We start from the raw sequence: 57671 nt of genomic DNA, 5'->3' as shown, positions 1-57671 counted from the left end.
CCGCCGACCGCGACGGCGCCCTGGTCAACCTGATGAACCAGACGCCCGACGGCGACTACCAGACGTACAAGGCCGAGGACGGCGCCTACGTGCGCGAGCACTTCTTCGGCCGCGACCCGCGCACCCGCAAGCTCGTCGAAGGCATGAGCGACAAGGAGGTGTGGGACCTCTCCCGCGGCGGGCACGACTACCGCAAGGTCTTCTCCGCCTTCAAGGCCGCGACCGAGCACAAGGGCCAGCCCACGGTGATCCTCGCGAAGACGATCAAGGGCTGGACGCTGGGCAGCCACTTCGAGGGCCGCAACTCCACGCACCAGATGAAGAAGCTGACCGCCGACGACCTCAAGCTCTTCCGCGACCGGCTCTACCTCGACATCCCCGACGACGCGCTGGACAAGACCCTGCCGCCCTACTACAAGCCCGACCCCGACTCCGACGAGATGCAGTACATGCTCGAGCGGCGCCGGCAGCTCGGCGGGGCGGTGCCCCGGCGGCGGTCGGAGTTCAAGCAGCTCAAGGCGCCCGACGACAAGGCTCTCGAGGTCCTGCGCCGCGGCTCCGGCAAGCAGGAGGTGGCGACGACGATGGCGTTCGTCCGCCTGCTCAAGGAGCTGCTCAAGGACAAGGAACTCGGCCCGCGCTTCGTGCCGATCATCCCCGACGAGGCCCGCACGTTCGGCCTGGACTCGCTCTTCTCCTCGCACAAGATCTACAACCCGGCCGGGCAGCACTACACCTCGGTCGACCGCGAGCTGATGCTGGCCTACAAGGAGTCCGAAACGGGCGTGATCCTGCACGAGGGCATCAACGAGGCCGGCTCGACGGCGTCGTTCACCGCCGTCGGCTCGTCCTACGCCACGCACGGCGAGCCGATGATCCCGATCTACATCTTCTACTCGATGTTCGGGTTCCAGCGGACCGGCGACGGCTTCTGGGCCGCCGCCGACCAGATGACCCGCGGCTTCGTGCTGGGGGCCACCGCCGGGCGGACGACGCTCAACGGCGAGGGGCTGCAGCACGAGGACGGGCACTCGCTGCTGCTGGCCGCGACCAACCCCGCGGTGGTGTCCTACGACCCGGCGTTCTCCTTCGAGGTCGCGCACATCACCAAGGACGCGCTGCAGCGCATGTACGGCGTGGACCCGGGGGCGCCGCTGGGCGGGCACCGCTCGGCCGACGTCATGTACTACCTGACCGTCTACAACGAGCCGTTCGTGCAGCCGGCCGAGCCCGAGAACCTCGACGTCCAGGGCCTGCTTGCCGGCATGTACCGGTACCAGGAGGGGCCGTCGATCGACGGCGGCAAGCGGGCGCAGATCCTGGCCTCCGGTGTCGCGGTGCCGTGGGCGCTGCGGGCGCAGGAACTGCTGGCGAACGACTGGGGCGTCTCGGCCGACGTGTGGTCGGTGACCTCCTGGGTGGAGCTGCGCCGGCAGGCCGACGCCTGCGCCGAGCACAACCTGCTGCACCCCGAGGAGGAGCCGCAGGTGCCCTACGTGACGCAGCGGCTGCAGGAGGCGCACGGCCCGGTCGTGGCGGTGTCGGACTGGATGCGTGCCGTCCCCGACCTCATCGCGCCCTACGCCCCGCACGGGATGCAGTCGCTGGGCACCGACGGGTTCGGGCTCTCCGACACCCGCCCCGCCCTGCGCCGGCACTTCCACGTGGACGCGGAGTCGATCGTGGTGCGCACGCTGGCGTCGCTGGCCGACTGGGGTCACCTGGACCGGTCGACGGTGCGCGAGGCGGTGGAGAAGTACCAGGTCCGCGACGTCCAGGCGGCGCCCGCGGAGGAGCGCAGCGACTCCAGCCCGGCTACCTAACCGCCAGCGGCCCGCCTCCTCAGGGGGCGGGCCGTTCGGCCCCGTCCAGGGCACCGCCCCGAGCTTGCGAGGGGTGGGGAGGACGGGGTCCTCTTTCAGCCTCGTAGGGCGTCCAGCGCCATCCGGGCGTAGAGGGCGACGCCGGCCGGGAGCGGCTCCTCGTCGAAGACCACCAGGTTCGAATGGTTGGCCGGCGCCTCGGCCGGGTCGAGCCCCGGCGGGCAGGCACCGAGGAACGCCATGGCACCGGGCACCTTCTCCAGCACGTAGGAGAAGTCCTCGGCGCCCATGAGGGGCGCCGGCATCAGCACGCTGGCCGGGACCCCCAGCATCTCCGCCGCCGCGTCGAGCACCCGCGTCGCGACCCGGACGTCGTTCACCGTCACGGGGTAGCCCTCCTCGTGCACGAAGTCGAGGTCGAGCTCGTGGGCGGCGGCGATCAGCGTCGCCACCCGCTGCACCGAGGCCACGGCGTCGGCTCGGCGCTCGGCCGACAGGGTGCGGATGGTGCCCTCCATGAGCACCGAGTCGGGGATGACGTTGCTGGTCGACCCGGCCTCGATGTGCGCCACGGTGACCACCGCCGGGTCGAACACGTCGACCCGGCGGGTGACCATCGACTGCAGGGCCAGCACGATCTCGGCCGCGGCGGGGATGGGGTCGGCGGCGGCGTGCGGCATCGAGGCGTGCCCGCCACGGCCGCGGACGGTCATCCGCCACTGGTCGGCGGCGGCCATCAGCGGGCCCGGCCGGACGTTCACGGTGCCGCTGGCCATGTTCGCGATGCTGTGCAGCGCGAACGCGCCGCTCACCGGCGCCTCCGGGACGACGTCGAGCAGCCCCTCCTCGAGCATGAAGCGCGCGCCGTGGAAGCCCTCCTCCCCCGGCTGCACCATGAAGACGACCTGCCCGGTCAGCTCGTCGCGGCGCTCGGCGAGCAGCCGGGCCGCGCCCAGCAGCATGGCGACATGGGTGTCGTGCCCGCAGGCGTGCATCACGCCGGGCACCTCGGACGCGAACGGCAACCCGGTGTCCTCCTGCACCGGCAACGCGTCCATGTCGCCGCGCAGCAGGTAGGTCGGCCCGGGCCGGGCGCCGCGCAGCACGGCCACGACCGAGCTCGTCGTCGTCCCCGTGGTCACCTCGACCGGCAGGTCGGCGAACGCCTCCAGGACCGTCTCCTGCGTCCGGGGCAGGTGCAGGCCGATCTCGGGGTGGCGGTGCAGCCGTCGCCGCAGGTCGATGGTCCGGTCGGCGTCGTTGTAGGCGGCGGAGAGCAGTGAAAGGACCCCCTCGCCCCCCACCGCTCGCAAGCTCGCGTCGGGTCCCTGCGAGGGGGCCGGTGTCATGTCCACTCCTTCGACCAATGCGGGCGTTTGCTGTCAAGCTGCCAGACCAGCGCGACGCCCGCCTCGTCGACCACCCGCCCGGCCTGCTGCTCCACGAGCACGCCGTCGGCGCCCCGGAGCACGAGCAGCCCGGGGGGCACGGTGAGCGAGGTGCCGGGCCGCACCCGACGCAGCCACAGCCGGGCGTCGGTGCGTCCCAGGTCCAGCCAGCCGGCGGCCGAACGGTGCACCCGGTGTGCCGGAGCCGCCGACGGCGCGGCGCTGCGCAGATAGCACTGCAGGATCCGCGCGCCGTGCTCGCCGGCGACCTCGTCGTGCTCGAGCCCCGCGCCGGCGCGCAGCACCCCGACGTCCCCCGCCGCCAGGGGGAGGTCGACGTGCCAGCTGTGGTGGACGCTTCCCGCCAGGACGACGGCGACGACGTCGACCGCCCGGTGCTCGTGCCGCCCGTACCCGGCGCCGGGGGCCAGCCGGTCGTCGGCGATCCGGAGCAGAGGGCCGAGCGAGCCGTCGTCGGGGGCGAGCACGACGCGCTGGTCGAGGTCGCTCACGACGTCGGTCGCAGGGCCGCGCGGCCGTCGGCGAAGGCCCCGAAGACCAGCGCCGTCGCCAGGCTCCAGGCCACCCCCAGCGCCCAGCCGCCGACGACGTCGGACAGGAAGTGCACGCCCAGCCACATCCGCGTCAGCCCGACCAGCAGGACGAGGAGCGCGCCGACCACCAGCCACCACCGTCGCGCCCGGGCCACGAGCAGGGGCCAGGCGAGGATCAACCCGACGGTGACCAGGGTGGCGATGCCCGAGCTGTGCCCGCTCGGATAGCTCAACGACTCGTACCGGGCCCCGCCCTCCGTGAAGTCCGGGCGCACCCGTCCGAAGTAGTCCTTGAGCAGGGTGGTCAGCGGGGCCACGAGGACGACGGCGGTGACCAGCCACGCCGACGTCCACCACGCCCGCCGGCGCAGCAGCAGGACCAGGACCGGGAGGAACACGACGAACCGGACCCAGGACAGGCCCGGGGCGGTCAGCACCTCGAGGACCCCGTCCATCGCCCCCGCCCGCTGGTCGCCCACGTACAGCGCCTCGCTGACCTCGGCGTCGAGCCGGAGCTGCGGTTCGAACCCGGTGCGGACGCCGGCACCCAGCAGCGCGACCAGCACCAGGCAGGACGCCGCCACGGCCAGGGCTGCCGGGACCGCCCGGGCGGCACGCGTACGGGTGATGGCCGTCTGGCCGTCCGGGGGAACGCTCACCTCCCCACTCTCCCCGACGCCGGCGCGCGTGACACGCTGGCTCTCGTGGAGAGCCGGGTGAGCAACCGCCCGCCGACCGCCGCCACGCTCCGGCGGCTCGAGCGCGCGTCCGGGGCGCTGGCCACCCAGGCCGTGGCCCGGATGGACGACGAGCTCGACTGGTTCCGCGCGATGCCCGCCGACCAGCGCTCGTGGGTCACGCTCGTCGCGCAGGCCGGCATCGCCTCGCTGGTCGAGTGGTGCCGCAACCCCGGCCGGCCGCCGAAGCTCACCGGCGAGGTGTTCGGCGCGGCGCCGCGCGAGCTCGTCCGCGCCGTCGCCCTCAAGCAGACCGTCGACCTGATCAAGGTCACCGTCGAGGTGCTCGAGGCGCACGTCGACTCGGTCGCCGAGCCGGGCGACGAGGACGCGCTGCACCTGGCGGTGCTGCAGTTCAGCCGGGAGGTCGCCTTCGCGACGGCGCACGTCTACGCCAGCTTCGCCGAGAACCGGGGCGCCTGGGACGCGCGTCTGGAGGCGCTGGTGGTCGACGCGCTGGTGCGCGGCGAGCAGTCCGAGGAGCTCTCCGGGCGGGCCGCGGCCCTGGGCTGGGCGGCGATGACGCCGGTCGTCGTCCTGGTCGGCACCACGCCCGCCGTCGACGACCCTCACGCGGCGGTCCGCCGGGCGGCGCGGTCGCTGCGCAGCGAGGTCCTCGTGGGTGTGCACGCCGAGCAGCTGGTCGTCGTCCTCGGCGGGCAGGAGGACCTGGAGTCGGTCGCCGCGCGGGTCGCCGAGGAGTTCGGCCGCGGGCCCGTCGTGGTCGGGCCCGTCGTCGACGGGCTCGGTCGCGCCGGTGACTCGGCGGCGGCCGCGTTGGCCGGGTGGCGCGCCGCCCGGGCCTGGCCGGAGGCGCCGCGGCCGGTCCGCGCCGACGCCCTGCTCGCCGAGCGGGCGCTCGACGGGGACCCGCTGGCGCGCACCGCCCTGCAGGAGCGGGTGGCCCTCCCCCTGCACGCGGCCGGGGGCGAGGTGCTCGAGACGGTGCGGGCGGTGCTGGCCAGCGGCGGCAACCTCGAGGCGAGCGCGCGCGCCATCTTCGTGCACCCCAACACCGTCCGGTACCGGCTCAAGCGGGCGGCGGAACTGACCGGTCTGTCGGCCACCGATCCGCGGGGCAGCTGGACGCTGCAGGTGGCCCTCGCCCTGGCCCTGCTCGACCGCGACCGGACGCTCTGGAACTGACGCCCCCTCAGAGTTCACCAGCGCCGTCCGTGTGGTCCCTACCACGGAATCCCGCACTTCGGCCCTCACGACGGGGTAGTTCTGTAGGAACCCTACAAAGATCACGGGTGTGCTTTCGTGCCGCCCGCCACCGACGCGACCCGAGCATCACTGGCACGGTGAACGAGTGCTGGCCGTACTCGCCCCCGGACAGGGGGCGCAGAAACCCGGAATGCTGACCGAGTGGCTCGAGCTGCCCGGCGCCGAGTCCTTCTTCCGCTGGGCCGGCGCGATCGCCGACGCCGACCTGCTCACGCTCGGCACGACCGGCGACGCCGAGGCGATCAAGGACACCGCGGTCACCCAGCCGCTGGTGGTCGCGATGAGCCTCTACGTGGCCCGCGAGCTCGGCGGGCTGCCCGGCCCGGTGCAGCATGCGCCGCACGCCGGGCGCGACGTCGTCATCGCCGGGCACAGCGTCGGCGAGCTGACCGCCGCCGCCCTTGCCGGGGTGCTCTCGGTCGAGGCCGCGATCGCGCTGACCGCCGTCCGCGGCCGCGCCATGGCCGCCGCCTGCGCGCAGACGCCCACCGGCATGTCCGCCGTCCTCGGGGGCGACCCCGACGAGGTGCTTGCCGCGATCGAGAAGCACGGCCTGACCCCGGCGAACATGAACGGCGCCGGCCAGGTCGTCGCCGCGGGCGCGCTCGACGGCCTCGAGGCGCTCAAGGCCGACCCCCCGGCCAAGGCCCGGATCATGCCGCTGTCGGTCGCCGGCGCCTTCCACACCTCCTACATGGCCTCGGCCCGCGAGGAGCTCGACGGCCTGATCGGCGGGCTGCGCCCGGCCGAGCCCAGCCGGCTGCTGCTGTCCAACGCCGACGGCCAGGCCGTCGACACCGGCGCCGCGGCGCTGTCCCGCCTGGTCAGCCAGGTCACCAGCCCGGTGCGGTTCGACTCGTGCCTGGCGACGATGCGCGAGCTCGGCGTCACCGCGGTCATCGAGCTGCCGCCCGCCGGCGCGCTGGCCGGTCTGGCCAAGCGCGAGTGGAAGGGGGCCGGCATCGAGATCCTCGCGCTGACCGGCCCGGCCGACCTCGACCGCGCCCGCGAGCTCATCGACGCCGAGCGCGGCCGCACCGAGGCCGAGCACCTGCCCGACTGGCGGGTCGTCGTCTCCCCCGTCCGCGGCACGGTCAGCCCGGCCGAGGTCGCCGAGGGCACGTCCCTCCCGGCGGGCACGCCGCTGGGCCTCATCCGCAGCCGCCGCGAGGACGTCCACGTCTCCGCCGGCTACGACGGGGTTCTCGCCGAGTGGCTCGTCCACGAGGGGGACCTGGTCGACGCCGGCGACCCGATCGCCCGTCTCTACCCGGAGGTCAGCGCATGACCCACATCCAGCTGTCCACCGGAGCGCCCGGCGCCCGCATCCTGGGTCTCGGCGCCTACCGGCCACGCCGCCGGGTCACCAACGACGAGCTCGCCCAGGTGATGGACACCAACGACGAGTGGATCCAGTCCCGGGTCGGCATCGCCGAGCGCCGCTGGGCGTCCGACGACGAGACGCTCGTGGAGATGGCCGTGGCGGCCGGCGGGAAGGCCATCGCCGCCAGCGGCCTGGCGCCCGACGAGATCGACCTGGTCATCGTCGCCAGCGCGAGCCTCCGCGCCCCCATCCCGGGCATCGGCCCGCAGGTGGCCCACCGGCTCGGCGTGCGCCGCCCGGGGTCGTTCGACCTCAACGCCGGCTGCGCCGGGTTCTGCTACGCCCTGAGCGCGGCGAGCGACGCGATCCGGGCCGGGTCCTCCCGCAACGCGCTCGTGGTCGGCGTGGAGCGGCTGACCGACGTCACCGACCAGACCGACCGGTCGACCGCGGTGATCTTCGCCGACGGCGCCGGTGCGGCCGTGGTCGGCGCCTCCGACGAGCCGGGCATCGGCCCGGTCGCCTGGGGCAGCGACGGCGACCAGCACAACGCGATCGAGATCGCCGCCGGCCGCTCCACGATGACGATGGCCGGGCAGGCCGTGTACCGCTGGGCGACGACGAAGCTCACCGACGCACTCGTCGAGGCGATGGAGAAGGCGGGCGTCGGCCCCGCCGACATCGACGTCTTCGCCCCGCACCAGGCCAATCTCCGGATCGTCGAGTCGATGACCAAGCGGCTCGGCTTCCCCGAGAGCACGGTGATCGCCCGCGACATCGTGCAGTCGGGCAACACCTCGGCCGCCTCGATCCCGCTGGCGCTGACCGCGCTCCTCGAGACCGGGGAGGCGAAATCCGGCGATCTCGCGCTCGTGCTCGGGTACGGCGCCGGCCTGACGTTCGCCGGCCAGGTGCTGGTCATCCCGTGAGCGACTGCGGTCGCACCCCACTTCTTCGGGACATACCGTCCCGGACATCGGCGGATTCCCCGTCCGATCGCAGAGCCCCATCCGAAAGAGAGGACACCGCGTGAGTCGCGAGGAGATCCAGACCGGTCTGGCCGAGATCCTGGAGGAGGTCGCCGGCGTCACGCCCGCCGACGCCACCCCGGAGAAGTCGTTCACCGACGACCTCGACGTCGACTCGCTGTCGATGGTCGAGATCGCCACCGCGGTCGAGGACAAGTTCGGCGTCGCCATCCCCGATGACGAGCTGGCCAACATCAAGACCGTCGGCGACGCCATCAATTTCATCGAGAAGAACCAGTAAGAGGTCCCCCCTGCTCCCCGCCGCCCGCGGCGGGGCCCTGCAGGGGGCCGACCCCCGACCGCCCGGCCGCCGTCCCAGGAGGAACTCATGAGCACGTCCGCCACCGACGTCGTCGTCACCGGACTCGGTGCCACCACGCCTCTCGGCGGGGACGTCGCCACCACCTGGGACGCCCTGCTCACCGGGCGGTCAGGGGTCAGCCGGATCACCGACGACTGGATCAAGGAGTTCCCGGCCCAGCTCGTCGCGCGGCTGGCCGCCGACCCGGCGGAGCAGATCGACCGCGTCCGCGCCCGGCGGCTCGACCGCAGCCAGCAGGTGGCGGTCATCGCCGCCGAGGAGGCCTGGCGCGACTCCGGCGTCGGCGACGCGGGCGTCGACCCGCTCCGCATCGCCGTCGTCATCGGCACCGGCATCGGTGGCGCGCTGACCCTGCTCGGTCAGGACGACGTCCTGGAGGAGAAGGGCCCCAAGCGGGTCTCCCCCTTCACCATCCCCATGCTCATGCCCAACGGCCCCGCCGCCGCTGTCGGTCTCGCGGTCGGCGCCAAGGGCGGCGTCCACGCCCCGGTCAGCGCCTGCGCCTCCGGCGCGGAGGCCATCCGGTGGGGGCTGGACCTGCTGCGGTTCGACCGCGCCGACGTCGTGCTGGTCGGCGGCACGGAGGCCTGCGTGCACCCGCTGCCGATGGCCGGCTTCGCGGCGATGCGCGCGATGAGCACCCGCAACGACGAGCCGGAGCGCGCCTCCCGGCCCTTCGACAAGGCCCGCGACGGCTTCGTGCTCGGCGAGGGCGCGGCCGCGCTCGTGCTCGAGCGGGCCGATGCCGCCAAGGCCCGGGGCGCCACCGTGTACGCCCGGCTCGCCGGGGCCGGTGGCACCGCCGACGGCTACGACCTCGTCGCCCCGCACCCCGAGGGCGAGGGCGCCGCCCGCGCCATCGGCGCGGCGCTGCGCGACGCCGGGCTGTCGGCCACCGACATCGGCCACGTCAACGCGCACGCCACGTCGACCCCGGTCGGCGACACCGCCGAGGCGGCCGCGATCCGGAGCTCCATCGGCGAGCACGTCATGGTCACCGCGACCAAGAGCCAGACCGGCCACCTGCTGGGGGCCGCCGGCGCGCTGGAGTCGGTGTTCACGATCCTCGCCCTGCGCGATCAGATCGTGCCCGCCACGGCCAACCTCGACGACCCCGACGACGACGCCGCCGTCCAGGCCCTCGACATCGTCCGCGGCGAGCCCCGCAAGGCCTCGTTCACCGCGGCGGTCAACGACTCGTTCGGCTTCGGCGGCCACAACATCGCCCTGGTGTTCACGACGGCCTAGCCGAAGAACCCACTGCCCCACCGCTCGCAGGCTCGCGTCGGGCCCCTGCAGCGGGGCCATGACCCGGAGGTTCCATGACCGCCCTGCACCCCGCTCCGACGCTGACCGCGCCCGACCCCCGTGACCCGGAGGACCGCCTGCAGCGGTTCTTCGACGACGGGTCGATGGTGCTCATGCGCCCGCGGGACACCTCCGGAGTCCTGGCCGCACGGGGCACGGTGACCGGCACGCCCGCGATCGCGTTCTGCACCGACGCCACCGTGATGGGCGGTGCCATGGGCTACGACGGCTGCCGGCACATCGTCGACGCCATCGACGCTGCGCTGCGGGAGCGGGTGCCGGTCATCGGCATCTGGCACTCGGGCGGCGCCCGGCTGGCCGAGGGCGTGACCGCGCTGCACGCCGTCGGCGAGGTGTTCGCGGCGATGGTGCGCGCCTCGGGACGGATCCCGCAGATCTCCGTCGTCCTCGGCCCGGCCGCCGGCGGCGCCGCCTACGGTCCCGCGCTGACCGACCTGGTGATCATGGGTCCGGCGGGCCGCGTGTTCGTCACCGGGCCCGAGGTCGTCCGTTCGGTCACCGGCGAGAACGTCGACATGGAGAGCCTCGGCGGCCCCGACACCCACGGCCGGCGCAGTGGCGTGGTGCACGTCGTCACCGAGTCCGAGCAGGCCGCGCTGGAGACGGCGCGGCTCGCCGTCGACCTCCTGGCCGCCCAGGGCACGTTCGCGCCGGCCACCGCCGAGGCCGACGTCGACCTCGGGCGCCACCTGCCCGAGCAGAAGCAGCGCGCCTACGACGTCAAGCCGCTGATCTCCGACCTGCTCGACGGCCCGGCCCTCGAGCTGCACCCCCGGTTCGCGCCGAACGTCGTCACCGCGCTGGGCCGCCTGGCCGGCAGGACGGTCGGGGTGATCGCGAACAACCCGCTGCGGCTGGGCGGTTGCCTGGACTCGGCGTCGGCGGAGAAGGCGGCCCGGTTCGTGCGCATGTGCGACGCGTTCGGCATCCCGCTGGTCGTCGTCGTCGACGTGCCCGGCTACCTACCGGGCGTCGGCCAGGAGTGGGACGGCGTGGTGCGGCGCGGCGCCAAGCTGCTGCACGCGTTCGCCGAAGCGGTGGTCCCGCGGGTGACGCTGGTGACCCGCAAGTCCTACGGCGGCGCCTACATCGCGATGAACGCCCGCTCCCTCGGCGCGACGTCGGTGTTCGCGTGGCCCGGCGCCGAGGTCGCGGTCATGGGTGCGAAGGCCGCCGTCGGCATCCTGCACCGCAAGAAGCTGGCCGCCGTCCCGCCGGGTGAGCGGGAGGCGCTGCACGCCCAGCTGGCCGAGGAGCACGAGCGGATCGCCGGCGGCGTCAACCGGGCGCTGCAGATCGGCGTGGTCGACGAGGTCGTGGAGCCGCGGCAGACCAAGCGCCGGCTGGTGGCCGCGCTGGCCGCCGCCCCGCACGGCCGCGGCGCGCACGGCAACATCCCGCTGTAGCCGCGTCCGCTCCGGGTCGATACGCGCACCGTCCGCGCCGCGACGTCGGCATCCGCGCCGCAGGCCGCGTGGACGGCGCCTACACCGCGCGGACGGCGATCACGTCCGGCGCAGAAAAAGGTCGTCCGGACGCCGCTTCCCCGACGGCGCCCGGACGACCTGGTCCAGGCTACGACTCGCGCGCGTTACCGCTCGACGTGTCGTGTTCGTATCGTGATCAGACCACCTGGTGCAGCCAGGTGACCGGGCTCCCGTCCCCGGCGTGGCGGTAGACCTCGAGGTCGGCGTCCCAGGCCGCTCCCAGGAGCTCGTCCACGCCGTGCCGGAAGGCCTCGATCGACGACGCCGTCGCCGCGAGGTGCCGCAGCTGCTGCTCGCTGATCATGATGTCGCCGTTGGCGCTGGTGGGCGCGCGGAAGACCCCGTGACCGGGCACGTAGGACATGCGCTCGCCGTCGTTGCCGTGGCTGGCTTCCTCGGTGACCTCGAAGCGCAGCATCGGCCACGCGCGCAGGGCAGCGACCAGTCGGGCGCCGGTCCCGGGCGAACCGGTCCAGGCGACCTCGGCACGGTAGGAACCGTGCGCCGCGGGCTGCTCAGCCCACGTGAGGGACACCGGCGCGCCGACGACGCGTTCCAGCGCCCACTCGACGTGCTGGCAGAGCGCCTTCGGGCACGCGTGCACGAAGACGACACCCTGGGTAGACCGTCGCTGCACGAGGCACCTCCATCGACTCGATCAGTCTCGTCTTCCCCAACGGACTCATCGATTCGGTGACGCGCTGTATTCGGCAATGACGGAGCAGGGCTTCCGGAGACAGTCTGCCCGATGGACCCCCGATCGCGCCAGCCCGGGTGGGGCAGTTGGGTCCAATGTGACGCAAGGTGACTTGTGGTACGCGATCCCGCTGGTCAACCCGCCATACCATGCTCGTCGGGGCGCCGTCCACCGGTTGTGGTGCGTTGCAGACCACGTTTCGCAGGCGCCGTGAGCGGCCCGCTGCGGAGCGTGGAGCAGACGGGTCGCGGCTCTCGAAATGATCACGCACAGTAACGGACGGCGTCGTCGCCGAAGTCCCGCCACGCGGTGCGAACTGGGCCTTCTCACCCGCCGAGGGTGGCCTGCAGGTCTTCCCGGGGCTCGACGCGCGTCGCGCGGAAGGGCCACTCCCCCGCGTCCTCGTCGGTCCAGTCGACGGCGACCACCTGGCCCGCCCGCAGCCGGCCGTCACCCGCCGTGCTGTGCACCACGACCGAGGCGTCGGCCCAGCAGTCACCGGGCAGGTCGGGCACCTCGATGATCGCGCCGTTCCGGTCGTCGTCCCACCGGACGACGCTGCCCAGGGCCGAGCCGCTGCGCGTCATGCCGACAAGGCTGCGCCCGTGCGGCCGGCCGATCAAGACGCGCTAGAAGGAGAGCGTGGTGACCTGGTTGCCGCCGGCACTCTTGGAGCGGTACATCGCCGCGTCGGCCCGGTACATCAGGTCCTCGACGTCGTCACCGGCCTCGACCTCGGCCACGCCGACGCTCGCGGTCACGCCGGACCGGCTGCCGACGACGGCCACCACCGAGCGGAGCCGCTCGGCCAGCATCTGGCCGGAGAAGGTGACCGAGACGTCGGCCAGGACGGCGAACTCGTCCCCGCCGAGCCGGGCCACGGTGTCGGTCTCGCGGACGGCGCCGCCCAGGGCTGAGCCGATCGCCTTGAGCATCGCGTCACCGGCCGCGTGCCCGGCGGTGTCGTTCACGGCCTTGAAGCCGTCGAGGTCGACCAGGCAGACCACCGACTGGTGGCCCCACGCGGCGGCCTCCACGGCCGAGCCGAGCCGCTCCATGAAGGCGCGCCGGTTCGGGATGCCGGTCAGGGCGTCGGTGGTCGCCAGCGCCTCGTGGATGCGGATGAGCTCGACCTGCCGCTCGTGGGCCGCCCACGAGTTCGCCGAGGCCATCGCGCAGACCATGGTGAAGGCAGCCATGATCGCGATGAAGAACATGCCCGAGGTCGTCACGTGGGGCAGCTCGATGAAGAGGAAGTAGCTCCCGGTCATCACGCTGCCCATCGCGACCACGCCGTAGGGCGAGTACGCGACCGCCATGTAGGTCAGGGTGAGGAAGAGCAGCGCGTCCAGCGGGCTAGAGGCCCCGCCGTCCAGGCGCGTGCCGACGAGGACGAGCGCGGTCGTCCCCAGGCTCCACAGGTAGAACATCGTCGGGCCGCGGGAGTCGCGCATCATCGCCGGGAGCGGCAGCAGCAGCAGACCGGGGACGGCGACGATGACCACGCCGGCCATGACGAGGATGACCGGGTGGTGCCGGCCGGGGCTCTGCGTGAGCAGGGTGTAGACGACGACGGCCACGGCCGCCACCTCGCTGAGCAGCACGCCGATGCGCACGTGGTGCACCCAGTAGGCGACACGGTCGTCGTCGCCGGCGAGCGGGCGGTAGAGCCCGTCCCGCAGGGTCGACAGCAGCCGGCGGACCACGCCCGGTCGGGCGGCGGGTGCCGCGGTCCGGCCGGTGGCCCGACGGTCCCCCGTCGTCACATCGCTCACGCAGATGGATTCGGCGCGCTGCCGGCCATCCTTGACCCCGCGCCTCACCCCCTGGGGGGAGAGCGCTTGCCGGTGGCCGGCCGGCGTGGTGCGGATCATGCCTGGTCGCCCGACCGGGCGGGTAGGACGCGAACCGTGGGACGACACCAGGGAATGGCCGACGTCGGACGCGAGCAGGTCTCGAGCATGGTGCTCGAGGCGTGGGACGCGTTCATCGCGCAGGCGCAGACGGTCGACCTCGGCCGGGCGTCCCGGCTGCCGGGCTGGCGCGCGCACGAGATCTGCGTCCACCTGGGCTGCTGGGACGACCACACCGCGATGGCCGACCTGATCGCGTCGGCCAGGAACGGCGGCACGGGCACGCCCCCGGACGTCGACGCGGTCAACGCCCGGGTCACCGCCGCCCGCCGCGACGCGTCGCGCGAGGAGGTCCTCGCCGGCCTGCACCGCAACCGGGAGGCCACCGCCCGCTACCTCGCCGAGGAGCCGGTCGAGCTCGACACCGCCCCCACGGTCTCCGTCGTCGGCCGGCTGCCCCTGCTCAGCGTCGTCCTCGGCCAGGCATACGAGCTCGCCGTCCACAGTCTGGACCTGGTGTCGTGCGGCGCGCAGCCGCCGCCGCAGGAGGTGCTGCAGTCGGGCCTGGCCGCGCTCGCGGACGTCACCGGGGCGCTCGCCGCGTCGATGGACATCTCCGGCGGCGTGGCCCTGGCCACCCCCGACGGCGGCTGGGCCTTCCGGTCCGACCCGCACGGCTGGGAGGTGCGGCGGCTGCCGTCCGGGAGGGCCGACGGCCCGGGTGTCGAGGCACCGGCCGACCTGCTGCTGGACGCGGCGTCGGGGCGGGTCAACCCGGTGCCCGCGGTGGCCCGCCGGAAGCTGCGCGTGCACGAGGTCGGCGGCCTGCTGAAGCTGGCCCCGATCGTCTCGGCCGTGCCGGGCATCCCCGGTGGTCCGATCCTGCAGCTGGCGGCCCGCACGGTGGGCGGTGCCGGCGGGGTGATCGGCCGCCTGCTCGGTAGGAACTAGGCGGGAACGGCGGCGCGCCGCCGACGCCACAGCAGGGTGCCGACCCCGACCGCGACGACGACGAGGGCGGCGAGCGACAGCACGAGCGACGTGGTGGCCGGGTCGACCGCGAACCCGACCGAGGCCCCGACGCCGACCTGCAGGACGGTGCTCGGCACCAGCCCGAGCGCCGTCGCCACCCCGTACGGCGCGAGCCGCACCCCCGTCAGGCCGGCGCCGTAGCTGAGCGCCACGAACGGCACGACCGGCAGCAGCCGGCCGGCCAGCACCGCGACGAAGCCGCGGTCGGCCACGAGCCCGTCGACGCGGGACAGCCGTGGGCCGGCCAGGCGGAGCGCCGCGGACCGGCCCAGCCACCGGCTGAACCCGAACGCGGCGAGCGCCGCCAGCAGTCCACCCGCGAAGGCGACGCCGACGCCCGTCGCGAAGCCGGCGACGAGGCCGACCAGCACCGAGACCGCCGACCGCGGCACGGGCGCGAGCAGGACGAGGGCCACGGCGAGCACCATGACTGCGACACCCGGCGCCCCGGCGCCGGCGACCTGGGACCGCACCGTCGCGACGCTCGGCAGGTCCAGCACCAGGGCTGCCCCCACGCCGGCGGCGAGCAGCAGGACGAGGACGGCGGCGCGCAGCCAGGTGCCGCGCGCCGCCGTCGTCATGTGCCCATAGTGCGCGACGACCGGCCGATCACCTGCCGCCGCGCTGCCGTGTCAGCAGCCGCCGAGGGAGATCCCCCGGGCGGACAGCCACGGCGTCGGGTTGACCCGGTTGGCGTACAGGCCGCCGTTGTGCACCTCGAAGTGCAGGTGCGGGCCGGTGGACTGACCGCGGTTGCCGACCTCGGCGATCTGCTGGCCCGCCGACACGACCTGCCCGGCCGAGACGAAGTACTGGTTCACGTGGCCGTAGAGCGTGATCGTGCCGTCGCCGTGCTCGACGGCGACCGCGAGCCCGAACCCGCTGGCCGGGCCGGCCTGCAGCACGACACCGGCCTCGGGGGTGTAGACCGGCGTGCCGATCGGGGCGGCGATGTCGACGCCGTTGTGCATGGCCCCCCAGCGCGTGCCGTAGCAGGAGGTGACCCGGCCCTGGGTGGGGGCGATCGCACCTCCGGCGGCGGACAGCAGCGGGGTGGACTGGGCCAGAGCGACCGCCGCTGCCGGATCGGCGACGCCCGAACGGCCCAGGGCGGCCTGCAGCTCTCGCTCCAGCGTCGCCTTCTCGGCCGCGGCCGCGTCGTAGGTGGCCCGGGCGGCGGCGAGCTGCTCGGTCGCCGCGGCCTCGGCCTGGGCGGCGGCCTGGGCCGCCCGGTCCTGCTCGGCGACGGCCTCGCGCGCGGCGCGGTCGGCCTGCGCCTCGCGCACCTCGGCGTCCTCCAGCTCGGCGAGCTGCCTCGTGCGCTCGTCGCCGAGCAGCTCGAGGGTGGCCGCCTGCTGGAGGAGCTCCGTCGGGCTCTCGGCGTCGAGCAGGAGGGCGACGTCACCGAACGTGTCGTCGCTACCCATGTAGGCCTGCCGGCCGATGGCCGCGACGTCGTCCTGCGAGTCGGCCACGGCCTGGCGGACGGCGGCCAGCTCGTCGGCGGCGGCCGCCGCGGCCGCCTGCGCCCCGCCGAGCGCGGCCTGCGCGGCCCGCGACGCCTCGCCGGCGGCCTCGGCCTCGACCGTCGTCCGCTGGAGGGTCTCCTCGGCCGCGGCGAGGCGTTCCTCGATCTGGTCGATCTGGGCGGACAGCGAGTCGTTCTCGGACTCCGCGGCCGGGCTCCCGGGTGCGGCGGTGGCGGCGTGCGTGCCCAGGAGGCTTCCGGTGAGCACTCCGGCGACGAGCAGCACGCGACGGGGCGTGCTCAACCGGGAGCGGGAGGGGCGGGGGGCTGTGGTGGCGCGGCTGTGCTCGATGTGCAGGGTCGCCAAGGCGACGCATCTCCGTTTCTGACGGCCGCCTACCGAGTTAGCTGACGGGTTCGGGCCGTTCAGTGCCCTACGTGCCTGCCACCCCCGTGTGCAGGCACGATTCACCCCGGTGAATCGGTGGGTCCCCGGTCCGCTCGGCCATCCGGCTCCGCGGTTCGGCGGGGTCCGGCCGAGGCCCTCGGGTCGAGGGACTGAACTCGTCCGAACCGTGCGCGACCGTACCCACCGATCCAGGGGTTGTCACAGCGGGATAACGAACAGCAGGTCAGCTCGTGGTACTTCCCGGTACGTCGTCGCGGACGGCGATCCCCCGGCTGCGGCGCGGTGATCCGGCCGGATCCGATCTGGCAGGCTGTGCAGGTGGGGCGGTAGCTCAGCCGGTCAGAGCAAGGGACTCATAATCCCTGGGTCGTGGGTTCGAGCCCCACCCGCCCCACCGAAGTTCTCGCTGGTCAGAGGCTTGTGTGATCCGGGGCAAGTTCCATGGCCTCGTCCCGTGCCGACATATGCCCACAGCCCGTTCCGTGACGTGGGCGACATGGGCGACCTCCATGCACTCGGCCCTGCGTTCCCGCGGGAGGATCGTCGAGCCGCCTACCTTGAGGCGCTTCCGCGGAAGCGTCTCAACGCTCTCGACGTCCTCACGTGGCCGTGTAAGGAACAAGGGCCGGCAGCCGAGGGACTTCCCGCTGATGGTGTCAGCGCGATGAGTAGCCCTGCGATGCCCTGCTGTTCAGGCGGTCCTCGTGGTCAGCGTCAGCTCCTCCAGCGGGGACGGCGAACGGACCGGCCCAGCGCCGCGTCTCGCCGGGACCGCAGTTCCTCTAGCTGTTCGGGCGGCGCGCCCGCCTTGGCATAGGCATCCAGGGCGCGGTCGTAGCGCTCGTCATCCGGGACCGCGTGGGCTGCAGCCGCCCAGAGGGCATCGGCCTGCAGTTCCGGCACATCCTCGCGCAGCCCCACCTCCGCCACCTCCTCCGCCAAAGCGACGGCCTCGTCGGCGCGGCCGAGGGCCGCCAGGGCGTCGGCTCGGCCGAGATCGACGGCAGCCACCTGGACGGACAGACCGCTTGCCGCGAATCCCTCCCGCGCGGCGCCGTAGAGGTCGAGTGCCGCGGTGGGGTGTCCGGCAACGACGAGCCGGTGTGCCTGCTCGCGCTGGACATCCGCTGTCAGGACCGGGTCACCTTCCGCACACAGGGCGGTCATCGCCTCCTCGCCGGCGGCCACCGCTAGCTCCATCTCGTCACGGGCGAGGTGCAGGTCCGCGAGCACCCGGTACGCGCGCCCCCGCGCAGCTGCGTCGTCGGGGTCGAAACACGTCAGTGCCCTCTGGGCACTCGCCATCCCCTCGTCGACGTCCCCGTATTCGAGGTTGAGCAGCGCGAGGTCGACAGCGACGGCGCCCTCGAGACGGCGATCGCCGTCGTCCGCTGCCTGGGCCACCAACTCGGACAGCATGTCGTAGGCATTGAGGTCCTGGCCAAGGGCGCGGAACAGCCGTGCAACCGTGAGTCGCGCATCGGCGGCCCCCGACGAGTCGCCTGCTGCGGCGAACAGGTCGGCCGCCTCCCAGGCGACGGCGAGGGCCTCCTCCTCGCGTTCGAGGTCGCGCAGTACGTCGACCCGCGCGAGCGCGGTCTGGGCGGCGCCGAGTCGGTCGTCGCCGGCCAGTTCCGCACGCTGCATCGCCGTGAGCACGTCGAGAGCCTGCTGCGGGTGCCCGGTCGCGGTGAGCAGCTGGGCGTACAGCTCCCCTACGGTGGCGAGCACCTCGTGGTTGTCCAGTTCCGTTGCCAGCTGCCAGGCCGTCGCGGCGGGAGCGAGCGATCCGTCGACGTCTCCGACGCACGCGCGGCTGGAGGCCTCGGCCGCCCAGCTGTGTGCCAGCTCTTCCGGGACGTCGCGGAGCAGGCTTCGCGCGGTCGCGAACCCTCCCAGCGCCTTGCCGAGCACCGTGGCGTCCGGATCCACGCCCAGCTCGAGAACGTGCCACTCGGCTTCGATGGCCAGGCACAGGCCCAACTCGGCGTCCCGCTTCGTGGACCGCTCGGCGGCGTCGCGTGCGACGTGCAGCCAGCGTCGGACGTCGTCATCGATGCGCTCCGCGCGCCCGAACGCCAGACGCGCGAGGTCGAGCGCCGCGTACCCCTGTTCGGTCGGCTCGTCGGCGAGCTCGTCGATCACCGACTCGAGGATGTCCGCGCCCTCGTCGTCTCGGTCAATACGCATGAGCGCCGCGCCGATGCTGCGGCGGGCCCGGGCGACGCCGAGCGGATCGTGGGCGGCGATGAAGCCCGAGAGCGCTCGTTCGGCCAGAGCGAGACGGGCGTCGTCTTTCAGGCCCACTGCCTTCCGGGCACGGTCCAACAAGACGGCGGGGTCGGCGAGATCCGTGGGATCAGTGGCGGCCGGTTCGGGGTGAGCGCTCGGTGCGGCCGGGCTCACGACGTCGACCGGCGTCCCCGGCACGTGCGCCGCCGGCGACGGCTGCGGGCGCACAGCCAGCCACGCCTCGACCTTGCGGGTCAGGGCATCCGTCCCGTTGCGCTGGTCGAACGCCGTGGCGGTGGCGCGGGCCTCGCTGGCGAACGTCCGCGCGAGTGTCCCGGTTTCCCGCGGCCGATCGCCGATCGGCCGGGTCACGCGGTCGATCCCTCGCTCTGCCAGCGCCGCGGTGACACTGCCGCCCGCGGCTGCCACCCAGAGCCGGGAGTCAACGTCGAAGAGTCCGCGATCGACGACGTCCACGATCTCGGCGAGAAGTGCGAGCGCTTCGTCGAGGCGCCCGGTACGGAGGAGGTGCATGACGTGCTCGGCCTGGGTCATGACGAGCGAGGGATTCCCACGGGCCAGGCGCAATCCCCAGGTGTGGAAGCGCTCCGCCTCGTCCGGTCGGCCGAGCTCACTGACCGGCGCAAGCAGCGTGCCGAGAATCCGCGCCGGCTCCTCGGCGCAGTCGAGCCGGCCGGCGAGCACAGGTCGGGCGAGGTCGAGAGCGCGAGCGCTGTCGTCGACAGCCAGTGCGAGCAGCACTTCGGAATGCACATCGCACGCGCGGCAGTCCCCGTACTCGGTGCGTGGGATCAGGCGCCAGCGGCGGTGGGCCTCGACAGCTTCTGCGATCCGGCCGACGCGCAGCGGGATGGTCCACGCGAGCTTGGCGACAGCGTCCTGACCCGTACCCGCTGCCTCATACCTGCGGCGCATCTCCCCGAGCACGCGCTCGACCTCGTCGAGCGGGACCTCCGGCAGGTCGAGCAACGTGTGCGGCAGCCACTTGAGCGCCCAGTAGGGCCCATGGGTGTCGAACCGCCCGGGGTGCGCATCGATCTGACCCAGGCACCAGGTGACGGCCACGAGTGCCTTGTGCGGTTCACCGCCGTGCTGTGCGGCTTCGGCCAAGGCCATCCGCGCCTCGTAGCCCGCGTCCAGATCGTTGGCCGCATCCGCGGCACGGACGGCCTCCTCGGCGACGGCCGTGCGCGCGAATCCGGGTGGCATCCCCCGGACCTTCTTGAGCAGCGACCTGACAGACCTAGCGCGGGCCACCGAGGCTCCCTTCGACGAGACGCCCCAGAGCGCCGGACAACAGGGCCGACTCCCGGCCCCGCAACGGATGCCTGCCGAGCAGCAGGGCTTGCAGGTAGAGGACTTCGAGCGCGGTCCTCAGCACGTCGTCAGCCGCTGGACCCGCCAACTGTCGGACGACCGGGTGCCGCCAATTGAGGACCAGGACTGCCTCCCGACGGTCGATCGCCGCAGCCTCGATGCGACTCAAGGCAGGCCCCCAGAACGTCCCCGCGACCTGGGCCGTCTCGCCGATCTCGCGGGCGAACCGGGCGTCGTCACCCGCCGTGTAGAGGCAGGGCAGAGAAGAGGGGCTGAAGTCACGCACCTCGACGCCGCAGGCGAACGGCTCGAGCACCGGTCCGCACCGGCGCGTCAACGCCTGGGCCGTGGCCTCATCGCCCGCCGACACCGGGCGGAGGACCGCAGCGAGGTCCTCCGGCTGAACGCATTCGACGTCGACACCGACCAGGACGTCCGGAAGGCGGATCAGAAGTTCCTCGTCATACGTGTAGCCGCCGTTGACCAGGCACATTCCCTCGGCCGTGGCCACCTGGGCCATCTGACCGAAGTCCTCGGTCGAGGATGCGTACCGAACCGGCCCACGGCGGAGGACCTCCTCGAGCGTCATCCGCCCGAGGGTCGTCTCGACCGGCAGCCACGGGAGGAAGAGCCTCAGCAGCTCGTCGTCGTGCACCGCCAGTGCCTTGAGCGCGAGGGCGTGCACGCGCACGAGTGCCTGGAGGCGACCGGGGTCGCCCTGGGCCAGCCCGGTCAGCCAATCCCGGAGCGCGGTCCCCAACCCGTCCCGGACTGCCGCCAGGGTCGCGTCCTCGTACAGAGCCTCACGGGAAGCCAGCGGCTGCAGGGCACTGGTATCGATGACGACGCGCACGAAGAAGGCCCAGTCGGGGAGGAGTCCGTCGACTGTGTCCGAGAGCAGCATCCGCTTGAGGTAGACCCGGTGCCGTTGCCGCGCGGCCGGGCTCGGACTCTCCGGGAGCACGAACGCCACGCCCGTCAGGCCGGCGGCGGGCAGCTCCAGCGGAACGGCGTCGAGGAAGCGTTCGCCGAACTCGGCCTGCGCCCAGTCCAGGAGGTCGACCCGCCCCCGCTCCGTCCAGGGCAGCGGGCCACCGCCGATGACCTCCTCGCCGGAAGACGTACGCAGCACGATCGGCTGCTCGAGCCGATTCGCGTAGCGCGAGATGAGGATCCGGACGGTGTCCGGTCGCAGATGATCCTCGAAGCCCGCTCGCGCAGTGAGCCAGACCGTCGTGCCGGGACGGCTGCGCCCCTCCGTCTCGTCGAGCTCGCGGAGGTCGTACGTTCCGTCGCTATGCCCCAGCCAGGACACTCCCGGCGTTCCACGGACCGACCGCGTGATGACCCGGATCTCGTCGCTCACCAGAAAGCACGACAGAAGACCGATCCCGAAGCGTCCGAGGTAGTCCTGGCTGGGCTCCAGCAGGTTGTCCCTCTTCGACGAGGACCCGATGGTCGCCAGCAGCTCGTGGACTTCATCGACCGTCAGTCCGATGCCCTCGTCGTCGATCGACAGAACCGGAGGACTCCCCGGACGTTCGTGGCACTCCACGACGACGGCCCCGACGGACGGCGGGATCTGTCCCGCGGTCAGGGCATCAACGGAGTTCTGGATCAGCTCGCGGACGTAGACGTCGGGTGAGCTGTACAGGTGGGAGGAGAGCAGGTCGATGACGCCCCGCAAATCGACCCGGAAGGCATGCGGCACCGCCAGAGGCTAGGCGGAGCATCGGTCGATAGCCGTGAGGCCGCCCGGGCGGCGCCCCCGGTCTAGCACCGGCCCCAGCTGTAACAGGCCGAGGGCGTGCGCGGCGGCCGGCAGGGACAGGTCGGGCAGCTCAGCGGCTCGTCGGAGGCAGGACTCGTCGCTCATCCCTGTGGCGGCGCCGGCGGCCCCTGCGGCGGCATCGGCTGCGGCGGCGGCTGTGGCCCCTGCTGAGGCGGCATCGGCTGCGGCTGCGGCTGCGGCTGCGGCTGCGGCTGCGGCTGCGGCTGGGACCGCGCCACCGAGGTCCGCCGCCGCGCCAGGCGGACCGGCACCAGGACTCCCGCGGTCAGCAACCCGGCGACCGCCAGCCACGGCAGGAGGATGCCGAGGACGACGACGGTGGCACCGAAGGCCGAGACCAGCGCCCGCCAGCCGGTGCCGAACCCGTCGAGGAACCCGTCCGGTCCTCCGGCGGGCGCCACGCCGAACGGCTCCAGGTGCACGCTGAGCGTCGACAGCTCCACCTGATCGGCCAGCAGCGACCGCTGGGACTGCAGCGACTCGAGCTCGGCCTGCCGCTCGGAGAGGGTTCGCTCGGCCGCCAGCAGGTCCTCGAGGGTGGCCGCCTGGTCCATCAAGGCCTGCAGCCGCGCCACCGAGCTCTGCAGCGCCGAGATCCGCGCGTCCAGGTCGACCGCCGTGGCCGTCACGTCGGAGCGGGACACCGACACGCTCTCGACGTCACCGAGGTCCTCCAGGTCGGCCAGCAGGTCGGTCAGCTCGTCCGCCGGCACCCGCACCACCAGGTCGGCGACGGCGTCCCCGTTCTCCCCGGATCCTGCGTGCTCGCTGCGCTCGTCGACCCGGCCGCCGGCGGACTCCACGAGCTCGCTGACTCGCTGGGCACCGTCGGCCGGGTCCTCGACGGCCAGCGACGCCCTGGCTGTCGTGACGACCTGTCGGTCGGGGTCGGCGGGGCTGTCGGGCCCGGCCTCGGGGCTCCCCGGACCGGCCCCGGGGACGACCGCGCCCCCGTCGGAGCCGCCGCCCACGGCGCCGGAGTCCGAGCCGGATGGGCCCGAGCCCGAGCAGCCGACGAGCACCGCCATGGCCAACGCCGTGGCCGCCGTCCCGAGGAAGCGCCTCACGCTGCGGACGGTAGGCCCGTGATCTGGCGGCCGACCAGGGCCGATGCCCAATCGTGACGCTGGACGGACCGGAGCATCGGACGCCGGTGCACGGCGATCCACTCGGACCCGCCGTCCCGATCACGGCTCTCACCCCGGCGGCAGGTCCGCTGGGCCGCCGGCCACGGACAGTCACCGCGTTCGGACGGTTCGCCCGGACCACGCCGTCCGCGACACCCGGGACTGGGGGTTCCGGGTTGGCCCCGTAGCGATACCCGTAGACCCGCGCCCGCACGGGTGCCGAGGATGGCGCCAGACGTTCCGAGGGGCGGTGGTCGCGGTGGGCAGGCACAACGCTCCCCCGAAGCCGTCCCGGGCGGTGCCCGTCGTGGGCGGGAGCGCCGGCGTCCTCACGGTCGCGGCGCTGGTCGGTGCCCTGCAGGGCCTGATCCCGGTCACCGCCGCCCCGGTCCCCCACGCGACCGTCCCGCCCGCGACGCAGGGCACGGCACTGGCCAGCGAGAGCAGTCCGGCGGCCGGGCCGCTCGAGATCCCGACCATCGGGGTCGTGGCACCCGGCTTCGAGCAGCTGATCACGCTGCTCGGCCTCCCGACCCCCACTCCGGCAGCGACCGACACCGCCGACGTCGACGTGCTCGCCGTCGAACCCCCGCCGACGCCGGCGCTGCCGACCGGCAGCGGACCCACGGCCCCCGCGGCTCCGCGGGACCCCGAGCCGCCCAGCGCGCCCGCGGGCAACCAGGACGGCGACCCCGCGAGCCCGTCACCGTCGGCCACGCCGAACCAGACCCCCTCGGGCGAGACGCCGCCGGGCGAGGAACCGGCCGGGGAGGATCCGACCGGAGAGGCACCGCCCGCGGAGGAGCCACCCAGCGAGGAACCGCCTGCGGAGGGGCCGCCGGCCGAGGAGCCGGGCTGCGACCCGGCGGCCGAGGTGCCCGGCGAAGAGGTGCCCGGCGAGGTCGTGCCCGCCGACGAGCAGCCCGTGACAGGCGAGCAGCCCGTGACCGACGACGGGGCCGCGCCACCCGATGACGGCACGGCGCCCCCGCCGGAGGTGTGCCCGGTCGACCCCTGCCCGGCCGAGCCGAGCGACGTCCCCGACGTCCCGGCCGACCCCGACGTCGTGGTCACCGAACCCACCGACGCCGTCGAGGAGCCCGAGGACGGGACGACCACGGTCGACCCGCCCCCGACGTGCACGCCGGTCGACCCGGAGCAGCCCGACGACGAGCCGCTGCCGGAGCCGACCGGTCAGTGACCGATCAGACGGTCGTCACGCAGAAGACGTCGCCCTGGCCGGTCGTGTCCCCGTTCTCCCCGACCCAGAACGACTGGGTGCTCTCCGGGAAGGCCTGGCAGGTGTTCGGGTCTGCCTGGTACTCGTCGTAGCTCTGCTGACCGTCCTGGATGCCGAGGAGCCGGTAGGCGGCCTCGGAGTCGTCGCAGTCGACGACGGCGAGCTCCTGGCCGTCCTCCTTCAGGCAGTCCCCCGCCTCCGGGTCGCCGGAACCGAGGAAGGCGAAGGCGAGGACCGCGATGACGAGGACGGCGAGCACCGCCCCACCGATCGCCAGGATCTTGCCGTTGTTGCCGGCCGGCGGGGTCGCCTGGTTCCACGGCTGGCCCTGGCCCTGGGCGAACTGCCCGGGCGGCGGGTACTGACCGGGCGCGGGCTGGCCGGGCTGCCCCTGCGGCGGCGGGTACTGGCCGGGCGGGGGCTGGCCGGGCTGCCCCTGCGGCGGCGGGTACTGGCCCTGCGGCGGCGGGTACTGGCCCTGCGGCGGCGGGTGGGAGCCCGGGGTCGGCGGCCCCTGCGGCGGCTGCGGTGCACCGGAGGGCTGCTGCGGCGGGCCGGCCGGCTGACCCCATCCGGCCGGCCCCCCGGGAGGCTGCTCTCCCGGGCCGTTCGAGCCGGGCGTGGTCATGGGTCCTCCAGGTGTTCGACGACGTGTGCCGCTGATCATGACTCACGGTCGCCACGCGGACGGGCACCCCGGTGGGTACGCGGGCCCTATCGTGTCGCTCCGGACGGCGCCCGGACGAGGCGCCGAGGACGGAGGAGACCGGTGGCGACACCGCCCGCGACGGGCTTCCTGGTGAGCCCGGCCTGGCTGATCGGCGGCCTGCGCAACGTGCCCGGCTTCCTCGGCACCGGCGAGGGCCGGCTGACGTTCCTGGCCGACGAGCCGGTGTTCGACGTGCCGCTGGCCGAGGTCACCGACGTGCGCTGGCCCTGGCACTGGTTCGGCGGCGGGGTCAAGCTGACGGCGGCGGGCCGGTCCCACAAGATCACCTTCGTGCGGCCCAACGGCATGCCCGCCCCGGATCCGTCCCTGCTCGCGGCCGGCATCGGCGTGTTCGCCACCCTCTCGGGCACCTGGCACGACGTGCACGCCCTCCGCGGGCTCGCCGACATCGGCGTCGGTCGGGCGGCGGCCGCCCGGTGGCGGGAGGTCCTCGGAGGCTGAGCCCGGCGGTCAGGCGCCGGAGTACGAGTCGACGCCGCGCGCCGCCGCCGGGACGACGTCGTCCCCCAGCGCTCCGGGACGCCCCAGGTGGAAGCCCTGGCCGAACCGGATGCCGAGCCGGCGCAGCACGGCCTCCTCCCGCGCGTTCTCGATCCCCTCGGCGATGACCTCGGCACCGATCTCCGCCCCGAACGCCATGAGCGAGCCGGCCAGCGCCCGCCGGGCGGGGTCGGCGTCCATGCCGGCGACCAGGGCACCGTCGAGCTTGATCAGGTCGGGACGCAGATTGAGGATGTGCCGCAGCGACGCGAAACCCGAGCCGGCGTCGTCGACGGCGAGTCGCAGGCCCTCGGCGCGCAGGGCGTCCAGCGCCGTCGTCAGCGCCGTGTAGTCCTCCACCCCGACGTGCTCGGTGAGCTCGAGGACCACCCGGCCGGCAGGGACGCCGCGCAGCAGGTCCCGGAGCTCGGGGGCCGTCACGGCCGTCGGCCCGACGTTGATCGACAGGTAGGCGTGTGCGGGCAGCCGGTCCAGCGCGGCCAGGGCGTCCCGGACGGCGCACAGCTCCAGCTCCACGCCCAGCCCGACGCCGGCCGCCTCGGCGAACCACTCGTCGGGGCGGCGCTCCGGCCGGCCGGGGAAGCGGGCCAGCGCCTCGACGCCGACCGTCGCACCGGTGGCCAGCTCGACGATGGGCTGGAAGACCATCGTGGGACCGCCCGCTGCGAGGACCGCCTCGATCCGCGTCCGCCGCATGCGCTGCTCCTCGGCGGCGGCCTGGGCCGCGCCGTGCTCGGCGGTCACGTCGCTCATCGAGCAGACCACGTACTCCACCGAGCCGCCCGGACCCAGCACGGGCGCGGTCTTGACCGTCAGCCAGCGCGACGTGCCGTCGGCCGTCCGCACCCCGAGGATCTCCTGACCGCCCGTACCCGAGCGGAAGGCCGCCGCCATCGGGGTCTCGCCACCGGCCCACGGTGAGCCATCGCTCCGGCGCAGTTGCCACCGCGCATCGGCCGGTCCCACCGTCGGCATCTGCTGCCCGCTCACGCCGAGCAGCGCGTGCGCGGCCGGGTTGCTGGCCACGACCTCGCCGTGGCGGCCCCACATGAGCACGCCGTCGGCCATGTGTCCCAGCAGCGTGTGCTGGAGCCGTTCGAGCCGGTCGGTCCGGTCCAGCATCACCCGCAGGCGCTCGCCCTCGTCGGCCAGCCGCCGGCGGATCCCGTTGAACTCCGCGAGCAGGGCGAACAGGATGGCGCCGGCCGAGACGATGGTCAGCGAGCGGGCGGTGTACCAGCCGGCGCTGTACCGGGCACCGGCCGTGAGCGTGAGCAGCACGTCGCCCAGCGCGGCCGCGGCCGCCAGGCCCGCCCAGCGTTCGGGATCGGTGCGCCGCCAGGCACCGGCGACGGCGACGCACGCGGCGATCCCCACGACCGGCAGCAGAACGGGACCGGCGACGCGGGTCAGCTCGCTGGTGTCGGCCCCGTCGATGAGCACCGGCAACCGCTCGGCGAAGCCGACCACCGCGGCGACGGCGAGCGCTCCGACGGCGACCGAGGCCGCCATGGCCAGGACACCGACCCGGCGCCGTCGGCTGGAGTGGACGTTCTGCCGGGCGCCCTTCGGCCAGGGCGCCATGGCGAGGGCGAGCAGCGGCGCGAAGAGCAGGTTCCAGACGACCCACAGCCAGGAGGGGGTCGAAGCGGGCACGTCGAGTGCGACCCCGGACGAGCCGAGCGCGCCGGGGAACGTGGCCGCGCGGCCGAGCAGGGTCACCAGCGAGACGCTGTAGGCGCAGGCCAGGACCAGCGACCGCGCCCGCCCGGTGTTCAGGAACTGGCCCAGGAGGAGCACGACGCTGAGCAGGTCGAAGCAGCAGACGACCGCGAGGCTGATCGGCAGGAACGCCTCGAGGGCCGGGAGCGTCGCGCTGCCCGTCGTCAGCGCGGCGCCCACCACGGCACCGAGGATCAGCAGCGGCACGAGAGGAGAGCGGTGGTCGCCCCACGCCCGTTGCGCGGGGTCGGCCGCAGGCACGCCGGCTCCCCGGATCGCACGGCTGGTCACCTCTCCGGTTTCGGCCGCGCGGGCGTCTTCTTGAGCACAGTCGACCCATTCGGGGGGCACCGGCTGTCGGCTGCACCACGTCCGGGCGGCGGTGCCACGGCCGACCGCGCCGTCCCCCCGAGGACGACCGTGGGGGCCGGGACGTCGCGTCCCGGCCCCCACGGATGCAGGTGGTGCTACTTGTTGCGCTTCACGACCGAGTAGTCGTACTCCGCGTCGAGGGCGGTGATGTCCCCCGTCGGCAGGTTCGACACGGACACCACGAAGTCGGTGTTCGGGCCGTTGGCGCACTTCGTGTCCAGCGGGTAGGTGGTGATCAGGTCACCGTCGAACCGGTAGACGTGGTTGCCGGCGTCGTCGGTCAGCTCGCCCTCCGTCGTCTCCCCCGGCGTCAGGTCGCACGCCGAGATCACCTGGACGGTCCAGTTGTTGTCCTGGACGCCGTCGGTCTCGACCCAGTCGCTGGAGGACACGGCGGCAGGCACACCGGCGACGGCGACGTCGTCGATGAACCAGCCGGTGTCGAGGTAGGCCGCGTCGGTCGAGTACCGCCACCGCAGGTCCGTGGCCCCCGCCGGCACCGTCACCTCGTACTGCAGGTACTCCGGCTCGTCGACGAAGTACTCGCCGCCGGAGGTGCCGGTGATCCCGTTGCCCTCGGTGTTGTTGCCGTGCGGGTCCTCGTCGGAGGAGACGACGGTATCGGTCCCGGCCAGCTCGACCGCGACGGTCTGCCACTCCGTGCCGACCAGGGCCTCGACGAAGCCGTAGTCCCAGCCCTCCTCGATGAAGTGCCAGTTCCAGAAGGACACGGTCTGGCCCGGGAGCACCGGAGTGGTGAGGTCCAGGACCTTGTCCGACTGGCTCTCGTACCCGCCCCACCAGTGCGTGTCCCCGGTGTGCGGCGCGACCGAGGTCTCGTCCTCGCCGTCGAACTCGAGCGACACCCGCGGGCCGGGGTTGCGGAACTTCTCGTACGAGACGCCGAACGGCACGGCGTCACCGGCCGGCCGGTGCGGGTCGCGGCTCCACTTGTTCTCGGGCTGAGCGCCCTGGTAGCTGCCCCGGTCGTCCCAGAACTCCGAGTTGGCGATGTCGATCGTCCAGCCACCCGACGCCGGGCCGAGGTCGAAGCTCGCCAGGTCCCACCTCGGGGAGTCCTCGTCGTCGAGGTACATGGTCACGGCCCAGTCGCGGAACAGCTCCTCGGCCGAGCGCAGGTCCGAGCCGGTCTCGGCGTTGAACTCGGTGATCGCGGCCTGCACGCCCGCCATGCCGTCCGCCTCGTGCTCGAAGATCCGCTTGATCAGCAGATCACCGGCGGTGTCGTCGTACTCGGCGTCAGGGGTGAAGTCGTCGCCGCCGTTGCCGCCGGCCTGCTCCCACAGGTAGGCGAAGTAGCTGAACGAGGCGCCGTAGTTCTCCAGGCCACCGCCCCAGCGGGTCAGCGACGTCTCCCGGTGGAACACCTGCTGGTAGGTCAGGTGGCTGCCGGTCATGTCGTAGCCGCCGAGGAACGCCGCCATGTCGGCCAGGCCCTCGTCGACCCAGGACAGCTCGCCCGGGTCGGCGTAGTTCATCAGCAGGTGCTCGAGCTCGTGGGCGATGACCCCCTCGTACAGCTCGGGGCTGTCGTTGTCGGGGTCCCCGTCGCCCCAGGGCGCCGAGCTCGGGTCGGCACCCACGCGGTTGGCCCAGTCGAACGCGTCGATGACGATGACGTTCGTGCCCGACTCGTCGATGTACCCCGGGGCGAAGTACCCGGCGGTGTAGGAGGTCTCGGCGCAGTCGTAGTAGTTCTCGTCCTGCACGTTGTATACGAGGGTCACCAGGGCGTCCCCGCTGGCGCCGGCCGAGCCGATCTCGCCGAAGTGCGCCTCGTCGGACGCGACGATGCGGTCCGCCAGCTCGTCACCCAGGTAGTCGATCTGCTCCTGGGTGATCACGTAGTCCTCCGCGCCCTGGCCGCAGGGCTCGAACTCGTCCCCGGGCGTCGGGTCGAAGGCCGGGTCGAGGCTGTGCACGCCCGCCACCCCGTCGAGGGCACCGGTCGGCACGTACACGTAGACGGGGGTGCCGTCCGGGGTCTCCCCGGCGTACGCCTGCTCGAACGGCTGGTAGTACGTGCCGCCGGCGGCGGAGTCGTTGATCGGCACGGTGATGGTGGCGTCGCCGGCGCTGCCCGGGTCGTCGGGCGGTGTCGTCGAGTGATCTGCCATGGCCGGGGATGCGAACCCGACCACGGCGAGTGCAGCCGCGGCGGATCCCGCCGTCAGCCTGCTGGTGAACTGTCGCATGTGCGCGCCTCTCGCAGTCCGGCTCCCGGGGGACCCGGACACTCTCGTGAGATCGGACGGCTGGTGCCGCCGGTCCGACGACGCCGGACTGGTTAGCAACGTAAACTCACAATCTCACGCTTTGTAGTAGTGACTTCACTGCGTGCTACTGGTATAGGCGGGAGCACCCCTCGCACGCGAGGTAGCTTCCGGGTGTGCCGGACACCACCGCCCGCGTCCAGAGCGTGCTCGACATCCCGCTGAACCGGTTTCTCGGCATGCAGCTGCGCGACGAGGCCGACCCGTCGGCCGGCATCTGGTTCCCGGTCGGCCCCAGCGCGCAGAACCAGGCCGGTGTGCTCCACGGCGGCGTCGTGACGACGCTGCTCGACACCGCCTGCTACCTGGCCCTGCTCCCCCACCTCGCCCCCGAGGAGCACGCGGTCACGCACGACCTCACCGTGTCCCTGCTGCGCCCGGTCGCGGCCGGCAGCCGGGTCGACGTCACGGGCACGGTGCTGCGCCGCGGCCGGGCGGTCGCGTTCCTGCGCGCGGACGCCAGCGTCGACGGCGTGGTCGTGGCGGCGGCTCAGGTGACCAAGAGCGTCGTCCCGCTGCGCTGAGCGCCGCTCACCAGAGCGAGAGCGACCGCTGGAAGATCCCGGCGATGTCCTCCTCGGTGACCTCCTTCGGGCAGGTCGCGAGCAGCCGCTGCTGCTTCATCGTCCCGGCGACCAGGTCGGGGATGTCGCCGTCGGTGAACCCGACCGCGCCGATGCCGTTGGGGATGTCGATGTCGCGCATCAGGTCGGCGAGCACCGTGGGCAGGAACTCCGCGGGGTCGGCGGGCTCGCCGGCGTTGGGCGCCAGCAGCCACGCGGCCCGCAGGTGCCGCTCCGGGGACGCGTCGAAGGTGAAGCGGAACGCCTCGGGCGCGGTCAGGGCGACCGACATCCCGTGCGGCACCATCGGCTCGTCGGCCGGGTAGTCCTTCGGGTGGAAGTCCTTCACCTGGCCGGCGATCGGGTATGCGTTGGCGTGCGGGATGTGCACCCCGGCGTTGCCGAAGCCCATCCCGGCGAAGGTGGCCGCCATCGCCATGTCGGCCCGGGCCTGGGCGTCGTCGCCGTGCCGGACCGCCCGGCGGAACGAGCCGGCCAGCAGGGTGAGCGCCTTCTCCGACCACATGTCCGAGATCGGGTTCGAGCCGCAGTAGGGCACACGCTGCTCGGGCGCCTTGCGGTCGTAGGTGGTGTACCACCGGGCGGTGTAGCTCTCGAGGGCGTGGCAGAGGATGTCCATGCCCGCGGCGGCGGTCACGCCGGGGGGCTGGGTGAACGTCAGGTCGGGATCGATGACCGCCAGCGTCGGGCGGAGCCACCCGTGGCTGATCCCCGTCTTGACCTTCAGCGACAGCACGTCCAGCACGCAGATCGTCGTGCTCTCCGACCCGGTCCCGGTCGTCGTCGGGACGGCGACCAGCGGCTTGAGCGGCGTCGACGGCGCCCGCCCCTGACCGACGGGCACGTTGATGTAGTCCATCAGCTCGCCGTCGTTGGTGGTGAGCAGGTTGATCGCCTTGGCCGTGTCGATGCTCGAGCCACCGCCGACGGCGACGAACGCGTCCCAGGGGCCGGTCTCCCGGGCGTGCGCGACGGCGTGCTCGAGGCTGACGTCGGTCGGCTCGACGTGGGCCCCGTCGAAGACGTGGGCCTCGATGTCGAACTGCTTCATCTGGTCGGCCACCCGCTGCGGGAGCCCGGTCGCGCCCACGCCCGGGTCGGTGACCACGAGCACCCGGCGCACGCCGTACCGGCTCAGGTCGTAGCCGATCTCGTCGGAGGCGCCGTTGCCGAACTTCAGCTGCGGAGCCCCGTAGGTGAAGACGGACTCGGGCGTGGTCGGCGTGCTCATGGGTCCCCCTGGACGGCCGGGCGGTGGGTCCCGGCGCTGGGCGCGCGCCGGTTGCACCGAATGTTGCACGTAGTTGTGGCACGCACCACACAGGCGAATAGTCGGGAGCACCGTCCAGTTCCGTTCCGCGCGGAAACACGTCCAGCCTTGGAGGCAACCGGTGACCACTCCCCCCGCCAACGTCCCGTCCCTCGACGATCTGCTCAAGGACGCGCCGTCGAACTGGGGGAAGTGGGGCGCCGACGACGAGGTCGGCTCGCTGAACTACCTGGGCCCGGAGCAGGTGCTCGCGGCGGTCGGGTTGGTCCGCTCGGGCAAGGTCTTCACCCTGCAGCGGCTGATCGGCGACCCGAAGGGCGACCCGGTGTGGCCGGGCCGCACCCCGGCCGAGCGCACCCAGATCCTCGACGAGTCGACCTGGGACTCCCCCGACGCCCCGCAGTTCCCGGGCGGGCTGCACTACGCCGATGACAAGATCAACGCCTTCCTGCAGGGATCCACGCAGTACGACGGCCTCGGCCACGTCTGGTACGGCGGGAAGATCTGGAACGGCTACGACGCCCGCACCACCATCGGCGGCCTGGAGAAGGCCAGCGTCGAGCCGATCGCGCAGCGCGGCGTCGTCGGCCGGGCGCTGCTGCTCGACATGGCCCGGTTCCGCGGGAAGGACACCCTCGACAAGGGCGAGACGTTCACGCACGAGGACCTGGTGGCCTGCGCCGCTGCCCAGGGCACCGAGATCCGGAAGCGCGACATCCTGATCATCCGCACCAACTTCCTGGCGCTGTTCCACCAGCAGGGCGAGGCGTTCTACGAGGGCTTCAACGAGCCCGGCCTGGTGTACAGCCCCGAGCTGGTCCAGTGGTTCCAGGACATGGAGATCCCGAACCTGGTCACCGACACCATCGCCAACGAGGTCACCTACGACCCCAACAACGGCGTCGCGCTGGTGCTGCACAACGCCCTCATGCGCAACCTCGGCGTCACGCTCACCGAGATCGCCGACCTGGAGGCGCTGGCCGCCGACTCCGCCGAGGACGGGCAGTACGAGGGCCTGTACGTGGCGGCGCCGCTCAAGGTCGCGAAGGGCAGCGGTTCGCCGGTCAACCCCGTCGTCATCAAGTAGGCCGGCGCATGAGTGCCTACGACGAGCGGCCGTGGCTGCCCCGCTACGGCGACGAGCCGGCCGACCTCGCGATCGAGTTCGACGACGCCCTGGAGATGTTCCGCGCGGGCGTGGCGAAGGACCCCGACGGGATCGCGCTGACCTACTTCGACGGCAGCATCACCCGGCGGGAGCTCGACGAGCTCAGCGACGGGCTGGCGGCGGGGCTGCTGGCGAACGGGTTCTCGCGCGGTGACCGGCTCGCGGTCTACCTGCAGAACGTGCCGCAGTTCGTCATCGCCATGGTCGGCACCTGGAAGGCCGGCGGGATCATGGTGTCGATCAACCCGATGAGCCGGAAGCGGGAGCTGTCCTACCTGCTGAAGGACTCCGGGGCCACGGTGCTCGTCGCGCTGGAGACGCTCTACGACGAGGTCGCGCGAGAGGTCGTGCCCGACACCGACGTGCGGCTGGTGCTCACCACCAGCGAGCTGGAGTTCCAGACCCGCGACGACGACCGGCTGTTCGCCGGCCTGACCCGGCAGCGGCACGAGGGCACGACCGACTTCGGCGAACTGATCGCCGAGCACCGCAGTGAGGTTCCGCCCCCGGTGAGCTTCGCGCCGGACGACGTCGCCTTCCTCACCTACACGTCGGGAACGACGGGTGTGCCCAAGGGGGCGATGAACACCCACCGGAACGTCACCTTCACCGCGCAGATCTACCGGGACCGCGTGCACGCCGGGCGCGACGGCGCGATCTTCGGCATCGCCCCGCTGTTCCACATCACCGGGCTCATCGGGCACATCGCGGTGAGCATGCTCGTGCCGGCTCCGCTGATCCTGGCCTACCGGTTCGAGCCGAACGTGGTGCTCGACGCCTTCCTCGAGCACCGGCCGGCGTTCACCATCGGCGCGATCACCGCGTTCAGCGCGCTGCTGAACTCACCGGCGTTCACGAAGGACCACTTCTCCTCCTTCACGTCGGTGTACTCCGGCGGCGCACCCATCTCCCCGACCGCCGAGAAGGGTTTCCTCGAGGCGACGGGCATCCAGGTGCACAACGCCTACGGCCTGACCGAGACGACCTCGCCGATGACCCTGACCCCGTTCGGCTCGCCGTCACCGGTCGACCCGACCTCCGGGGCGCTGTCGGTGGGCGTACCGGTGCCCAACACGATCGTCCGCATCCAGGACGACGACGGGCAGGACCTGCCGCTCGGCGAGGTCGGCGAGATCGTCGCCGACGGACCGCAGGTGGTGGCCGGGTACTGGGAGAAGCCCGAGGAGACGGCGGCGAACCTGCCGGGCGGGGCGCTCAAGAGCGGCGACGTCGGGTTCATGAACCCCGAGGGCTGGATCTTCATCGTCGACCGCAAGAAGGACATGATCAACGCGTCGGGCTACAAGGTGTGGCCGCGCGAGGTCGAGGACGTCCTGGCCGAGCACCCAGCGGTCCGCGAGTCGGCGGTCGTCGGCGTCCCCGACGAGAAGCGCGGCGAGACCGTGAAGGCGTTCGTCAGCGTCAAGCCGGGCGCGTCGGTGACACCGGAGGAGCTCATCGCGCACTGCAAGGAGCGGATGGCCGCCTACAAGTACCCGCGCAGCGTCGTCCTGCTCGACGAGCTGCCGAAGACGGTCACCGGCAAGATCCTCCGCCGCGAGCTGCGCGACAACTGAGGGCGGGGCGGGGTGCCGCCGTGAGGTGCCCGGTGCCGCGGTCGAGCGCGGCACCGGGCACCACACCGCGGCACCGGACCTGCGGCAGGCGGCCACCTGCGGCAGGCTCGGGTCATGACGACGCCGGAGCCCGAGACCCCGCAGCCGCGCGACATCGCCCTCGAGCAGGAGACGCCCGAGCAGGCCGCCGACCTGGAGGCGCAGAGCAGCGAGGACGCCGAGGAGTCGGAGGGGTCGTAGCGGGCCGCGCGGGTACTGGACCTCGCATGACCGCCGACGCCGACCGCCAGAGCCGGATCGTCGCCGGGCGCTACGCCCTCGGGCAGGTGCTCGGCCGCGGCGGGATGGGCGTCGTCTGGCTCGCCGACGACCGGGTGCTCGAGCGGCAGGTGGCGCTCAAGGAGGTCACCTTCCCGATCGACCTCACCGCCGAGGAGCGCGAGGTGCTCGTCCAGCGGACGATGCGCGAGGCCCGCGCCGCCGCCCGGCTCGACCACCCCTGCGTCACCCGCGTGTACGACGTCGTCCAGGAGGACGGCAAGCCCTGGCTGGTCATGGAGCACGTCCCCTCGCGGAGCCTCCAGCAGATCGTCGAGGAGCAGGGCCCGCTGCCACCGGCGACCGCGGCCCGGATCGGCCTGGACGTGCTCGCCGCGGTCGACGCCGCCCACCACGCCGGGATCGTGCACCGCGACGTCAAGCCGGCCAACGTCCTGGTGGGCGACGACGGGCACGCCTGCCTCACCGACTTCGGCATCGCCACCACCACCGGCGACTCGCACCTGACCACCCAGGGCGCCCTCATCGGCTCGCCGACCTACATGGCCCCCGAGCGCGCGCGGGGCGACGAGCCACGCCCGGCGGTCGACCTCTGGGGGCTGGGCGCCACGCTCTACGCGGCCGTGGAGGGCCGGCCGCCGTTCGACCGCGGCGAACCCATGGCCACCCTGCTCGCCGTCGTCTCCGAGCACCCGGCACCGATGCTGCGGGCCGGCCCGCTCGAGCCGCTCCTGCGCACGCTCCTCGACAAGGACCCGGCTCGGCGCGGCGAGGTCGCCGGGATCCGGGCCCAGTTGCAGGCGGTGGCCGACGGCGCGGTGCCGCCTCCCCCGCCACCGCCCGGTCCTCCGCAGCCCGGCCCCCCGCCGCCACCGGCGCCGGCGAGCCTGGACGAGGGCGCGGTGCAGCGGTTCGGCTCCGACGACCTGCGGAAGCTCGCATCCGCCTCGAAGGCCGTGCTCGGGACGGTCGCCCGGGACGCGGCGCGCGAGATCGTCGACCGGCGGCGGGAGCGGAAGGCCCGCACCGGCCCGGAGACCGCCCTGCCGCGACGCCGCCGGCGGTTCAAGCGGCGCTGGGTCGTCGTGCCGGTGCTGGTCACCGTCGTCGTCGTCCTGATCGCCCTCGTCGCGGGCGGCCTGGCCGTCGCGTGGTGGCTGGGCCTGCTCTGACGACCCTCAGCGGGCCGCCGTCAGCCGGTCGGCGGGGATCCGTTCCGCGGCGACGTAGTACAGCGTGCTGCCCTCGGACACCGCCCGATCCCATGGCGGGCTGACCAGCAGCCCGTCGTCCGCCCGCAGGGCGAGGACGGTGGCCCCGAACGTCGCGCCGAACCAGGTCTGGCAGGCACCGAACGTCCCGTGCGGGAACCCGGCCGGCACCCGCACCGAGTAGGTGTTGCCGTGGCCGCCGCTGCTCATCAGGTCGGTGTAGACCTGCGTGATGCCGGGGTCGCTGGCCTCCTCGGTCAGCAGGAACGGCATGTGCCACTGGACGGTCTGCACGCCGGCGTTGACGTAGCGGATCGTCTCGCCCCGGGTCAGGTCGCGCAGCGCCGCCACCAGGTGGATCCGCGGGTTGGCGTGGTCGACGGCGACCGCGATCGCGAGCGCCTCGTTGTCGTCGCCCGCGTCGATGACCGCCGTCCGCGCCCGCGCCACGCAGGCCCGGGTCATGACGTCCTCGTGGGCCAGGTCGCCGCGGACGAAGTGCACGTCCGGACGGTCGGGCAGCGGGTCCTCGGCGACGTCGTCCCAGGCGCAGAGCACCACCTCGAACCGCCGGTCCGCGGTCAGCTCGGACACGATCCGCTCGGTGCGCCCGGGGTGATAGCCCAGCAGCACGACGTGGTCGGAGAGATCCAGCGCGATCACACCTCTCAGGCGCCTGCCCCGGACCGACTGCAGGGCCGTGGCCAGCTGGGTGAACAACAGGGTGAGCGTGACGATGCCGCCGACGATGACGTAGCTGCCCAGGATGCGGCCGCCGGTCGAGACCGGGAAGACGTCCCCGTAGCCCACCGTCGCCGCCGTGACGACGAAGTACCACCAGTACGTGCCGGGCGCGGCGATGTCGCTGCCGGGCGGCTCGACCAGGGCCATCGCGCCCCAGCTGGTGAGGAACACGAACAGGGCCACGGCCAGCGGCAGCCGCCATCCCCGCAGCCGCACGCGGAAGTACTGCGCGAGGCGGTAGACGAGGAAGGGCAACGCAGGCTCCCGCAGCTGTCGGTCGGTCGGGGCAACCTATCGCCCGCCCGCCGCCGCCGTGCAGGTCGCTGCCTGCCCGCCGGTCAGCCGATACCGGCGCCGTCCCGCTGCGGCGGGGCCGCCGCCCGGTTGCGGTGCAGGTGCAGCCGCTCGCGGTGCGCCTCCGGCGAGTGGACGACGGTCACCGGGCACGTCGCGTGCAGCGCGCACTGCATGCTCGTCGACCCCAGCAACATCGCGCCGAAACCGCCGTGCCCGCGGCTGCCCACCACCAGCAGGTCCGCGCCGTGGGCGCGCCGCATGAGCACGTCGGCCGGTGTGCCCATGCCCGCGTGCACGCGCACGTCGGGCGGGGGCGCCGGTGCGGTCGACAGCACCTCGCCGACGAAGGTGCGCACCCGCTCCAGCGCCGACTCCCGCACCGTGTCGGCCGTGCCGGTGCCGACCGCGTAGAAGTCCAGCCAGTAGTCCGGCGGCCGGTAGGCGGAGACCGCCTCGACCGGGATCCCGCGTCGCGCGCCGTCGGCCAGGGCGAACAGCAACGCCGCCCGGGAGCCCTCGGAGCAGTCGACCCCGACGACGACCCTCGCACCCGTCGGCTCCTCGTCGGCCTCGCGGATCCGACTCCGCTCCTCGGTCATGACGCCACCTCCTCGGCATCCGGCCGGGACCCGGCCGTCCTCGCAGCGTGCGCGCGGCCCGCCGCCGCGGACAGGGCCCTTGGTCGGCGCGGCCCGCGACCTCCTGCCCCGCGCCGGCGATCGGGTGCAGCATCCCGGGCTTCCCGTTAGCGTCCGGGCCGTGAGCACCCCGAGCACCGACTTCTACGCCGTCGAGGACCTGCTGGAACCCGCGGAGATCGAGGTCCGCGACCGGGTGCGCGCGTTCTGCGAGGCGGAGGTGACCCCGCGGATCAACCAGTTCTGGGACGACGCGCAGTTCCCGTTCGAGCTGGTCCCGAAGATCGCCGAGCTCGGCATCTCCGGGGGCACGGTGGAGGGCTACGGCTCGCCGGGCATGAGCGCGGTCGCGGCCGGGCTGGTCGCCGCCGAATGGGCGCGCTGCGACGGCAGCGTCGGAACCTTCTACGGCGTGCACAGTTTCCTCGCCATGCAGTCCATCGCACTGCTCGGCTCCGAGGAGCAGCGCGAGCGCTGGCTGCCGGAGATGGCCCGGCTGGAGAAGATCGGCGCCTTCGGGCTGACCGAGCCCGAGCACGGCTCGGACGCCGTCGGGCTGGAGACCTCGGCCCGCCGGGACGGCGACTCCTTCGTGCTGAACGGCCGGAAGAAGTGGATCGGCAACGGCTCGATCGCCGACCACGTGATCATCTGGGCCCGCGGGGAGGACGGCGCCGTCGGCGGCTACGTGGTCGAGGCCGGTGGGCGGTCGGGTGAGAGACCGCCCGGCTACGAGGCCACCGTCATGACCGGCAAGACGGCGCTGCGCGCGGTGTGGCAGGCCGAGATCACGCTCACCGACGTCCGGGTGCCGGTCGAGAACAAGCTGGCGAACTGCCACTCGTTCAAGGACGTGTCCCAGGTGCTCGACCGCACCCGCTACACCGTCGCCTGGCGCGCGCTCGGGCTGGCCACCGCCTCCTACGAGCTGGCCCTGGCGCACGCGCTGCGCCGCGAGCAGTTCGGCCAGCCGATCGCCGGGTTCCAGCTCGTGCAGGACAAGCTCGCGCGCATGCTCGCCGAGATCACCTCGATGCAGCTGATGTGCTGGCGGTTGTCCAAGCTGGCCGACGCCGGCCGGATGACCGCGGCGATGGCGTCACTGGCCAAGATGAACCACGCGGCGAAGGCCCGGGCGATCGTCGCCGACGCCCGCGACATCCTGGGCGGCGACGGGATCCTGCTCGACAACCACGTCGCCCGGCACCACGCCGACATGGAGGCGATCTTCACCTTCGAGGGCACCGACTCGGTGCAGGCACTCATCGTCGGCCGGGCGATCACCGGCCTGTCGGCGATCAGCGGCCGCAAGCCGACCTGACCCCGGCCCTCCCCCGCTTTCCGTACCGGAAGCTCGGCCGCACCGCGGAGCTTTCGGTACCGAAAGCTCGACCGGGGGTCAGCGGGTCGAGGTCAGGGGCTCGGCCACCGCGCTGATCCGCACGCACTCCGGGCAGGCCGTCCGACCGGCTCCCACGCGCGTCCACGTCTGGGAACCCCACACCTGCACGATCGCGCCGCAGACGGCGAGCTCCACCTCGCCGTCGAGCTCGGACGGCGGGCGGTGGGCCTCGACGGCGTGCCACGGGAACGTGTGCTCGGCCGTCCGGTCGGGCGACCAGCGATCGGGGCGGGCGAACCCCACGGCGTAGCTGTCCACGTCTGGCGTGTGCCCCGGCCCACAGCCGATCAACCACACGATCGGGTGAATACGGACGGATCCGGGCCGTGCGGGTTCGGCGCCTCCCGGCATCCCGGTCGACGGGCCCGCGCGTTACCGTCGAGGGGCAGCCGAGCGGGAGGAGCGCGGGCATGGATCCGATCAGCCTGCTGGTGGGCGGGGCACTGCTGGCGGTCGGCTTCGTCGCCGGGCGGTTGAACCGGCGCCGGCCGGTCCCTCCCCCGCCGGTGACCCCGCTGTGCGGGTGCGGCCACGCGCTGAGCCAGCACGACACGGAGACCTCCACCTGCTACGCGGAGTTGCGCCGGGACGCCTACGACCGCCGCGGACGGTGGGCCGGGCACACCTGGGTGCCCTGCACCTGCCGTCAGTACGTCGGGCCCCGGCCGATCGACGAGGTCTTCGCCCCTCGGCTGCTGCCGCCGACCCTGGACTGAGCGGCCCCAGCCGGCCGGCGGGGAGCATGATGCGTCGGCGGTCGGCCGGCCCGGCGTCGGGCATCCTCGCCCTCACCGTCCACGCTGCACGGAGGCCGCATGATTCGCGATCCCGCGCCGGACCGTCGTCGCGCCGTCGTGCTCGCCGCCACCGAGCCGGGCCGGGCCCTGGTCAGCGCCGGCGCGCTCGCGGCTGCTCTTCCGCTGCTGCGCCGGGCGCCGAGGGGTGACCCGCATCCGGTCCTGGTGCTCCCCGGCCTGCTGGCCTCGGACCTGTCGACCCGGGGCCTGCGGACCTGGGTGTCGCGGCTCGGCTACCCGGTCGTGGGCTGGGCGCTGGGTCGCAACCGCGGGCCCACGCAGGAGGTCGTCGACGAACTGCCCCGGCTGGTGGAGCGTCTGGCCCGCGAGCACGACGCCCCGGTCAGCATCGTCGGCTGGAGCCTCGGCGGCATCTACGCGCGACGCCTGGCAGTGCGGGCACCGGAGCACGTCCGGCAGGTGATCTCGCTGGGTTCCCCCTTCTCGCTCGCCGGGCGGCCGGCGGACGGCAGCCCGGGGGCGCGGGTGTTCCAGCGGTACTCGCCGCAGCACACCGACCGGAGGATCGCCGCGGGTCGGGGATCCCTCGCCCGGCCGCTGCGGGTGCCGAGCACGGCGGTCTACTCCCGGTGGGACGGCGTGGTCGACTGGCGGGCCTGCCGGCAGCAGACCGGCCCCCGCAGCGAGAACGTCGCCGTCCGCTGCAGCCACCTGGGCATGGGATACGACCCTGCCGTGCTGTGGCTGGTGGCCGACCGGCTGGCGCAGCCGCGAGACGCGTGGCGGCCGTTCGTCCGGCCGACCAGGTTCGGCCTCGGCACCCTCTTCCCCGAGGACTGAGGACGCGTCCCCGCCGTGCAGCCCGGGCGAGCGTGCGCAACGCTCCCCCCACCCACCGCACGGCCGGGACGTTCTACGTCCTCGCCGCTGGCAGTACGGTCGACGTAGCAGATTCGGCAGCCGGGAGGAGAAGTCGATGCGGGTAGCCCTGACGTTGAGCGCCGAGCAGGGAGCGGCCGCGGTCGAGGCCCGGGCGGCGGAGGACGCCGGCTACGACGGCGTGGCCACCGGTGAGCACCTCTTCTTCCACGGGCCGGTGGCCAACGGCTTCATCACGCTGGCGGCGGCGGCGGGGGCGACGTCCCGGATCCGGCTGCTCAGCTCGCTGACCCTGCTCCCCCTCTATCCGGCCGCGCTCGCCGCGAAGCTCGCCGCCACGCTGGACCAGGTGTCGGGCGGCCGGTTCGACATGGGTGTCGGCGTGGGCGGGGAGCATCCGCCGGAGTTCGTCGCCGCCGGCGTCGAGGTCACCCAGCGCGGCGCACGGGCCGACGAGGCCCTCGACGTGATGAAGCGCCTGTGGAGCGGCGAGCGCGTCGACTTCGACGGTCGCTTCACCACCGTCCCGGGGCTGACCCTCGAGCCCGGGCCGGTCCAGCCGGGCGGCCCGCCGCTCTGGCTCGGCGGGCGCCGGCCCGCGGCGATCCGCCGCGCCGGGCGGTTCGCCGACGTCTGGATGCCCTACATGTACTCACCGGAGCAGGTGGCCACCAGCCTCGCCGAGGTGCGTGCGGCCGCCGAGGCCGCCGGGCGCGATCCGGCGGACATCCGCGGGGCCGTGTTCTGCTGGGGCAACGTCGATCCCGACGCCGACGTCGCGCGCCGCGAGGTCATCGAGGGCGTGAGCGCCGTCTACCAGCAGGACTTCACGAAGCTGGCCGACCGCTACCTGCTGCACGGCGATCCCGACCGCGTGGTCGCCCGCGCCACCGAGTACGCGGACGCCGGCGCGGAGACACTGATCTTCTCCCCCGTCGGGGAGGGCGCCCGGCGCCGCGAGGTGGTCGACCTGTTCGGCGAGTCGGTCCTCCCCCGCATCCGCCCGTCGGCCTGAGGAGTCCGGTGACCGTGAAGACCGCACAGCCCACACCGGTCACCGTCGCGGTGGTCGGCGGCGGCCAGATGGGATCGGGCATCGCCCAGGCGTTCCTGACCGCCGGCGCGCGGGTCACGGTGGTCGAACCCGTGTCCCCCGAGCGAGCCCGCGAGCTGGTCACCACCGGCCTCGAGGGCGCCGCCGCGCGCGGCAAGCTCGCCGAGGAGGTGTCCGGCGTACTCGCCCGGCTGACCGTGCAGGAGGCGGTCGCCGACCTACCTGCCGACGCCGCGGTCGTCGTCGAGGCGGTGCCCGAGGACGCGCGGCTCAAGGTGGAGACGCTGCGCGCGGCCGAGGCCGCGACCGGCCCGGGCACCTTGCTGGCGACGAACACCTCCTCGCTGTCGGTCGGCGAACTGGCGGCGGCGCTGGACCGGCCGGCCCGCTTCCTCGGCCTGCACTTCTTCAATCCGGTCCCGGCGTCGAGGCTGGTCGAGGTGGTCGTGGCGCCCGACACGGCCCCCGAGGCGGTGGCCGAGGCGCGCGACTGGGTCCGCCGGCTGGGCAAGACGGAGATCGTCGTCCGGGACTCCCCCGGTTTCGCGTCGTCCCGGCTCGGTGTCCTCCTGGGGCTGGAGGCGATCCGGATGCTCGAGGAAGGTGTCGCCGACGCCGAGGCCATCGACACGGCCATGGAACTGGGCTACCGGCACCCGATGGGCCCGCTGCGCTCCACCGATCTGGTCGGCCTCGACGTGCGCCTGGCGATCGCGGAGTACCTGCACCGCACGCTGGGCGAGCGGTTCGCACCCCCGCAACTGCTGCGCGACAAGGTGGCCGCCGGTGACCTGGGCCGCAAGACCGGCCGCGGCTTCCACGACTACTGCTAGCCGGATCCAAGTCGGGCCCCTAGCCGGGCCCCAGAAGTTCCGAAGCGACGACCCGCAGCCTTCTCGCAGCGGAGCCGGACGGCTCCCCCTGACGAGGAAGGCACCACCATGAACCGCCGCACCCTCCCCCGCACGCTCCTGCGCGGAGGCATCCCCGCCGCGGCCGTCGCCGCCCTGGCACTGGCCGGCACCTGGTCGGCCTCGGCCACGGCGGCCTCCTACAACGGGTACGACGTCGGCGGCGACGGCTACTACGAGGCGTACGGCTTCGACACGGACGAGGACGGCGTCGAGGACACCTGGGCGTTCGACACCGACCGGGACGGCTCCGTCGAGTCGGTGGCATCGGACGGGGACGGCGACGGCCGGCCCGACACCTGGGGCTTCGACGCCGACCGCGACGGCTACGTCGAGCAGGTCGCGCTCGACACGACGGGCAACGCGCTGCCCGACCGGTGGGGCCACGACACCGACCTCGACGGGGACGTCGACAGCCTCGCCACCGACGACGGCGACGACGGCTACGCCGACACCGCGGAGTCGGTGGAACCCGGTGAGGTCCCGGCGGACATCAGCGCCGTCTTCGTCCAGGCCGGCACCTGGGAGCACTGGTCGCCCTGGTTCGGCTACGGCTCGGGGTACGGCTTCGACGCCCAGGCCGCCGCGGACGAGGCGGGGGTGCTCGCGCACGTCGGCGACCAGCCGCGGCCGGTGGCGACGGCGACCACGACCGCACCGCCGTCGACCCCCGACGTCATGGTGATGGCCACGCCGGAGCCCTGACCGGTGGCGCCTCCGACGAGCGCGGACAGCGGGGCACGGCCGTCCGGCTCAGGCGGCGCGCGCCACGCCTCCGGGGCCCGCGCGGTGGATCTCGTAGCCGGGAAACGCCGGCAGCTCGGCGTCGATCGCGACGGGGATGCCGTCGAGCCGGCTGATCCCGCCGTGCGCGTCGAGGGTCACCGACACGGACGACGAGGACGCCTCCCGCTGCATCCGGTCGTGGAGCTCGGGGCGGATGCGGATCTCGTTCGGTTCGGCCACGCCGGCGCCGCGAGCTGCGTCCAGGACGTCGTCCAGCGCGTGCGGGACGGTCACGCCGCCTCCGGGGTCGCTCATGTGGCCTCCTCCTGACGCGGTCCGACGGCCGATGCGCCCGCGATCTCCGCGGCCGCCGCGTCGATCCAGCGGTGCCTGCTGTCGATGCCCTCGGCGACGGCCACGGCGCGCAACGCGCGCGACGTGACCTCGACGGGCTGCCCGGACACGCGATCGGCAGCCAGTTCGAAGACCAGCCCCGCCTTGATCCGGATCTCGAGCGGCAGGTCCTGCACCTCGTCGCGCCAATCAGGCATGCACCGATGATTACCCCGGTCGGGCGTCGGAATCTGACGACCTCATGACGACTGGGCGTCTGTTCTCGGTCACCGATTCCCGCACCGGCGCGCGCAGAGGGGCCGCCCGGGTGCCGGTCGTCCTATCGTTCGCGCGGTGTCGGACTTCGACCTGATCATCGTCGGCTCCGGCTCGGGCAACGCCCTCGTGACGCAGGAACTCGACAGCTGGCGCATCGCGATCATCGAGCAGGGCGTGTTCGGCGGGACCTGCCTCAACCGCGGCTGCATCCCGACCAAGATGCTCGTGCACGCCGCCGACCGCGTGGCCGACGCCCGCTCCTGGGGCCGGCTCGGGTTGGCGGGCACGGCCCCGGTCGCCGACTGGCCGGCCATCCGGGACCGCGTCTTCGGCCGCGTCGACCCGATCTCGGCGGGTGGCCGCGAGTACCGGCGCAGCGGCTCGCCGAACGTGACCCTGTTCGAGGCCCGCGCCGAGTTCGTCGGCCCACGGACCCTCGGCCTGTCGACCGGCGAGACCCTCACGGGGGAGCACGTCGTCCTCGCGACCGGAGCCCGACCGGACGTCCCCGGCGTCGTCGCCGGCAGCGGTGTCCCGTACGACACCTCCGACACCGTGATGCGCATGGACGACCTGCCGGCGCGGCTGGTCATCCTCGGCAGCGGGTTCGTCGCGGTCGAGTTCGCGCACGTCTTCTCCAGCTTCGGGGTCGACGTGACGCTCGTGGGGCGCAGCCCGCTGCTCCGGCGCTTCGACCACGACATCCGGATGCGGTTCCAGGAACTCGCGCGGGAACGGTGGCGCGTGCTGACCGAGGTCACACCCACCGCCGTGTCGGGCAGCGCCGGCGACATCGCCGTCCGGCTGTCCGACGGGACCTCCGTGACAGGCGACCGGCTGCTCGTCGCGACCGGCCGCGTGCCCAATGGCGACCGGCTGAACCTCCCGGCCGGCGGGGTCAGCGCGCGGCCGAACGGCAGGATCGTGGTCGACGACTACCAGCGCACCAGCGCACCGGGGGTCTGGGCCATGGGGGACGCGTCCTCGGAGGGCCAGCTCAAGCACCTCGCCAACCACGAGGAGCGGGTCGTCGCGCACAACCTGGCGCACCCCGACCGGATGGTCCCCTCGGACCGACGGTTCGTGCCCTCGGCCGTGTTCACCCGCCCCCAGATCGCCTCGGTCGGGCTGACCGAGGAGCAGGCGATGCTCTCCGGCCGGCAGTACGTCACCTCCCTGCTGCCGTACGGCAACACGGCCTACGGCTGGGCGATGGAGGACTCGAGCAGCGTCTGCAAGCTCGTCGCCGATCGCTCGAGCCGCACCCTGATCGGCGCGCACCTCATGGGCGAGCAGGCCTCGACGCTGATCCAGCCGCTGATCCAGGCGATGAGCTTCGGCCTGACCGTGCCGGAGATGGCGCGCGGCCAGTACTGGATCCACCCGGCGCTCACCGAGGTGGTCGAGAACGCGCTGCTGGCCCTGCCGCTCTGACCCGCAGCGCCCGGCCCCGACGCGTGGGACGGGCGCGCCCTCACCTTTACTTGACACTGTGTAAAGCGACGTGACATGGTGCACATCGTTCTTGAGACCGCCGCCACACGACCGGCCTCGCCACCGCCCGCCGCCCTGGGAAGACAGGCGACCGGCCGTGTCCCGACCGGCGCGACGCTGACGAAAGGTTGTGCTCATGCCGGAGGCGCAGGCGGCCACCAGCCGGACCGTCCACACCGTCCTCGGCCCCGTACCCGCCGACGATCTGGGGATCGTCTCGGTCCACGAGGCCCTGCTCTCGGTGATGCCGGGAGCCGAGCACGCGTACGACATCCCCTTCGACCGCGCGGAGATCTTCGGGACGCTGGCGCGGAAGCTGACCGACTTCCGCGCGGCCGGCGGGACGACGATCGTCGACAGCACGGGCATGTTCGGCGGGCGCGACGTGCGGATGTACGAGGCGCTCTCGCGCTCGACCGGGGTGCACATCGTCGCCTCGACCGGCATGGGCCCCGAGGAGAACCTCGGCGGCTACTTCCTGACCCCGCAGACCAACCCGCCGACGCCGTGGCCGGCGGACAAGTTCGCCGACCTCTTCACCCGGGAGGTCACCGAGGGGATGGTGGTCCCCCGCGTGGAGCGCCGCGGCTCCGCCGGACTCGTGGCCACCGCCGCGACGCGCGGGGGCATGACGGACACCGACGAGAGCCTCGTCCGCGGCGCGGCGCGGACCGCCCTGGCCACCGGCGTCCCGGTCTCCATCCGGTACGGCGCCGACGCACTCCACGATCTCCGGGTCGTCCTCGACGAGGGCCTGCCGGCCGATCGGGTGGTCGTCGGTGACCTCGACCGGAGGGACGCCGTGAAGGCCGGCTGGCCCACCGCGGTGGCGGAGGCCGGTGCCTACGTCGCCATCGACCACGTCGGGCTGAACGACGACGACGACGTCGTGCCCGACGCCGACCGCGCAGCCCTCGTCGCCGCGCTCGTCGCAGCCGGTCACGCGGACCGGGTCCTGCTGTCGGGCAACGCCATCGGCGTGGCCAAGGGCCGGCCCGCCTACGACCTGCCGTACGCGCACGTGCAGAGCGCGTTCGTCCCGCTCCTCGCATCGCACGGCGTCGCCGACGAGGACATCCAGCGATTCCTGGTCGGCAACCCGCGCGACCTCCTCACGGTGCGCTGAGCCAGGGTCCAGGAGAGGAGAGCGTTCATGTCCCGCGTCAACACGGTGCTGGGCCCGATCGCGGCCGAGGAACTCGGCCTCGTCGCCGTCCACGAACACATCGGTTACGGCATGCCCGGCTCGGAGCTCGACACCCGGTGGTGGAAGACCCCCGAGCAGCGCTACGAGGAGACCGTCCCGAAGCTGCGCGCCTTCCACGAGTACGGGGGCGGCACCTTCGTCGACGCCACCGGCATCTGCAACGGCCGGGACGTCGACTACTACAAGTCCCTGTCGGCCAAGACCGGCGTGCACATCGTCGCGGCCACCGGCTTCGTGGGCGGCGACACCGCGCTCCGGTTCTTCGCCGAGGCGAGCGTCGACTACCTCATGCGGCAGTTCGTCCACGAGATCACCGTGGGCATCGGCGACACCGGGAGCAAGGCCGGCATCATCAAGGTCGGCGTCAGCCGGGGCTTCCGGATGGTGGAGCTCGACCTGCGCATCTACCGCGCCGCGGCGCGCGCGGCGCTGCTCACCGGGGCGCCGATCTTCACCCACCTGGCCGTGGACGTGGAGCCGGCGCTGGCGGTCTTCGCCGAGGAAGGGCTCCCCCTCGACCGGGTGCTGTTCGGGCACGCCGACGACGGCGTCAGCCAGGGCAGGGTCAACGAGACGGCGATCCTCGGCGGCGGCGGCCGGATCGGCTTCGACACCTTCGGTTACGACCTCGAACTGCCGGACCCGCCGTTCTGGGGCCGCCACCGGCGCGAGCGCCTCGAGCACTTCCTCCGCCTCATCGGGGAGGGCCACGTCGACCAGGTGCTCGCCTCCGCCGACGCCAACTGCAGCCCGCTCGGCTGGCCCGGCGTCAAGGGCCACACCGTCAACTACATCTTCGAGCAGCTCATCCCCGACCTGCAGCAGGAGGGCATCGACGACGCCACGATCCACACGATCTTCGTCGAGAACCCCGCCGACTTCCTCACCCTCACCACGAACTGAGAGAGCGCAGCCATGGACATCAAGGACCTGAAGATCGCCGTCGTCGGTGCGGGCTACGGCGGCGCCGCGGCGGCCAAGGCCCTGAGCCTGCACGGCGCCGACGTCACCGTGTACGAGCAGGCCAACCAGATCCGGGAGGTCGGCGCCGGCATCGGTCTGCGCCCGTCGACCATGGACCTGTTCCGCCGGCTGGGGATCTTCGACGCGATCGCCGCCGTGAGCTCGCCGAGCGACTACTTCGAGATCCTCACCGCCGACGGCAACCCGATCATGAAGGAGGCGTGGCCGGGGATCGCCGACTTCGAGGTGGAGACCAAGACCCACCTGATCCACCGCGGGGACTTCATCGATGCCCTGGTGGGCGTGCTGCCCGAGGGCATGGTGCGCCTCGGGCACAGGCTGGAGTCCGTCACCGACCTCGGCGACCGATCCGTGCTCGCCTTCGCGGGCGGTCACACCGTCGAGGCCGACCTGGTCGTCGGTGCCGACGGCATCAAGTCGGTGGTGCGCAAGCAGCTGTTCAGCGACCAGGAGCCGGTGTTCGCCGGTGAGCACGCCTACCGCGCGGTGATCCCCGCCGAGAACGCCCACGGGATGGTCGTCGACGACAACCTCCGGATGTACGTCGGACGCGGCACGAAGGTCTACCTGCTGCCGCTGCGCCACCGCGACGCGCTGTCGTTCGACGTCACCGCCCTGTGCGCGGACGGCAGCTGGACGCCGGACGTCACGAAGGACGACCTCCTGGCGACGGTGCAGGGCTTCGACGAGCGCATCGTGGCCATCGCGCGGGACCTCGACATGGGCACCGCCAACGTCCGCGCGGTCTACGACATCGACCCGGTCGACACGTGGCACACCGACTCCGTGGTGCTGCTCGGCGACTCGGCCCACGCGATGCTGCACCACCAGGGCCAGGGTGCGAACTCGGCGATCATGGACGCCGGTGCCCTCGCCGTCGCGCTGCTGGCCGAGGACTCGGTCAAGGAGGCGCTGGTCGCGTACCAGGCGACCCGCAAGCCCGTGACCGACGAGCTGCAGCGCATCTCCCGCCAGGGGTGGAGCGAGGACGAGATCGACGACGTCTTCCCCGGTCAGAAGCCGGCCGCCCAGCAGCCCGCCGGGCAGGCCAGCCGGTGACCCTGCACCCCGAGATCGCCGAGGCCCTCGCCTCCCTGCCCGCGCCGCCCCCGGGTCCGCCCGACCCGGTGGCTCTGCGCGCGGCCGAGGAGGCGCAGGTCCTTCCCGTGGCGGAGCGCCTCCCGCTGCACGCGGTGGAGGACGTGATCGCGCAGACGGCCACGGGCGAGGTGCCCGTACGGATCTACACGCCGGTCGAGGCCGACTCGTACGGGCTGCTCGTGTACTTCCACGGCGGCGCGTTCTTCCTCGGCAGCCTGGAGACCCACGACCACGTCGCGCGGTCCCTCGCGAAGGCGACGGGGCTCGCGGTGATCTCCGTCGGGTACCGCCGGGCGCCCGAGGCCGCGTTCCCGGCCGGTCTTCAGGACTGCTACGGGGTGGTCCGGTGGGCAGCCGAGAACGGTTCCGACCTGGGCTGGGACGGCGGCACCCTCGCGATCGCCGGCGACAGCTCCGGGGGCACGTTCGTGGCCGCCGTCGCCGCGATGGCCCACGACGACGCCGTCTCTCGCGGGCAGAGTGACCGCATCACCCACCAGGTGCTCTTCTACCCCTCGCTCGACCTGGACTTCGACGTGGACCGCTACCCCTCCCTGCGGGAGAACGCCGTCGGGTACGGCCTCGAGACGGCCGGGCTCGGACCGTTCAACGCCTTCTACCTCGACAGCGGCGCCGACCCGGATGACCCCCTCGTCTCCCCCATCAAGCGCGCGGACCTCTCCGGGCTGCCCCCGGCGCTGATCATCACGGCGGAGCACGACCCGCTGCGCGACGAGGGCGAGCTCTACGGCCGGCGGCTGCGCGAGGCCGGGGTCGACGCGACGGTCAGCCGGTACGCCGGCGCCGGCCACGGGTTCATCCAGCACTTCTGGTGGATCCCGGAGTACTCCCGGGTCTTCGAGGAGACCGCCGCGTTCTTGAATGAGCATGGCCTGGCCCGGACGTGAGCCCGATGGTCGACATCCACCCCCTGGTCTCGCCCTGGGGCCGGTTCGGGCTCTACAGCTTCTACCTCGACGCGCCGGAGCCGGCCATCGTCGACACGGGGATCGCCTCGTCGCCCGCCGAGGGCATGGCCCCCGCGCTCGAGGCCCTCGGGCGGCGCATCGAGGACGTCCGCTGGATCCTGCTGACCCACGGGCACATCGACCACGTCGGCGGGGCGCACGCCCTCTGGGAGCTCACCGGCCGGCGCGCCCAGGTCGTGATCGCCGAGGCCGACGCCCCCCTGCTGCGCTCGCGCCGGGCGCACGTGGAGAACTACCTGGACGTGCGCGCCCGGTACCTGCACGACCCCGAGGCCGAGGCGAAGCAGACGGCGATGGCCGCCGGCGCGATCTCCGGGGAGATGGAGCCGACCGTGGTCGTCCGCGGCGGCGAGACGCTGTCCCTCGGGGGCGACGTCACCGTCTCGGTGCACGCCATCCCGGGCCACACCGCCGGATCGGTCGCCTACGTCGTCGACGGCCAGGACGACGTGTTCGTCGGCGACGCGGTGCAGGTGCACGGGGCCGCCAACGGGTTCCCGGGCTACGAGGACCCGGTCGCCTACCGGGCGTCGCTGGAGTACCTGCGCGAGGTCGTCCGGCCGCGGCACCTGTACCTGGGGCACCCGTACCGCACGGCCGAGGGGGTGCCCTACGGCGTCGAGCTCGACCGCGAGCAGGCGCACGAGGCGCTGCAGGGGAGCCTCGACATCGAGGCCCGGGTCGCCGACGCCACGTCGCGGTCCGGCCCGGAGGAGACCGCGTCGGTGTACTCCCCGTTCGCCCGCGTCGCCGAGGAGCTCGGCTACACCGGCGACCCCACGCTCGAACCGTCCCCCTTCTTCACGACGCTGCACGGTTATCGCAAGGAGTTGCACGGTCATGGCTGAGATCCGACGGCTGGACGCCGGTGGGCAGACGATCGCCGTCCGCAAGGACCTGCGCGTCCCGATGCGCGACGGCGTCACCCTGGCCGCCGACGTCTACTCCGGCGTCGAGGACAAGCCGCGCCCGGCCCTCGTCGCGCTCAGCCCGTACGGCAAGGAGTTGCAGGCCCTCGCCCTCACCATGCCGCCGCAGCGCCGCCCGAGCCCGATGTGGGACGGCTGCATCGAGGCCGGCGACATCGCCAGCGTCGTCGCGGAGGACTACGCCCACGTCATCGGCGACCTCCGCGGCTCCGGGGCCTCCGACGGCGAGCACATCGGCAACTACAACGCCGGCGGCGTGCCGCTGGGCCAGGACGCCTACGACTTCATCGAGTGGGTCGCCGATCAGCCGTGGTGCGACGGCAACGTCGGCATGATCGGCATCTCCTACTTCGGCTCGATGCAGGTCATCGCCGCCGCCGAGCGCCCGCCGTCCCTGAAGGCGATCTTCGTCTCCGGTGGGCACTACGACTTCTACGAGACCACGTACCACGGCGGCGTCCTGTGGTTCATGCCGCGGGCCGCCCGCGAGGGTCGGGGCGGCGATTCCGGCTGGGCCTTCACCGACCGCATCAAGTCACGGATGCTCGAGACCTACTCGCCCGAGGAGATCGAGAAGCGCGTCGCCGAGCGCCTGGCCGACCCCGACGTCGCCGCCTGGCCGAACCTGGTCCACCTGCTGCACTACCCGACGAACCACGAGGCCTGGTTCGACATCGTGCTCAACGAGTTCGACGGCGAGTGGTACGAGGAGCGCAACCCGGTCAACCTCGCCCGGAACATCGAGATCCCGGTCTACCTGCAGATCGACCAGGGGCGGGGCTGGACCGTCGACGGCCACATCGAGCTGTTCGAGACCCTGAGCGGCCCGAAGAAGCTGGTCATCGGCTCCTACCCGCCCATGCAGTCGCGCCCCTGGGTCGAGGAGCACGACGCGATGTTCCGCTGGTACGAGTACTGGCTGAAGGGCGTCGACAACGGGATCATGGACGAGCCCGCGGTCAGCGTCTTCGTCGAGGGCTCGCGCGAGGTGGTCACCGCCGAGCAGTGGCCGCCGAAGGACGTCGAGTACCGGTCGCTGTACCTGCGCCCGCGCCGCACGCTCTCCCCGGAGCCGGAGCTGATGGGCCCCGAGCACGCCGCGCCGGACGGCTTCTACCAGGCGCCGCTCACCGTGACCGACCAGGTGGAGATCCTCACCTGGAGCACCGCGCCGTTCGAGGATCCGACCGAGTTGATCGGCTCCGGCGCCGCGCACCTGTTCGCCGAGATCGACCAGCCGGACACCAACTTCATCCTGCGGCTGTGGGACGCCGCCCCGAACGGGAGCCGGCAGCTGATCACCACCGGCTTCCTGAAGGCGTCGCACCGCGAGCTGGACGAGCGCACCACCGAGGGCAACCCGTACCACCCCCACACCCGCGCGGTGCCGGTGGAGCCCGGTGCGATCGAGGAGTACGTGGTGCGCCTCTACCCGTTCGCGGCGACGTTCCGGCCCGGCCACCGCCTGGTGGTGGAGCTGTCCAACGACGAGCCGTTGGCCGACGAGCACAACGCGCTGCTGCCGCCCGACGCCTTCCACCTGCCGGTGGGCCGGCCCGTCACGCACAAGATCTACCGCGACGCCCTCCACCCGTCCCGGCTGGTGCTGCCCTTCACGACGCGGAACTCCGAGTAGCAGGAGACCGCGCCGCACCGCATGGCTCCCGTCGTCGGGTAGAACAGGGGTCGGCTGCCACCGGTGCCGACGACGAGGAGCCATGTCCACGACCGATGCACGGGCCCGCCGGCGCGGCCCCCGGGCCCTGGTGACGGCCTGGCTCGCCCGCCTGGTGGCATGGCGGATCCGCCGGAAGGGCCTCGATCTCTCGGAGCTCACCTTCCTGCCCGAGGGCGCCCGGCTGCCCCTGCTGCGCAACGGGACGGACCCGGTGCCGGAGCTCGCCGAGACGCGCGAGCGGTGCCCGGTCACGCAGCTCGACCTGCCCTTCGGCTTCGCCGTCCACCTGGTGACCGGCTACGACCAGGCCCGCGCGGTGCTCGCCGACCGCACGTCCTACAGCAACGACATGCGGCACCTGTTCCGCGACACGAGGCCCGGCTCGGCCGCCGACGTCGGGGGGCTCGGCTTCACCGACCCGCCCCTGCACACCCGGCTGCGCAAGCTCGTGGCCCCGGAGTTCACCCGGCATCGCCTCGATCGTCTGGCGCCCACGATCGAGGCGATCGTGGCCCGCCGGCTCGACGAGCTGGCGGCGAGCGCGCCGCCCCGCGGGGCGGGCGCCCGCCGGCTCGCCGGCGGACCTGGCCGAACACGTGTCGTCCCGCGTGCCGATGGACGCGATCTGCGGCCTGCTCGGGCTCGACGACGCCGACCACGAGGCATTCGTCCGGCTCGGCACCCAGCGCTTCGACGCCACGGGCGGCACCGCCGCGTCGCTAGGCGCGGTGTCGGAGCAGAAGACGATGCTGCTCGACGTCGTTGCCCGCCAGCGCATCGCGCCGGGCCCCGGCCTGATCGGTCGCATCCTCCAGGCCGAGGGCGACGCTCTCTCCGACAACGACCTCGCGGGCGTGGTCGACGGCATCGTCACCGGCGGCTACGAGACGACGGCCAGCACGATCTCCATGGGAACCGCGGTGCTGCTCCGCGATCCGGCCCACGTCGCCCTCGTGCGCGATGGCTCCCCCGACGTCGTCGACGGCGTCGTCGACGAGCTGCTGCGTTACCTCACCGTGGTGCAGGTGGCCTTTCCGCGCTTCGCCAAGCAGGACCTCGAACTGGCCGGCTGCCCGGTGCGGAAGGACGACGTCGTGGCGGTCTCCCTCAGCGGCGCCAACCGGGATCCGGCCTGGGCCGGCCCGGACCCGGACCGGTTCGACCCGTCCCGCTCCCCCGCGACCGGTGTGCATCTGGCGTTCGGGCACGGGATGCATCGCTGCGTGGGCGCCGAGCTCGCCCGGATGGAGCTGCGGATCGTGCTGCCGGCACTGTTCCGCCGCTTCCCCGACCTGGCCCTCGCCGTCCCGGAGGAGGACCTCTCGTGGCGCGGACTGTCCTTCGTCTACGGCGTCGAGGCACTGCCCGTCACGTTCTGACCTTCCGTCCGACCGGTTTTCTGCGCGAGCTTCGGGTTGCCCGCGCCGGGGATGGCCCGCGTCCAGTACTGGATCCGCCCGGCCCTCACCGAGGTGGTCGAGAACGCCCTGATCGCTTCGGACCTCTGGCTTGAACCGTTCAAGTATTTGGGCAAGACTGCGGGAGTGCCGACGACCGAGGACTTCGAGGGCATGCTGAGACGGGCGGCCCTGCGCGTGACCCGTCCGCGGGTCGCCGTCCTCGCGGCCGTGCACGGCCATCCGCACGCCGACACGGACTCGTTGATCGACGCCGTCCGCCGCACCTCCGGCGAGGTCTCCCACCAGGCGGTCTACGACGTCCTGCGGGCCCTGACCGACCGCGGACTCGTCCGCCGGATCCAGCCGGCCGGATCGGTGGCACGCTACGAGGCGAGGGTCGGTGACAACCACCACCACGTGGTCTGCCGGTCCTGCGGGGCGATCGCCGACGTCGACTGCGCGGTCGGCCACGCGCCCTGCCTGACGGCCGACCACGACCGCGGCTTCGTGATCGACGAGGCCGAGGTCGTCTACTGGGGCCGCTGCCCCGCCTGCTCCCGACCCACCACCAGTTCCCGTTTTCCGGACCGATCCGCAGCACAGAGAGGCACACCGTGAAGGACGAGCACAACAAGGTCGAGACCGACAGCTCCAGCGAGAGCGAGAACCCGGCGATCCCCGCGCCGGAAGCGCACACCGACCACCGCCCCCGCACCAACCGCGACTGGTGGCCCAACCAGGTCGACCTCTCGGTGCTGAACAAGCCCTCGAGGGACTCCGACCCGCTCGGCGCCGACTTCGACTACAAGGCCGCGGTCGCGACCCTCGACGTCGAGGCGGTCAAGCGCGACCTCGCCGAGCTGATGCGCACGTCGCAGGACTGGTGGCCGGCGGACTGGGGTCACTACGGCCCGCTGTTCATCCGCATGTCGTGGCACGCCGCCGGCACGTACCGCATCGCCGACGGCCGGGGCAGCGGGAAGAACGGCGCGCAGCGCTTCGCCCCGCTCAACAGCTGGCCGGACAACGCGAGTCTGGACAAGGCGCGCCGCCTGCTGCTGCCGATCAAGCAGAAGTACGGCCGCAAGCTGTCCTGGGCCGACCTGCTGCTGCTCGCCGGCAACGTCGCGCACGACGACATGGGGATGCCCACCTTCGGTTTCGCCTTCGGCCGCGAGGACTCCTGGCAGCCGGAGGAGGTCTTCTGGGGTCCGGAGGACACCTGGCTGGGCGACGAGCGCTACCAGGAGGACTCCCCGCTCGACCTCGACGAGGGCCCGCTGGCGAACGTCACCATGGGCCTGATCTACGTCAACCCCGAGGGCCCGAAGGGCAACCCCGACCCGCTCGCCTCGGCCCACGACATCAAGGTCACCTTCCGCCGGATGGGCATGACCGACGAGGAGACCGTCGCGCTCGTCGGTGGTGGCCACACGTTCGGCAAGACGCACGGCAACGGCGACCCCTCGCTGCTCGGCCCGGAGCCCGAGGGCTGCCCGGTGCACGGGAACGGCCTCGGCTGGGCCAACCCGAACGGGACCGGCAAGGGCGCCGACACGATCACCAGCGGTCTCGAGGGCGCCTGGACGCCCACGCCGACGCAGTGGGACAACTCCTACTGGGAGACGCTGTTCCGCTGGGACTGGGAGCTCGTCACCAGCCCGGCCGGCGCCAAGCAGTGGCAGCCGAGCAACCCCGAGGCGCAGGAGCTCGTGCCCGACGCGCACATCGAGGGCAAGAAGAACCCGCCGATGATGTCGACCGCCGACATGGCGCTGCGGATGGACCCGGAGCTGCGCGCCTACGCCGAGCGGTTCCGCGACGACCCGGCGTACTTCCAGGACATGTACGCCCGCGCCTGGTTCAAGCTGCTGCACCGCGACATGGGCCCGAAGAGCCGCTACCTCGGCCCGGACGTGCCCAGCGAGGACCTGCCCTGGCAGGACCCGGTGCCGGCGGTCGACCACGAGCTCGTGGGTGACGCCGAGGTCGCAGACCTCAAGCAGCGCCTGCTCGCCTCGGGCCTGTCCGTGTCGCAGCTGGTGCACACCGCATGGTCGGCGGCGGCGTCGTACCGCGGCACCGACATGCGCGGTGGCGCCAACGGTGCCCGCCTGCGCCTGGAGCCGCAGATCAGCTGGGCGGCCAACGCGGGCGTGCGCGACGTCCTTCCGGTGCTCGAGCAGGTCAAGGCCGATTTCGAGCAGTCCACGGGCAAGAAGGTCTCGCTCGCCGACCTGATCGTGCTCGGCGGCACGGCGGCGGTCGAGAAGGCCGCTGCCGACGCGGGTGTGCAGGTCACCGTGCCGTTCCACCCGGGCCGCACGGACGCGTCCCAGGAGCAGACCGACGTCGAGAACTTCGCCTGGCTCGAGCCGAAGGCCGACGGCTTCCGCAACTACCTCCAGCCGGGCAGCAAGCTCGCGCCGGAGACGCTGCTGGTCGAACGCGCCTACATGCTGGAGATGACCCCGAAGGAGATGACCGTCCTCGTCGGTGGTCTCCGGGTCCTCGGCGCCAACACCGGCGGCGTGCAGCACGGCGTGTTCACCGACCGGCCGGGCGTCCTGTCCCAGGACTTCTTCCGCAACCTGCTCGACCTGGGCATCTCGTGGAGCACCTCGGCGGAGACCGAGGGCGTTTACGAGGGCCGGGACGCGCAGGGGAACGTCGTCCGGACGGCCACTGCGGCGGACCTGGTGTTCAACTCGAACTCGATCCTGCGGGGCATCGTCGAGGTCTACGCCTCCGACGACGCGCAGGAGAGGTTCGTCCAGGACTTCGCCGCCGCGTGGGTCAAGGTCATGGAGCTCGACCGGTTCGACCTGCGCTGATGCCGAAGACGTCGGGGCCGGCCGCGCGTCGGCCGGCCCCGACGTCTGTCCAGCCTCGCCCGCATGGTCTTCCCGTGAGACGAGGCCGGACCTTCGCCGACGCCGCCGCGCGACGCCGAGCGCCCCAGCAGGGGCAGCCCGTCGGGCGTGCACGGTCGTGAGCCGCCCCACTCGTTGCGCGACCGCGGACGCCGCCCCCGACACCTGGCGACGCCTGGTGGCCTACTTCCTCCAGGCGTTCGCCGCCGAGGCCGCCGGCCCGCTACCCGATCCCCCGACGCTGCAGCAGATGCTCCGGGCCCAGCTGCGGATCCAGCGCTCCGCGCTGCGCTAAGTACGGGCGCCCGGGGTCAGACATCGGTGGCGCGGATGCCGGCGTGGGCCTTGTAACGGCGGTTGACCGACACGAGGTTGATGGTCAGGGCTGGCTGCGCAGCATCAAGCATCGGCGAGCTCGCACACCTGCGTGGCTCCCCCGATTGGACTCGAACCAATAACCCTGCGATTTCCTTTGGCAACCTCACGCCCACTCCGCCAGGTTCATAAACACCCAGGTCAGTGGCCTATAACGGGAGTCGCCCGCTCACCGGGAATCATTCGACATCCGCCGACCCCACGGGCGTAAGTCGGGTGTATATCGGGACTTCGCGGCCCCGCCCGGACCTAGAGCCTGCGGGTTCTGTCAGTGCGTCTCGCGATACTGGCTGCGTGAGCTCAACGGCGCTCGGAACCTCCTTCCCCGCCGTCGCGGTGAGGGAATCTGCTGGGACTGCCTCTCAGCCTCCGCCCCTGGGGACTGCCCCGACTTCGGTTGACTCGTCGGGTTGGGGTTAGGCCGCGACTGCGGCGTGGGTGAGTGTCTCGTATTCGACCGGCGTGAGTCGGCCGAGTCGGCGTTGCCGCCGGCGGCGGTGATAGG

General features: G+C 73.0%; 52 protein-coding genes, 1 tRNA gene and 1 riboswitch (1 of these 54 running past the window's edge). Of the genes, 33 read left to right on the top strand and 20 right to left on the bottom strand.

Going from position 1 to position 57671, the window contains the following annotated elements; translation table 11 throughout:
* On the top strand, window positions 1-1823 hold the 3' portion of the coding sequence (gene aceE / locus ABD644_RS21820; protein ID WP_344691306.1) for a pyruvate dehydrogenase (acetyl-transferring), homodimeric type. Its footprint begins 985 nt before the window's first position; the window shows 1823 of its 2808 coding nt (coding positions 986-2808); its start codon lies beyond the left edge, outside the window; the stop codon is at window positions 1821-1823.
* 95 nt (window positions 1824-1918) lie between these two features.
* On the opposite strand, the gene ABD644_RS21815 is transcribed toward aceE, so the two are convergent.
* The 3 genes from ABD644_RS21815 to ABD644_RS21805 are packed head-to-tail and all read right to left on the bottom strand — an operon-like array spanning window position 1919 to window position 4424.
* A complete protein-coding gene (locus ABD644_RS21815; RefSeq protein WP_344691304.1) occupies window positions 1919-3172 on the bottom strand; it encodes a M20 metallopeptidase family protein in 1254 nt (417 codons plus the stop codon).
* Complete coding sequence (locus ABD644_RS21810) at window positions 3169-3723, bottom strand: pirin family protein (protein ID WP_344691301.1); 555 nt, start codon at window positions 3721-3723, stop codon at window positions 3169-3171. The genes ABD644_RS21815 and ABD644_RS21810 overlap by 4 nt, the downstream gene beginning before the upstream one ends.
* Window positions 3720-4424 (bottom strand): phosphatase PAP2 family protein, encoded by a 705-nt coding sequence (locus tag ABD644_RS21805; protein ID WP_344691299.1) that lies wholly within the window; start codon window positions 4422-4424, stop codon window positions 3720-3722. Before ABD644_RS21805 ends, ABD644_RS21810 begins: the two co-directional genes overlap by 4 nt.
* A 57-nt stretch (window positions 4425-4481) precedes the next feature.
* Here ABD644_RS21805 and ABD644_RS21800 point away from each other — a divergent pair, with 57 nt between their 5' ends.
* The 6 genes from ABD644_RS21800 to ABD644_RS21775 all read left to right on the top strand — a co-directional run bounded on the left by ABD644_RS21800 (window position 4482) and on the right by ABD644_RS21775 (window position 11138).
* Window positions 4482-5648, top strand: coding sequence for a PucR family transcriptional regulator (locus tag ABD644_RS21800; protein ID WP_344691297.1), 1167 nt, complete (start codon window positions 4482-4484; stop codon window positions 5646-5648).
* 109 nt (window positions 5649-5757) lie between these two features.
* A complete protein-coding gene (locus ABD644_RS21795) occupies window positions 5758-7017 on the top strand; it encodes an acyltransferase domain-containing protein (RefSeq protein ID WP_344691295.1) in 1260 nt (419 codons plus the stop codon).
* A complete protein-coding gene (locus tag ABD644_RS21790) occupies window positions 7014-7982 on the top strand; it encodes a beta-ketoacyl-ACP synthase III (protein WP_344691293.1) in 969 nt (322 codons plus the stop codon). The genes ABD644_RS21795 and ABD644_RS21790 overlap by 4 nt, the downstream gene beginning before the upstream one ends.
* A gap of 100 nt (window positions 7983-8082) precedes the next feature.
* Window positions 8083-8322, top strand: coding sequence for an acyl carrier protein (locus ABD644_RS21785; protein WP_344691291.1), 240 nt, complete (start codon window positions 8083-8085; stop codon window positions 8320-8322).
* An 87-nt stretch (window positions 8323-8409) separates the two neighbouring features.
* On the top strand, window positions 8410-9651 hold the full coding sequence (locus ABD644_RS21780) for a beta-ketoacyl-[acyl-carrier-protein] synthase family protein (protein WP_344691289.1): 1242 nt from the start codon (window positions 8410-8412) through the stop codon (window positions 9649-9651).
* A gap of 74 nt (window positions 9652-9725) precedes the next feature.
* A complete protein-coding gene (locus tag ABD644_RS21775; protein WP_344691287.1) occupies window positions 9726-11138 on the top strand; it encodes an acyl-CoA carboxylase subunit beta in 1413 nt (470 codons plus the stop codon).
* Window positions 11139-11355: 217 nt separating this feature from the next.
* Here ABD644_RS21775 and ABD644_RS21770 read toward each other — a convergent pair whose 3' ends face one another.
* From ABD644_RS21770 to ABD644_RS21760, 3 genes are all read right to left on the bottom strand, one after another.
* A complete protein-coding gene (locus ABD644_RS21770) occupies window positions 11356-11856 on the bottom strand; it encodes a DUF3145 domain-containing protein (protein ID WP_344691285.1) in 501 nt (166 codons plus the stop codon).
* A gap of 386 nt (window positions 11857-12242) precedes the next feature.
* Complete coding sequence (locus ABD644_RS21765; protein WP_344691284.1) at window positions 12243-12503, bottom strand: hypothetical protein; 261 nt, start codon at window positions 12501-12503, stop codon at window positions 12243-12245.
* Between the two features lie 42 nt (window positions 12504-12545).
* A complete protein-coding gene (locus ABD644_RS21760) occupies window positions 12546-13691 on the bottom strand; it encodes a GGDEF domain-containing protein (RefSeq protein ID WP_344691283.1) in 1146 nt (381 codons plus the stop codon).
* A gap of 153 nt (window positions 13692-13844) precedes the next feature.
* Between ABD644_RS21760 and ABD644_RS21755 the strand changes: the two genes are divergently transcribed.
* Window positions 13845-14720, top strand: coding sequence for a maleylpyruvate isomerase N-terminal domain-containing protein (locus ABD644_RS21755; RefSeq protein ID WP_344691281.1), 876 nt, complete (start codon window positions 13845-13847; stop codon window positions 14718-14720).
* Here ABD644_RS21755 and ABD644_RS21750 read toward each other — a convergent pair.
* Window positions 14717-15382: a TVP38/TMEM64 family protein gene (locus tag ABD644_RS21750; protein ID WP_344691279.1), complete on the bottom strand. Its 666-nt coding sequence runs from the start codon at window positions 15380-15382 to the stop codon at window positions 14717-14719. The two genes, ABD644_RS21755 and ABD644_RS21750, sit on opposite strands and share 4 nt — an antisense overlap.
* 51 nt (window positions 15383-15433) lie before the next feature.
* Window positions 15434-16636, bottom strand: coding sequence for a peptidoglycan DD-metalloendopeptidase family protein (locus tag ABD644_RS21745; RefSeq protein WP_344691277.1), 1203 nt, complete (start codon window positions 16634-16636; stop codon window positions 15434-15436).
* A gap of 11 nt (window positions 16637-16647) precedes the next feature.
* Window positions 16648-16807, bottom strand: a riboswitch (cyclic di-AMP (ydaO/yuaA leader).
* A gap of 191 nt (window positions 16808-16998) precedes the next feature.
* Between ABD644_RS21745 and ABD644_RS21740 the strand changes: the two genes are divergently transcribed.
* Window positions 16999-17072 (top strand) — tRNA-Ile (locus ABD644_RS21740).
* Between the two features lie 320 nt (window positions 17073-17392).
* Here the strand turns inward: ABD644_RS21740 and ABD644_RS21735 are convergent.
* From ABD644_RS21735 to ABD644_RS21725, 3 genes are all read right to left on the bottom strand, one after another.
* Window positions 17393-20140, bottom strand: a complete 2748-nt coding sequence (locus ABD644_RS21735; RefSeq protein WP_344691275.1) for a hypothetical protein — start codon at window positions 20138-20140, stop codon at window positions 17393-17395.
* A gap of 34 nt (window positions 20141-20174) precedes the next feature.
* Window positions 20175-21959: an HSP90 family protein gene (locus tag ABD644_RS21730; protein ID WP_344691273.1), complete on the bottom strand. Its 1785-nt coding sequence runs from the start codon at window positions 21957-21959 to the stop codon at window positions 20175-20177.
* A gap of 161 nt (window positions 21960-22120) precedes the next feature.
* Complete coding sequence (locus ABD644_RS21725; protein WP_344691270.1) at window positions 22121-23107, bottom strand: DUF4349 domain-containing protein; 987 nt, start codon at window positions 23105-23107, stop codon at window positions 22121-22123.
* A gap of 367 nt (window positions 23108-23474) precedes the next feature.
* Here ABD644_RS21725 and ABD644_RS21720 point away from each other — a divergent pair, with 367 nt between their 5' ends.
* The gene (locus ABD644_RS21720) at window positions 23475-24368 is read left to right on the top strand and encodes a hypothetical protein (protein ID WP_344691268.1); all 894 of its coding nucleotides are present in this window, start codon (window positions 23475-23477) and stop codon (window positions 24366-24368) included.
* A 4-nt stretch (window positions 24369-24372) separates the two neighbouring features.
* Here ABD644_RS21720 and ABD644_RS21715 read toward each other — a convergent pair whose 3' ends face one another.
* Window positions 24373-25035: an LppU/SCO3897 family protein gene (locus ABD644_RS21715; RefSeq protein ID WP_344691266.1), complete on the bottom strand. Its 663-nt coding sequence runs from the start codon at window positions 25033-25035 to the stop codon at window positions 24373-24375.
* A gap of 141 nt (window positions 25036-25176) precedes the next feature.
* On the opposite strand from ABD644_RS21715, the gene ABD644_RS21710 reads away from it, so the two are divergent.
* Window positions 25177-25578 (top strand): hypothetical protein, encoded by a 402-nt coding sequence (locus ABD644_RS21710; protein ID WP_344691264.1) that lies wholly within the window; start codon window positions 25177-25179, stop codon window positions 25576-25578.
* A 9-nt stretch (window positions 25579-25587) separates the two neighbouring features.
* Here ABD644_RS21710 and ABD644_RS21705 read toward each other — a convergent pair whose 3' ends face one another.
* Together ABD644_RS21705 and ABD644_RS21700 are read right to left on the bottom strand one after the other, a co-directional pair.
* A complete protein-coding gene (locus ABD644_RS21705) occupies window positions 25588-27621 on the bottom strand; it encodes an EAL domain-containing protein (protein WP_344691262.1) in 2034 nt (677 codons plus the stop codon).
* 206 nt (window positions 27622-27827) lie between these two features.
* Complete coding sequence (locus ABD644_RS21700) at window positions 27828-29870, bottom strand: hypothetical protein (RefSeq protein WP_344691260.1); 2043 nt, start codon at window positions 29868-29870, stop codon at window positions 27828-27830.
* Between the two features lie 272 nt (window positions 29871-30142).
* Here ABD644_RS21700 and ABD644_RS21695 point away from each other — a divergent pair, with 272 nt between their 5' ends.
* On the top strand, window positions 30143-30550 hold the full coding sequence (locus ABD644_RS21695; RefSeq protein WP_344691258.1) for a PaaI family thioesterase: 408 nt from the start codon (window positions 30143-30145) through the stop codon (window positions 30548-30550).
* A 7-nt stretch (window positions 30551-30557) separates the two neighbouring features.
* On the opposite strand, the gene ABD644_RS21690 is transcribed toward ABD644_RS21695, so the two are convergent.
* Window positions 30558-31841, bottom strand: a complete 1284-nt coding sequence (locus ABD644_RS21690; protein WP_344691256.1) for a hydroxyacid-oxoacid transhydrogenase — start codon at window positions 31839-31841, stop codon at window positions 30558-30560.
* A gap of 160 nt (window positions 31842-32001) precedes the next feature.
* On the opposite strand from ABD644_RS21690, the gene ABD644_RS21685 reads away from it, so the two are divergent.
* The 4 genes from ABD644_RS21685 to ABD644_RS21670 all read left to right on the top strand — a co-directional run bounded on the left by ABD644_RS21685 (window position 32002) and on the right by ABD644_RS21670 (window position 36076).
* Window positions 32002-32967 carry a cyclase family protein gene (locus ABD644_RS21685; protein WP_344691254.1) on the top strand — a complete coding sequence of 322 codons (966 nt, stop codon included), beginning with the start codon at window positions 32002-32004 and terminating at the stop codon, window positions 32965-32967.
* Window positions 32968-32975: 8 nt separating this feature from the next.
* Window positions 32976-34625: an AMP-binding protein gene (locus ABD644_RS21680; RefSeq protein ID WP_344691252.1), complete on the top strand. Its 1650-nt coding sequence runs from the start codon at window positions 32976-32978 to the stop codon at window positions 34623-34625.
* A 114-nt stretch (window positions 34626-34739) separates the two neighbouring features.
* Window positions 34740-34865, top strand: a complete 126-nt coding sequence (locus tag ABD644_RS21675; RefSeq protein ID WP_344691250.1) for a hypothetical protein — start codon at window positions 34740-34742, stop codon at window positions 34863-34865.
* Window positions 34866-34891: 26 nt separating this feature from the next.
* Window positions 34892-36076, top strand: a complete 1185-nt coding sequence (locus ABD644_RS21670) for a serine/threonine-protein kinase (protein ID WP_344691248.1) — start codon at window positions 34892-34894, stop codon at window positions 36074-36076.
* A gap of 6 nt (window positions 36077-36082) precedes the next feature.
* Here ABD644_RS21670 and ABD644_RS21665 read toward each other — a convergent pair whose 3' ends face one another.
* Together ABD644_RS21665 and ABD644_RS21660 are read right to left on the bottom strand one after the other, a co-directional pair.
* Window positions 36083-37114 carry an ion channel gene (locus tag ABD644_RS21665; protein ID WP_344691246.1) on the bottom strand — a complete coding sequence of 344 codons (1032 nt, stop codon included), beginning with the start codon at window positions 37112-37114 and terminating at the stop codon, window positions 36083-36085.
* 83 nt (window positions 37115-37197) lie between these two features.
* Window positions 37198-37755, bottom strand: a complete 558-nt coding sequence (locus ABD644_RS21660; protein WP_344691244.1) for a universal stress protein — start codon at window positions 37753-37755, stop codon at window positions 37198-37200.
* Window positions 37756-37915: 160 nt separating this feature from the next.
* On the opposite strand from ABD644_RS21660, the gene ABD644_RS21655 reads away from it, so the two are divergent.
* Window positions 37916-39115: an acyl-CoA dehydrogenase family protein gene (locus ABD644_RS21655; RefSeq protein ID WP_344691242.1), complete on the top strand. Its 1200-nt coding sequence runs from the start codon at window positions 37916-37918 to the stop codon at window positions 39113-39115.
* Between the two features lie 78 nt (window positions 39116-39193).
* On the opposite strand, the gene ABD644_RS21650 is transcribed toward ABD644_RS21655, so the two are convergent.
* Window positions 39194-39454 carry a hypothetical protein gene (locus tag ABD644_RS21650; RefSeq protein WP_344691240.1) on the bottom strand — a complete coding sequence of 87 codons (261 nt, stop codon included), beginning with the start codon at window positions 39452-39454 and terminating at the stop codon, window positions 39194-39196.
* A gap of 152 nt (window positions 39455-39606) precedes the next feature.
* Between ABD644_RS21650 and ABD644_RS21645 the strand changes: the two genes are divergently transcribed.
* From ABD644_RS21645 to ABD644_RS21625, 5 genes are all read left to right on the top strand, one after another.
* Window positions 39607-39912 carry a hypothetical protein gene (locus tag ABD644_RS21645; RefSeq protein ID WP_344691238.1) on the top strand — a complete coding sequence of 102 codons (306 nt, stop codon included), beginning with the start codon at window positions 39607-39609 and terminating at the stop codon, window positions 39910-39912.
* A 99-nt stretch (window positions 39913-40011) separates the two neighbouring features.
* Entirely contained in the window at window positions 40012-40794 is a 783-nt protein-coding gene (locus ABD644_RS21640; RefSeq protein WP_344691236.1) for an esterase/lipase family protein, read from the top strand.
* 136 nt (window positions 40795-40930) lie between these two features.
* The gene (locus tag ABD644_RS21635; RefSeq protein WP_344691234.1) at window positions 40931-41848 is read left to right on the top strand and encodes an LLM class flavin-dependent oxidoreductase; all 918 of its coding nucleotides are present in this window, start codon (window positions 40931-40933) and stop codon (window positions 41846-41848) included.
* Window positions 41849-41862: 14 nt separating this feature from the next.
* On the top strand, window positions 41863-42720 hold the full coding sequence (locus ABD644_RS21630; protein ID WP_344691232.1) for a 3-hydroxyacyl-CoA dehydrogenase family protein: 858 nt from the start codon (window positions 41863-41865) through the stop codon (window positions 42718-42720).
* Window positions 42721-42828: 108 nt separating this feature from the next.
* On the top strand, window positions 42829-43503 hold the full coding sequence (locus ABD644_RS21625) for a hypothetical protein (RefSeq protein ID WP_344691230.1): 675 nt from the start codon (window positions 42829-42831) through the stop codon (window positions 43501-43503).
* A 48-nt stretch (window positions 43504-43551) separates the two neighbouring features.
* Here ABD644_RS21625 and ABD644_RS21620 read toward each other — a convergent pair whose 3' ends face one another.
* Together ABD644_RS21620 and ABD644_RS21615 are read right to left on the bottom strand one after the other, a co-directional pair.
* Entirely contained in the window at window positions 43552-43839 is a 288-nt protein-coding gene (locus ABD644_RS21620) for a hypothetical protein (RefSeq protein ID WP_344691228.1), read from the bottom strand.
* Entirely contained in the window at window positions 43836-44054 is a 219-nt protein-coding gene (locus ABD644_RS21615) for a hypothetical protein (RefSeq protein WP_344691226.1), read from the bottom strand. Before ABD644_RS21615 ends, ABD644_RS21620 begins: the two co-directional genes overlap by 4 nt.
* A gap of 157 nt (window positions 44055-44211) precedes the next feature.
* Here ABD644_RS21615 and ABD644_RS21610 point away from each other — a divergent pair, with 157 nt between their 5' ends.
* The 11 genes from ABD644_RS21610 (at window position 44212) to ABD644_RS21560 (ending at window position 57086) form a co-directional block, all read left to right on the top strand.
* Window positions 44212-45570: a mycothione reductase gene (locus ABD644_RS21610; RefSeq protein WP_344691224.1), complete on the top strand. Its 1359-nt coding sequence runs from the start codon at window positions 44212-44214 to the stop codon at window positions 45568-45570.
* 196 nt (window positions 45571-45766) lie between these two features.
* The gene (locus ABD644_RS21605; RefSeq protein WP_344691222.1) at window positions 45767-46756 is read left to right on the top strand and encodes a phosphotriesterase family protein; all 990 of its coding nucleotides are present in this window, start codon (window positions 45767-45769) and stop codon (window positions 46754-46756) included.
* A 27-nt stretch (window positions 46757-46783) separates the two neighbouring features.
* Entirely contained in the window at window positions 46784-47740 is a 957-nt protein-coding gene (locus ABD644_RS21600; protein ID WP_344691220.1) for a phosphotriesterase family protein, read from the top strand.
* Between the two features lie 12 nt (window positions 47741-47752).
* Window positions 47753-48880: an FAD-dependent oxidoreductase gene (locus tag ABD644_RS21595; protein WP_344691218.1), complete on the top strand. Its 1128-nt coding sequence runs from the start codon at window positions 47753-47755 to the stop codon at window positions 48878-48880.
* The gene (locus ABD644_RS21590) at window positions 48877-49830 is read left to right on the top strand and encodes an alpha/beta hydrolase (protein WP_344691216.1); all 954 of its coding nucleotides are present in this window, start codon (window positions 48877-48879) and stop codon (window positions 49828-49830) included. The genes ABD644_RS21595 and ABD644_RS21590 overlap by 4 nt, the downstream gene beginning before the upstream one ends.
* Before the next feature lie 5 nt (window positions 49831-49835).
* Window positions 49836-50759 carry an MBL fold metallo-hydrolase gene (locus ABD644_RS21585; protein ID WP_344691317.1) on the top strand — a complete coding sequence of 308 codons (924 nt, stop codon included), beginning with the start codon at window positions 49836-49838 and terminating at the stop codon, window positions 50757-50759.
* Window positions 50752-52476: a CocE/NonD family hydrolase gene (locus tag ABD644_RS21580; protein ID WP_344691214.1), complete on the top strand. Its 1725-nt coding sequence runs from the start codon at window positions 50752-50754 to the stop codon at window positions 52474-52476. Before ABD644_RS21585 ends, ABD644_RS21580 begins: the two co-directional genes overlap by 8 nt.
* Before the next feature lie 656 nt (window positions 52477-53132).
* Entirely contained in the window at window positions 53133-53897 is a 765-nt protein-coding gene (locus ABD644_RS21575; protein ID WP_344691315.1) for a cytochrome P450, read from the top strand.
* A gap of 51 nt (window positions 53898-53948) precedes the next feature.
* Window positions 53949-54536, top strand: a complete 588-nt coding sequence (locus ABD644_RS21570; protein WP_344691212.1) for a Fur family transcriptional regulator — start codon at window positions 53949-53951, stop codon at window positions 54534-54536.
* The gene (gene katG, locus ABD644_RS21565; RefSeq protein ID WP_344691209.1) at window positions 54533-56752 is read left to right on the top strand and encodes a catalase/peroxidase HPI; all 2220 of its coding nucleotides are present in this window, start codon (window positions 54533-54535) and stop codon (window positions 56750-56752) included. The genes ABD644_RS21570 and katG overlap by 4 nt, the downstream gene beginning before the upstream one ends.
* A 157-nt stretch (window positions 56753-56909) precedes the next feature.
* Window positions 56910-57086 carry a hypothetical protein gene (locus ABD644_RS21560; RefSeq protein ID WP_344691207.1) on the top strand — a complete coding sequence of 59 codons (177 nt, stop codon included), beginning with the start codon at window positions 56910-56912 and terminating at the stop codon, window positions 57084-57086.
* Window positions 57087-57671: the final 585 nt, after the last annotated feature.

It is taken from the genome of Blastococcus jejuensis (assembly GCF_039534705.1).
Lineage (GTDB): Bacteria > Actinomycetota > Actinomycetes > Mycobacteriales > Geodermatophilaceae > Blastococcus_B > Blastococcus_B jejuensis.
Note: the sequence above shows the minus strand (reverse complement) of the source record. Positions and strands in the feature narration are given on the sequence as shown.

Coding starts and splice junctions, on each gene's coding strand:
- ABD644_RS21600 (WP_344691220.1), top strand. CDS start 46,784: ATGTCCCGCGTCAACACGGTGCTGGGCCCGATCGCGGCCGAGGAACTC.
- ABD644_RS21595 (WP_344691218.1), top strand. CDS start 47,753: ATGGACATCAAGGACCTGAAGATCGCCGTCGTCGGTGCGGGCTACGGC.
- ABD644_RS21780 (WP_344691289.1), top strand. CDS start 8,410: ATGAGCACGTCCGCCACCGACGTCGTCGTCACCGGACTCGGTGCCACC.
- ABD644_RS21690 (WP_344691256.1), bottom strand. CDS start 31,841: ATGAGCACGCCGACCACGCCCGAGTCCGTCTTCACCTACGGGGCTCCG.
- ABD644_RS21670 (WP_344691248.1), top strand. CDS start 34,892: ATGACCGCCGACGCCGACCGCCAGAGCCGGATCGTCGCCGGGCGCTAC.
- ABD644_RS21680 (WP_344691252.1), top strand. CDS start 32,976: ATGAGTGCCTACGACGAGCGGCCGTGGCTGCCCCGCTACGGCGACGAG.
- ABD644_RS21735 (WP_344691275.1), bottom strand. CDS start 20,140: ATGCCACCCGGATTCGCGCGCACGGCCGTCGCCGAGGAGGCCGTCCGT.
- ABD644_RS21755 (WP_344691281.1), top strand. CDS start 13,845: ATGGCCGACGTCGGACGCGAGCAGGTCTCGAGCATGGTGCTCGAGGCG.
- ABD644_RS21580 (WP_344691214.1), top strand. CDS start 50,752: ATGGCTGAGATCCGACGGCTGGACGCCGGTGGGCAGACGATCGCCGTC.
- ABD644_RS21660 (WP_344691244.1), bottom strand. CDS start 37,755: ATGACCGAGGAGCGGAGTCGGATCCGCGAGGCCGACGAGGAGCCGACG.
- ABD644_RS21765 (WP_344691284.1), bottom strand. CDS start 12,503: ATGACGCGCAGCGGCTCGGCCCTGGGCAGCGTCGTCCGGTGGGACGAC.
- ABD644_RS21675 (WP_344691250.1), top strand. CDS start 34,740: ATGACGACGCCGGAGCCCGAGACCCCGCAGCCGCGCGACATCGCCCTC.
- ABD644_RS21790 (WP_344691293.1), top strand. CDS start 7,014: ATGACCCACATCCAGCTGTCCACCGGAGCGCCCGGCGCCCGCATCCTG.
- ABD644_RS21585 (WP_344691317.1), top strand. CDS start 49,836: ATGGTCGACATCCACCCCCTGGTCTCGCCCTGGGGCCGGTTCGGGCTC.
- ABD644_RS21605 (WP_344691222.1), top strand. CDS start 45,767: ATGCCGGAGGCGCAGGCGGCCACCAGCCGGACCGTCCACACCGTCCTC.
- ABD644_RS21620 (WP_344691228.1), bottom strand. CDS start 43,839: ATGAGCGACCCCGGAGGCGGCGTGACCGTCCCGCACGCGCTGGACGAC.
- ABD644_RS21815 (WP_344691304.1), bottom strand. CDS start 3,172: ATGACACCGGCCCCCTCGCAGGGACCCGACGCGAGCTTGCGAGCGGTG.
- ABD644_RS21750 (WP_344691279.1), bottom strand. CDS start 15,382: ATGACGACGGCGGCGCGCGGCACCTGGCTGCGCGCCGCCGTCCTCGTC.
- ABD644_RS21635 (WP_344691234.1), top strand. CDS start 40,931: ATGCGGGTAGCCCTGACGTTGAGCGCCGAGCAGGGAGCGGCCGCGGTC.
- ABD644_RS21700 (WP_344691260.1), bottom strand. CDS start 29,870: ATGGCAGATCACTCGACGACACCGCCCGACGACCCGGGCAGCGCCGGC.
- ABD644_RS21575 (WP_344691315.1), top strand. CDS start 53,133: ATGGACGCGATCTGCGGCCTGCTCGGGCTCGACGACGCCGACCACGAG.
- ABD644_RS21715 (WP_344691266.1), bottom strand. CDS start 25,035: ATGACCACGCCCGGCTCGAACGGCCCGGGAGAGCAGCCTCCCGGGGGG.
- ABD644_RS21640 (WP_344691236.1), top strand. CDS start 40,012: ATGATTCGCGATCCCGCGCCGGACCGTCGTCGCGCCGTCGTGCTCGCC.
- ABD644_RS21570 (WP_344691212.1), top strand. CDS start 53,949: ATGGCCCGCGTCCAGTACTGGATCCGCCCGGCCCTCACCGAGGTGGTC.
- ABD644_RS21645 (WP_344691238.1), top strand. CDS start 39,607: ATGGATCCGATCAGCCTGCTGGTGGGCGGGGCACTGCTGGCGGTCGGC.
- ABD644_RS21625 (WP_344691230.1), top strand. CDS start 42,829: ATGAACCGCCGCACCCTCCCCCGCACGCTCCTGCGCGGAGGCATCCCC.
- ABD644_RS21775 (WP_344691287.1), top strand. CDS start 9,726: ATGACCGCCCTGCACCCCGCTCCGACGCTGACCGCGCCCGACCCCCGT.